A 57,671-nucleotide genomic window follows, 5' to 3' on the forward strand; every position below is an offset into this window, starting at 1 on the left:
AATGAAGTTTTCCCAGTTATCCCAAAGGTTGTGAATTGCTTTCATTTAATCACTAACTTTGTGATTATACACAACTCTAATACCTTGTTGATAGGCCGTCTTTGGGTTGTGAATTGCTTTCATTTAATCACTAACTTTGTGATTATACACAACCTCTTTAACTCTTTGCGGGAATAAAGGATCGTTGTGAATTGCTTTCATTTAATCACTAACTTTGTGATTATACACAACGAAGCCAATAAAAGGAACTTTTATACTTACGTTGTGAATTGCTTTCATTTAATCACTAACTTTGTGATTATACACAACGCGAATGGAATAAATATGATGATAGAACGAGTTGTGAATTGCTTTCATTTAATCACTAACTTTGTGATTATACACAACAGGTTGAAATGGTTACTCAATTGCTTGACGGTTGTGAATTGCTTTCATTTAATCACTAACTTTGTGATTATACACAACTCATTTCTTCTTCGCCAAAGACGTCCATTGGTTGTGAATTGCTTTCATTTAATCACTAACTTTGTGATTATACACAACAAAATTATTCATTTAACATTAATGAGGATGGTTGTGAATTGCTTTCATTTAATCACTAACTTTGTGATTATACACAACTCGCTGTACTTTTTATTTACGAACTTGTACGTTGTGAATTGCTTTCATTTAATCACTAACTTTGTGATTATACACAACACACATGGAAATGTAGTGATTAACGCCGACGTTGTGAATTGCTTTCATTTAATCACTAACTTTGTGATTATACACAACCAAATTTGAACATGGTTTGCGGATACATATGTTGTGAATTGCTTTCATTTAATCACTAACTTTGTGATTATACACAACCTCAAAATTTAATCCGTTGAAAATCAACGGATTTGTTATTTATTTAGGATTTAAAAATTAGAATAATTCAAGTTGCTGGAAGGTTGGCGGTGGCTCTTCTTTATTTCTGGCAAAAAAGATTTCAATGTCTCCAAATTGCTTATCTGTAATACACATAATCGCTACTTTTCCGGCTTTAGGCAGCATGAACTTTACTCTTTTTATATGGACTTCCGCATTCTCCCGGCTTGGACAATGACGTACATACATAGAAAACTGAAAGAGAGTAAAGCCGTCATCAATCAATGCTTTGCGAAAACGGTTCGCATCTTTCATATTAGCTTTGGTTTCCGTTGGCAAATCGTATAATACTAAAACCCACATAATTCTGTAAGCATTAAACCTTTCGGAATTCATATCAACTCAGGATAAGCAATGAGACGTTTTTCTCCTGTATAACATTTGTAAAGCGAAGTAGCCGTTGTTTTTACTGCTACCAATAGTGGTCTGGTTTTACCATCAATTTTCACATCTTTTGTTGCTATCTGCAACATATGAGCTTTAAACGCTTTCGTCAGTTCATCAGAATTTGGATTCTTCGTTAACCAATCCATAACCAGCAAATCTATAAACGGACGGTAAGGTTCCATCAGATCATCAGCCAGGCAATAGGGATTGTATTTATTTTTATGGAAAATTCCCAATACCGGAAGCAGTCCTGTTTCAACAATTGCCCTTGCAACAATACTCCGCAAAACAGAGTACCCGAAATTGAAAAACTGATTAGGGAAATCTCCAAAACGCCCTCTAAGAAAATCCAGGCTGATCAGATATTTCCAGTAATGCTGCGCTGCAATCCCTTCCATATTGGTGATATCACCGCTTTTTACATTCTTTTGATATTCCGTCATGGGTTCGTAATAATTCCCCAGTCTTAATAAAACATTTTTCTGATTTTCAATCTTACATTCTACAGTCTGTTTCCAAAGTTGTTTTTTAAGAGGTTCACTGGCCTCCAGCTGATCTTTCACTCTATCAGAATGTTCAGTATGCCCATACATCGGAAGCATTATTCCATGGGGCAAATGATGGGTGTCACAACTAATTACCACTACATTATTGCCCATCATTTTCTGGATCAGCTGGTGCGAAACTGTAATTTGAAAATGATCCAGCATCAGCAATCCCAAATCCTCCACAGGAATACTTCCCTTCTCCGATTTTGTTTCAGGGCAAAGAATTTTCATCTGCTCGTCTTTGAGCCTGAGATACGCTGGATTGCCAATATAGATGGAACGGGTGATCATTAGTAATCATTTTATTATTTACTATTTCTATTCTCCTACCTGAACAACTTTACCAAGATGATTGAGTCTTATCTTCAAAATATTTCTAATCCCAGTTAAACCTTCTCTTTTCCAGATGATTCCCTTTAGCTTAGCATTATCTTCTACATTGGTTTCCAAATGATGTCTAAAGAAATAATCTTTTGTGGCAATTTTCTGTACCCTAAACAAATTCTTAGAAATCAAGCTCAGATTCTTTTCATCAAACAAATCGATTTCTTTTGGATTAAAATCTTCCGAAGGGAATAAAAACATCTCATTCTGCTTCATTGTGAAAAGAAACTTCCATCCTGAATCGGAATTATATTCTTTATCAATAATTGAAAGTCCCTGATTCACCCTTTCTACCGCTTCATAAAAACTCACAACCTTTTCCTGTAAGTTTCCGTTGGCATCTTCATAAATAGCAACGTGATGATTATTTCCCGTACTCACAAAATCCACAGGTATTTTATTTCCGTTTTCATCAAGAATTTCTTTTCCAAAATGGTCTTTTTTGTAATGCAATGTTTCGGCATTATTGATTCCTGTTATGGTTACCGTTTTTATTGCAATTCCTTTAGATTCATTCAGCCAAATGGGATTTTTTTCTAAATCCGAAAATGCTTCTTTGGCATTTCCATTGAATTCGTCTAAACGTTTTTTTAAGATTTTTTTTACTCCTTCATCAACAATCTTATCTAAATTTTTATAATCTTTAAAATTATCAGGATTTACAGCTTTTCTTATGGTGTAGCCTGTTTCATACCAGGCTAAGGCTACACTTTCAGGCACTTGTTCGGTTCTATCGTCACCCAGATAAATTGGATTTTTAGCCAACGAATTTTTCCCTGTAAACGCTTTTTTAGAATCTCCTCCAAATTCTTGTAAACGCCCGAACAAAGCTTTTCTATATGTATCATTCTGAACTTTATTAATGATTTCCTCATCAAACTTTCCGGATATTTTTTCTTCTTTGATTTTAAGAAACTTTGCGCTTCCGTAAATGGTTTCTTTATGAAGCTGTCCTCTCGGTGTCAAAACTACTTTAGAAACTACCCCACTCCTTTTCTTCGTTGTATTAATATTTTTCGTAACGACTTTATTTTTTGCTTTATGTGAAATCAAAACCTCTTCCAAATGTTTTCTGGCTTCGGTTCTGAAATTTTTTATTGGTAATTTGAACTTTCTTTCCCTGGAACCATTTTTCTTTTCTATGATTTCTGTAATCTTATTTTCAATGGCAAAAATATTCTGATGTTCCCTGTGTTTTTCATCTTTCCGGGCATTCAGATAATTGAGATACTGAATATGGTTATGTGTTGTAAAAGCAACCGTAAGAGCATCCACTGCGTGATGACGATGGTCATTTCTCTTGGTCCAGTCAATGATTCTTTCTTTTTCTTCTCCTTTAGAATTGGTAATTAATTCAGTTAAACCTGATGTTCTGTACTTTTCAAGGTTAAGTTCTTTCATCGTATTTACCAAATTCCAATCTTCACGTAACTTATCGGTGATTCTACCGGAAGTAGAAACCACGGTATTGGTAATTCCAAACAATATTTCTTTGGCTTTTTTGGCAATATACTGTGTGTCCCGTAAATCTCTTTCAATAAAACCTTCACCAATTTCGCTTCCTTTTTTCTGAAGTTTTTCGTATTTAGCTTTAGAAATTGCCCCTTTGTCAAATAATTCTTTAATGATATTGAGAAATTTTTCTAACTTTTCTTTTCCTTCAATTTCCAAATAATCAAAAGAAGTAAAGTTTCCTTTTTTCAGATTGGCGCCTCTCGGCACAATAACTTTATTGGAAAAACTATCATCAAAGAACCGGGATTGCGGAATAATATGGTCGATATCATATTTATCTGTAAAAAGTTCTTCTCTCTTAATCTGAGTGTCTGTATACAAATCTTTGAACAGATTTTTTTCTAATTCCAGATACAGTTTATATCGAATAATATCATTTCTTGATGGTATTTTTATTCCGAATTCTTTCTGCAAAATTTCCGCATATTTCTGATGAAGCAAGGTTGCTTTGCTGATTTCAGCCGTCATATTTGCTCTTTCCTCAGCATTTTTCTTAAGCTCACGAGCCAATTCTATTCTGATCTCATCCGGTTTTCCATATTCTTTTATGATTTCGTTTACCAGATTGATCATTTGGTTCAAAATCTTTTCAACAACCGGATTTCTAAGTGCATTTTTAGGTAAAATTTCTAACTGCTCTTTCAAAATTCTGTTTGCCAATTGTTCTTTGGTAAATGATTTTGAATGATTATAACCTGCCATTGCAGTTGCAGAAAGAACATTATTTTCCGTTGATTTCTTCGCAAATGGCAAACCTGCTTTCAGATGAGGAATAATCTTTCGCATCGCTTTGGTGCTCAAACTTCCGTAATCCTGAGAAAAAGCAACATCAGCCAATATTTTAGAATGCTCTTTTCTGAACCCCAATTTTTTCTCTAAAAGTTCATACAATTTTTCATTTCCGGACGGAGAATCATCACCTTCATAAGAATACAACAAATGCCAAAGCTGATAAGATTCCTGCATTTCAAAATCCTTTCCTTCAAGCTCAGGATTGAAATCTAAAACAGAAGTTTTAATTCCCAGTTCACCCAATTTTTCCTTTACAAATTCTTTTATTTTATTGGCAGAAACGGAGATTTTAGAAACTTTTATTTCATCATCTGCATTGAGTTTAAATTCTTTTGGAAATTCTACCTCTTCATTGGCCAGAATCCTCAAATAAGCATTATAAAGATTTTCGTTGGTTTTATTTCCATCAATCTCTTTGAAGTTACATTTCCATTCTTTTGAAGGATACCCAAGCAAATCAATAACTTCCTTCGAAGAAAGATTTCCCTTTATATTTAAATTAGTGAAGATAATTTCTTTATGTTCTAACTCTAAAGGAAATATTTCCTTAGTTTCTACATTTTTAAATTCTAAATCATTTAATCTTTGCCAGATTTTAAACTCCTGAAATAACGGAGATGACTTTGGAGCAACCTTCAGACCAACAGTTTTCTTTTTGATTTTTCCGTTTTCTGTGATTTCAATTTCCCTGTTTTCAAACTCACAAATACTGATTAACCCCTTTTGAGATTTTAGTTTTCTTTGATAAAAAATAACGATGTCCCGGACTTCAACCTTTAATTTATCCGTTAATTCCGGATGAGATCTGGATTGAGTTTCCCATATTTTCTCAAATTCATCCAGGTAATCCTGTCTGTAAAAAACCTGATTTTTTAATTTGGCATGCGGATTTTTTTGAAGCTGGGCATAAAGATATTCACCAACTGTTTGATGATTAAAATAGAGATCTTTGCTTCTATCGCTGATTGCTCCAAGATAACCGCTGGAATTATTAAGATTACCGTTAATTTCCTGAAGTACAATTGCCAGACTTTCAAAATCCATTTGTTTTTTTACCGCATCACTTCTCCAAAGATATCTTTCAATTTTCTTTTCCTGCGCAGTTCCGGTTTGCTTGATTCCAACAAGAGAAAACGGTTCTTTTACAATTGCCCAGGTTGCATTTTTATTTTTCCCTTGTAATTCTTTGTAGAGATTTTCTGTAAAAATTTCAGGATTAAACTGCTTTTGAAAATTCCATACTTTATCAAATTCAGCTTGCAAATCAGAACGGTAAAAATCCGGCAATTGCTTTTTGCCTTGTATTAAAAGCCGGTAAGAATATTCTCCCGGCGTCAGGTTTTCTTCATACAATTTTTTAGCAACAGACATTCCGTCAATGATTTGTCCATCTTCATCGTTCTTTGCTTTTCTGCTACTTTTGTACCCTCTTTTTTTATTGATTAAAAGTAAAACCCTGGCAAAATCAACCAATTCAATTTTTTCTTTTGCAGCTTTAGCTCGTAATTCCTGGGTTTGAAACGTGGAATTCTTCCCAACCTCTGTGAGCAAATCTCCTTCTTTCAGAATATTTCCTTTCTTTAAAACATCAATAAGATGAGCTCTTCGTAATTTGAATCTTTGCAGGTTTCTTCGTGCACTTCTTGCTAAAGTTCGTCCGGCATTGGTTGTAATAGGTTTTCCTTTTTCAAAATTAATTTGCTCATCAACAGTTAGTGGATTTACACGAACACCTAATTTTATAATCCTATTATTTTCAGGGTTTTTAGAATCTTCCTGAACCAAAGCCCAGCCGATTGAAGAAACACCCAGGTCTAATCCTAAAATATTTTTTACACTCATTTTCAATAATTTACAACAAAATAGCACACAAATATAAAAATAATTTGTGTTTCAGTTATCAATTATATAAAATTATATATCTTTGTTTTTAGAAAAGGATAATTTCTGACGAGAAATTATTATTAAGGTCCAAACTTAATACGAAAATCCCCCGAAGTTTTTTGCTTTTTCTATACAGTGGTTATTTTATAATTGATAACTATTGTGAATTGTTTTCATTTTAATCCTAATAAGAGTTTTTACTTATTAGGATTTCTTTATTTTAAAGCTATAACATTATCTGCTAAAGTTAAATCTTAAATTTTTATAATAATTACGGTTTTCCGTATTTTGAATAAAAATATAATTTTTACATTTGTACCGAAAGCAATTCACAATAAGGATTATTCCGTTGTGAAAACATTTAAGGCGGGGCAACTCGCCTTTTTTCTTTTTAAAAACCCTATTTTAGCGATCCGAAAACAGAACAATGACGACCGTAGAATTTATACAGAAGCAGCTCAATATTCCTGAAAAGAGCATCAACAATACCTTACAACTATTAGCCGAAGATTGCACGATCCCTTTTATTTCCCGTTACCGGAAGGATAAAACCGGAAATCTCGATGAGACCCAGATCGAGCAGATTGCCAAGATCAGCAGGCAGTTTGAAGAGATTGTGAAGAGAAAGGAATCTATCTTAAAATCTATAGAAGAACAGAAGGCTTTGACGCCTGAGCTTAGACAAAGAATTGAGGATAGCTTTGATCTTCAGGAGCTGGAAGACCTGTATCTGCCTTTCAAAAAGCGTAAGAAAACCAAGGCTGACACAGCTAAAGAAAAGGGACTGGAGCCTTTAGCTAAAATCATTATGAGCCAGAAGAATGATGATGTTCAGTTTCTGGCTTCAAAATATCTGAACAATGAAGTTTCGTCAGAAGAGGAAGCTCTTCAGGGCGCCAGAGATATTATGGCGGAATGGATCAATGAAAATATGTATGTCCGTAAAAATCTTCGCCGTATTTTTCAACGGAAGGCTGTAATAACGTCTAAAGTTGTGAAAGCTAAAAAAGAGGAAGAAGATGCACAGAAGTTTTCCCAGTATTTTGAGTGGGAAGAAAACCTCAGCAGAACTCCATCCCACAGGCTTCTTGCTATGCTGAGAGCAGAAGCGGAAGGTTTTGTGAAAACGAATGTCGGCATTGACAAGGAAGAAGCGATCGACTTTATTGAAAAAGCCATCATCAAATCCAACAATGAAAGTTCGGAACAGATAGCTCTGGCCATAAAGGACAGTTATAAAAGACTTTTGGAACCGGCTATATCCAACGAAGCGCTTCAGGAAGCTAAAGAAAAGGCAGACCAGAAAGCTATTGAAATCTTTTCCGAAAACTTAAGTCAGTTACTTTTGGCTCCTCCTTTGGGAGAGAAAAGGATCTTAGCCATTGATCCGGGATACAGAAGCGGATGTAAAATAGTATGCATAGATGAAAAAGGAGATTTGCTCCATAATGAAACGATCTATCCCCACTCTCCACAGAATGAAAGCGGAATGGCCATGAAAAAGATCCGTTCTATGGTCAATGCTTACCATATAGAAGCCATTTCTATCGGAAACGGAACCGCGAGCCGTGAAACAGAATTCTTTATTAAAAAGATCGCCTTTGATAAACCATTGCAGGTTTTTGTAGTGTCGGAAGCGGGAGCGTCGGTTTATTCTGCAAGTAAAATTGCAAGAGATGAGTTCCCTACGTATGATGTGACTGTGCGGGGTGCTGTTTCGATCGGAAGAAGACTTTCTGATCCGTTGGCCGAGCTGGTAAAGATCGACCCGAAGTCCATTGGTGTAGGGCAATATCAGCATGATGTAGATCAGACCCAATTGAAGAACGAGCTGGATTCTACCGTGATGAAGTGTGTGAATTCCGTGGGCATCAACCTGAATACCGCCAGTAAATCATTATTGAGCTATGTTTCCGGAATTGGTGAAAAGATGGCTGAGAATATTGTCAATTACCGGGCTGAAAACGGCGCTTTTGAAGACAGGAAGCAGCTGAAAAAAGTACCAAGACTTGGAGAGAAAGCTTTCCAGCAGGCAGCAGCTTTTGTGAGAATAGCCAATGCTAAAAACCCGCTGGATAATTCTGCCGTACACCCTGAAGCTTATGGAATCGTAGAAAAAATGGCCAAAGATATGGGCATCAAAACCCATGAGCTGATCGCCAATAAGGAAAAAATCGCTCTGGTGAAGCCTGAAAATTATATTACAGGAGAAATCGGGATCTTAGGTGTAAAAGATATTCTGAAAGAGCTGGAAAAACCAGGTTTAGATCCAAGAAAAGCAGCCAAGGTATTTGAATTCGATCCTAATGTAAAAAGCATTAAAGATGTAAAAGCAGGAATGATCCTTCCCGGAATCGTTAATAATATTACCGCTTTCGGGTGTTTCGTCGATCTAGGAATCAAAGAAAGCGGACTGGTACACATATCACAGCTGAAAGAAGGATTTGTATCTGATGTGAACGAAGTGGTAAAGCTCCACCAGCATGTAAGGGTAAAAGTAACGGAAGTGGATGAGGCGAGAAAAAGGATTCAGCTGAGCATGATCCTGTAGTTTTGTGATACCAATAGAAATTAAGAGATAAACACAGTACTTTGAAGTATAAAAATTTAATTTTCGATTTAGACGGAACCTTATGGGACCCCAGAGCGACAATCATAGGAATTTGGAACGATGTTTTACACCGGCACCAATTCATTGAAAAGGAATTAAAGCCGGAAGATATGGATCAATATATGGGGCTTCTGGCAAAAGATATTCTGAAAGATATCATACCCGGTATTTCTGATCACCAGGTTGCGGAAATTCTTTCTGAAATTGTAAGAAATGAAAATCAGATTTTGCGTACCCTTGGCGGGATCTTATATGAAGGGGTTGAAGAAACCCTTAGATATCTTACCCATGACCACAATCTTTTCATTGTAAGCAACTGCCAGAACGGATATATTGAAGCGTTTTTAGAATATTATCAGTTCAATGATCTGTTTATAGATTTTGAATCTCACGGACGAACCCAAAAGCCGAAGTCTGAAAACATAAGGCTTATTATGGAAAGAAATCATTTATCTGTAGAAGATTCTGTATATATTGGTGACACCCAGACCGATTATAATTCTGCAGCATCAAATGGCTTACCATTTATTTTCTGTGCATATGGTTTCGGAAAGTTGGATACCACAGATTACAAACCTTCTGCATCGCAGTTTTCGGAGATAAAGCTCCATATTTAAGATTTAGCCACGGGTACACGAATAAAATCATTTGTGCATTCGTAGCATTATAAAAGCAGGAGTGATTCGAAAGAAGTTATAAGTAAAAGGGCTGATTCTTTACTGAACCAGCCCTTCCATTTATAATTTAAATTTGTGGATACTTAAAGAATCGGATTTGTTCATCAGATGAAGCTATTCTCTATCTTCGGACTTCAAACAACTTCCAGCTTCCAGCATCCATTCATAATTATTTATACTCTTTCGAACTTCTCTTCGGTTCCTTCGCTTCCGGCCATTTCATTGTTTCCCCTTTTTCATCCTGTGGCATTACCCTTTTTTCCCTGTCGGCCAATTCAGGATCTTCAGATGCCATATAAGCCAATGCAGCTGTTAAAACTACATTATTTTTCACTTCATCAAAAACGATCTTATCATATGTATCTTTTGTCGTATGCCATGTATACCCAAAGTATCCCCAGTTCAAAGAACCTAAAGAAATTCCCGGCACTCCGGCAGCTACAAAAGAAGCATGGTCAGAGCCTCCTCCGCCAGGCATTCCCGGGAAGTCGGTTTTGATATGGCTTCTTACCGATTTGGGAACTCCGTCAAGCCATCTTCCGATATAATCATAGGCCTTCACAAACCCTTGTCCACTGATATTCACCACACGACCTGTTCCATTATCCTGGTTAAAAGCAGCCTGTACTCCTTTTATAATTTGAGGATTATCTGCTACAAAGCCTCTGGATCCGTTCAATCCCTGCTCTTCACTTCCCCAAAGTCCTATTACGATCGTCCTTTTATTGTTGGGATAATATTTTTTCAGGATTCTCATCGCTTCAAGCATGGTAAGCGTTCCTGTTCCGTTATCTGTAGCTCCCTGAGCGCCATCCCACGAATCAAGGTGAGCGGAAAGAATGACATACTCATCAGGTTTCTCTTTCCCTTTGATCATCCCAATGGTATTGAAGCTTTTAGCCTCAGGAAGAATTTTCGATTGAGCATCTACTTTGATCTTAGGCTTAGCCCCTTTTTCTGCCATCCTGTAAAGCATTCCATAGTCTTCCACATCAATATCGATCATCGGGATTTTTGATGTTTTTGCCCCAAATATCCGGTTGGCTCCCATAATCCCTGTCCAGTTTGAAATAGCAATTCCTGCCGCTCCTGCTTTTTCTAAAGCTTCCGGAAGTGTATTGTTGTCATAACCGATATTCTTTACATATGCTGTAAAGTCTTTTGCCGCCTGCTCCTTTTCCGCTTTAAGCTTTTCATAAAGATCCGGTGTGGCAAATTCCTTGATCTGCTCATCAGAACGTCCTATTTTTTGGTATTGAGCCATCAACACAATTTTCCCCTTTGCAGAAGGTAGCCATGCATCAAACTCGGCTTTAGAGGAAGCTTTGGGAAGAATTACAACTTCAGCTTCTATAGCCTTTTTTGTTGCCGGACTCCATGCAAGCTGTGTTGCGGATAAAGATTTCACACGTGGATAGATCATATCTACATGGGTTGTACCTCTCTGCCACCCTTTCCAGGTTCCAAATTGCTGAAGATTGGCCTCTATTCCCCATGAACGAAGCTTACCTGCACTCCATTCATTGGCTGCCAGCATTTCCGGTGTTCCCACAAGACGGGGTCCTATCCCATCCAGCAGCTCATAAGCCATGTTTTCAAGCTGGGAATTGCTGTTTACTTCATCTACAAAACTTTTTACGATAGGGTCAAGCCTCTCTTTCGGGTCTACTTTTACCTGAGCCCATGAAAACTGAGCAGCCAGCATGAGGGCTGGCATTGCAAAAAATCTATTTATCCTCATAATATATATTGATTGGTTTAAAGATAAAGGAATTTAAGGAGATGATGAAGTAATGAAAGCAAAAAAGTTCCTGTACAACAATATTGTGAACATTTTTCTCATGTATTTAATTAAATTACAACTGCACTTTGAGATGAGCCGATCTTAAAAGATTTTCTAAATCTGCGGAATGTTCTTTCACATCAGTTTTATAGAATAAAAATATTATACAAGATGACAACTACGGCATTGATAAACTCACATAAAAAACATAGAATAAAAGATATTTATGTTTACACTATCAGAAAAATCCGCCTGATCCAACTGATCTGCGAGACTTTATTTAAGCAAAATTGTTTGACCGCTAATGCACCACGAATAAAAAAGTTGAATACTTCATCATTTAAATTCATGAAAAAGACCGTTACAGTAACGGTCTAAAATATCATTTCCAGATTCAATAAAAAATCATTTTCCATTGACAAAAGCTTTTTCCTCTTCGGAAAGCAATGTTGTTCCCGCTTTTTCTTCTTTCACTGCCACATTATTCCAGATGCTGATATTGAAGTCTACCCTTGGATTTAGGCCTTTCTTATCCGCTTGGGCAAATGTATTGTAGATGATCTCACGGCTGAACTTTTTCACATGGGTCTCATCGTTATAAAAAGCGGTAAATTTATCTCCTTCAAGCCTTGTCATTGCAGGAACATAGGAACCGTTCTTCTTATAGAAATCAAAGATAAGAGAAGCATCACCAAGCTTGTAATCGAATTCCCTTCCATCGGTCATCTTCTTTTTCATTACCGGATAATCGGTCTGGAAATAGTGGGTTTCAAAATAAGTGATGGCTTTGTCCTTTGTATTATATTTAAATTCTCCTTTCATCTGAATTCCACTTACAGAATTAATCTTAAAGGTAATCAGCTGTTCGTCTCCTTCTTCAAAGATCAGTCTCCCTGAATATTTTACTCCCTTTCTGTTCAAATGCTGAAGCGTTCTGTAAAGTTCATAGTTCAGGAAGTAGTTCCCCAAATATTCATGAGTAAGTTCATTGGTCTTGCCGGTGAATACGCTGTCTGACTTTATACTTTTAAGATATTTTACAGTATTCAGCTGCATCTGAAGAATTTCATCATAGTCTTTACGGAATCCTTCTTTAAAGTTATACTTATTATCCTTAGCCCAGAGCTTAGCTTCTGCAATCACCAGAAAATACAGCTTGTCATTATCAAAGCTTTTTTCCTTGTAAACAACATCATACTGAGACGGCTCATTATAATATCTTTTCTGATAGTTCTTGCTTACATCCTGAAAGATCTTACGGACATCAACGTTGACAATCTTTATCTCACCAATATCCTTATAGAGGGGATTAAGCTTTATTAAAGGATTAAAATCCGGAACATTTATTTTCTGATACCCGGAAGCAGATATTTCGAACCCGCCGGCATCTTTACTGACAGGTGCCAGGCCGTCTTCATTGGTATAAATAATCTGGTCACTGAGAAGAATTCTCGCATTGGAGATGGGATTCCCGTTTTCAGAATCAACTATTTTAATTTGCTGTGCATGGAACAGTCCAAAAAACAGGATCAATAATAAATATAAATAAGAGTGTTTCATAGGTATCAGTACATTAATTTTAGAATTAACTGTACAAATATATAGGCTGAACCACAAAGGAAAGTATAGGTTTAATATAATTTAATAGTATTTAACTTTTGGAATTTAATTTTGGGAAAGTATTTTAAAAACTAAGAAATTTTAACGTTTAAAAAACGAACCTGCAGGGATTTATTAAAAGGACTCAATGATAGTCTGTCAAAAAGCAAAATATAACAGATGATTTTCCGATCAGATGGAAACTTTATTTTCAGCCATGAATGTACCGATATTAGTGCACTCGTGGCGAAAATAAAAAAGCGGATCTTTTTTGTAGAGTCTGCATGTGACATGATTTCTCCACCAATCCGGATATAAAAAAAACCGGCTCCTGAGAACCGGTTCGGGAACAAATTATTTTTTTGCTTCTTCTACAGAAACTTTTCTAAATTCTTTGAACAGTTTGCTAAGCTCTAAAGCTGCTTTACGAGCTCTTGTACCTGCTGCTTTGTTTCCTTTTTCTGCTTGCTGGTTCGCCTCAGTAGTGAACGCTTCAAATTCTGCGTTGATTTTTTCAATTAGTTCTTTCATTTATTTAAAAATTTAGGCTGCAAATATAGGTTTTATGGTGATTCCAGCCTAACTGGAGCGAAAAAAGTTTGGGTTAAATGATTAAAATCTTCACTTTCACCTCAATAAAAGTGCGTTTTTGAAATATTTACCCTCCAAAAAGGACCGGATAACCCGGATTCAACCCTCATCTGGAGCACCCTGAAAGGAATTCTTTCGAATTGCTTTTGCATCATTTTGCATTCAATCTCAATTTCTATAAAATAAATTTTTACAGAAAATCTCACGTTTATAATTTCATAAAAACCAAAGTAAAATTAGGGCGACAATTGACGGTTTTTATTTTAAAACAATTGATGATATTCCACAGCTGGAGATTGATAAAAGCAAGAACATACAATATAGCATTAAATAAAAAATAATAAGAAAGCTTTTATTCTAAACACTTTAGTCCACTTAAGTTAGTTTAAAATGATACTGTATAAAAAGTTCACATAAGAAGAAAATCAAAGATTTTCATAAAGCTCAAGTGACTTATTGCGCAGTAAGCTTTTGACTTAAAACAACTTAAGTATCTAATCTTTTTGGGCTTTTGTAGTTTTCGTTGGAAAAGTCTAAACAGCTTTTTAAGATCTGTATCTGTAAGATTTTAACAAACTGTGCCCTTTTCCAATGAATTAATCTTCTAAATTTGAATAAAAAAGACTCATGGATATCATTTCAAAATTTACAGTGGGTTCTGAAGAGGGAATTTCTGATCTTATAGCCATCATCGATTCTTCGGTTTATGCTCTTCACAAAGACTTCGTTGCTGAAGAAGACATCAAAAAATACATCAGGAACGAAATCGATCCGAGAAAAATGATCAACGACCTGAATAACCTTTCCAATCAGCTCATCATGACCTATGCGGATCAACAGCCTGCAGGATACAGCATCATAAAAAGCGGTTCTCTGTATCCCGGAATATCTGACGGAAAAAGAGCTACAGAAATCAGTTTTGTCATTCTTCCCGAGTTCAGCTCACCGGAAGTAAGACAGTCACTATGGAAAAAGAGCAGATCTGCGGTAAGCTTCTCAGATGTAATATGGATCAATATACTGGCTCATGATCCGCTTCTGGAGTTTTTAAAGGAATCCGGTTTTACTTCAGTTGCAGATTCCAGAACCGGGCCTTTTCAGCTTCCGTCACATATTTTAGAAATGGAGATCAATAAAAGTTAAATTTTCAGGCAAAGTTCTTGAAGCAGATTATTTCTTATAAAATACGCCTCCTGTAATGAAAGCAAGAAGTATTATTACTCATTGCTTATTATTCATTACTCATATTTACGTATCTTTGATTTTTATAATTTACTACCATGAGCGATCAGCTGGAAACCATACAGGATTATTACAGACGTATCCGTAAAGAACAGATCAAAATGTTTGATACGGAGGATTTTGAAACGGGTAAGTCGCATTTCAATATTTCTATGCGGAGATACTGCAGCTTCAAGAGTCCCTACAACCGGCGTGATTATTATAAGATCAGCTTTATGATTGGAAAAGGCACGATCCATTACGGTACCCATCAGCTGTATATCGACCGGCCGGCGCTGTTCTTTCCTTCCCCCAGCATTCCCTATTCCTGGGAATGTGAAAGTGATTTTCAGGAAGGCTATTTCTGTCTTTTCAACCAGGAATTTTTTCACGGAAACTCTGAGTTCAATCTGTTTAAAAAGACCTCGCTGTTTAAAGAATGGAGCAAGCCCGTTGTCTTTCTGACAGAAGAGCAGACACAGCTGGCTACGCTGTATTTTGAGCAGATGTATAAACTGAACAATTCTGCGTATCCTTTCCGGTGCAGCAGTATTAAAAGCCACCTGGCCTCCGTGCTGCATCTGGCACTGGAAAATCGTGTAGAAGATATTCATCCTAATGAACTTCCGGCAAATATCCGGCTGTATAAATTATTTGATGAGCTTCTCAACAAGCAGTTTCCGCTGGATTCTCCCGCTTATCCACTCGCATTAAAGACTCCTGCTGATTTTGCGCAGCACCTGAATGTACATGTCAACCACTTAAATTCATCGGTGAAATCCGTCACCAATCTTACGACAACACAAATCATTAAAGAAAGGATGTTTGAAGAGTCTAAAAACCTGTTGAAATATACGAATTGGGATATTGCTCAAATAGGATATACATTAGGCTTTGAACAGCCCTCCCATTTCAACAACTTCTTTAAAAAACATGCCCAAACCTCACCTTTGAAATTTAAAAGTTCTTTATAAATATTTGAATTTTGTAATTTTTACTTTGTCTTTTAAAATTCATTTCAGTATTTCTTACCTTATTTTTGCATTGTAAAAAATGAATGAATATGTTGAGAGAAGCATCTGAACAGCGTATCAGATTAATAACCATTATGGCCTTTGTGTCTATCCCGCTTTCGGGATTCGTCACCGATATCTACTTACCGTCGTTCCCCTCTATGGCTAAGGAAATGATGGTTTCCGAAAAAGATATCCAGATCACGTTAACGTCCTATCTGCTGAGCTATGGAATTTCACAACTGTTCGTAGGCGGAATTCTGGACAGTATCGGCCGCTATCGCCCGAAATTATTAGCGTTATTCACATTGATCATCAGCAGTATACTGATCACAATGACCAACAGCATTCTGCTGATCTGCCTGCTCCGCATCCTTCAGGGGGCCGCTGTCTCTGTACTGGTAGTCGCCACCCGTGCGATTTTTGTGGACATCTATGATTCGGAAAGGGTGAAGCATTATTTAAGCTATTTCACTATTGTATGGTCCTGTGGTCCCATTCTGGCTCCTTTTCTTGGAGGTTACCTTGAAAAGCTTTTTAACTGGCATGCGAATTTTTATTTCCTTGCTTTTTATGCCGGATTTTTGTTCTTATTCGAATGGTTTTTCAGTGGTGAGAGCCTGCCTCAGAAAAAGAAGCTTGACCTTTCGGAAAATATCAGCCTTTATAAGATGATGCTCAAAAACAGGATCTTCATGTTAGGTATTTTCATCTTAGGATTAAGCTATTCTATTGTAATGCTGTTCAATATTACCGGACCATTTATCATTGAAAATACATTCCATTTCACTCCCGTAGTCATTGGATACTGTACTTTGATCTTAGGTTTTTCATGGATGATCGGTGGGTTTATAGGAAAACGCAGACTTACTCTTGACTTTAAACCGAGAATTTTACAGCCTGTCATGCTGCAGTTATTCCTGATCATAAGCCTGATCATTACCAGCTATTTTGCAGAAAGTCTTTTCATTATGATTCCGTTTGCCTTTTTTATCCATATCTGTTCCGGGATCTTATTTACTTCATTCTTCACGACAAGTATGCTGTATTTCCCAAAAAATGCAGGAACAGCAGGCGGGCTGATGGGTGGATTGGTGTATGTGATCACCTCTGTTACCAGCTTTATCATTTCTGTAAGCGGAACGGTGACGGAACAAAAAGGGCTTTCCTGGCGCTACCTTATCATAGCCTGCTTATTGCTCGGGATCATCCTCATTATGAACCAAGCCGTAAAAAAAGAAAAAGCAGGGAATTGATCTCTGCTTTTTTATGATGGTTCCTGGAATAGAATTTTTAAAGGCTTTCCAGGTATTGTTTTAAAATGAGCGGATGACAATGCTCTTCATCTTTTGCGGCATATAACAGGGTTATTTTTTCCTGATCTTTATGACGCTTCAAAAAGTCTTTTCCCAGATTGGTCTCATGAAGTTCCTTTATATATTTTCGTGAAAAATCCTCCCATAGTCCGGGGTTGTGATGAAACCATTTCCTAAGCTCTGTGGATGGTGCAAGCTCTTTATCCCATTCATCAAGAGCAGCATTTTCTTTAGAAAGTCCTCTGGGCCAGAGGCGGTCTACCAGAATCCGGCATCCGTCATTAGGGGAAGGGGGTTCGTAAACTCTTTTTAAGGCAATTACAGGCATTGAGGTGGTACTTTTTAATATTAATATGAGTAAGCTCGCTTATACCGCTTTCTGTATTTTAAATATAACAAAAACATTTTTATTCTGCTTTTCCTTTATAAGCTAATCAATACTATTTTGCCGCCAATTAGTTTTAATTAAAACTAATTTTGCGTATATTTGTTATGAAGATTGATAGAAGAAGGCTCTTCACACGTTTACGCCCATAAGGGCTTATCTTTATAAAAAACATGACTGCAAAACAAAATAATATTTCAGTACTGGCCTTAGAATTGGGCCTGGCGATGGGGGAAATGAAAAGCCGTCTGCGGCAAAAGATTCAGACTACCATTAACGCCTATGATCCTGATCTCTCTTTTGAGCTGATTGAGATTCTGGGACTGCTTTCACGTAATGACGGCATTAATCAGCAGGAGATCGGAAATAAAGTAAGCAAAGATAAGTCGAGCATTACCTACCTCATCAACAGCCTTGTAAAACGGGATCTCGTTGAGCGGATAGCTTATAAAGATGATAGGAGAAACAAACAGATTTTCCTCACTCCAAAAGGGAAACAGACCATAGAAACTGTTTATCCGTGGGCTCTGGATCTTTACAAAAAAGCAGCAGGCAACCTCCGGGAAGATGAGATCAGCCAGATGCTTCTTTTAGTAAAAAAAATGACCGCTAATCTGGAATGATCAGGCTTTAAAAATGAAAACAATATGAGAACTATCCTTGTACCCGTTGATTTTACATCAACCACAGAGAACGCAGTAAAAACTGCCGCAGATTGGGCAAAGCAGTATGAATACCAACAGATCATTCTCTTAAAAACGGCAGGAGAGTCTGAGTTTGATTACCTCCACATTGCAGAAGGCCATTCGTTTGCCAATGAAGAAAGCATCAACAATCTGCTGAAAAGAACAGAAGCGTTATTTGATCACCTTAGCGATATTATTACAGAAAAGTCGCCGGATATAAAGGTTTCAAGAGTATTAAGCGATTGGGCGCTTACCAGAAGCATCAATGAGCTCCTAAAGAATCAGCCGTCGGTAGAGCTGATCATCCTGGGAAGTGATGATCCAACCTCGCCAAATGAAAGCTTTGTTTCTGATCATATCATAAGCATTGCAAGGACAAGTCCTGTAAAGACGTTAATTGTTCCCAACAGCTATAGTTACAGCACCATCAGGAATATATTGATTCCTTGTGACATCAAGGGTATTAAAAGACTGGAAAGGCTGTTTCACCACAAATCTATTATTCATAAGCAAGATGTCCGTCTCCTGTTTTTAAACATCAGTACCAGTGATAAAAATGATATTGACGCTGATCAGAAAAGAGAGTTGGAAGACTATATTCACCAGCATTTAACTGAAATTCCAAGCAGCATTCACTATTCTTATGATGAAAATATCATCAACGGGATTCTGAATTTCGCAGCTTCTAATGAAACCGAACTAATCATTGCATTACCGGGTAAACACAGTTTTCTGTATTATCTGGCAAGCAGAAGTATTTCTGAAGGAATCTACCGGAATACCAGCCAGCCTGTTTTAATCTTAAAATAGTGTTCTTCCACGATTAATAATAAATCTTTGTACTGTCAAGCTTTACAAGCTTTTGTTCCTGCATTTTTTTGACGTACCTGATCACCGTTTCCACCCGGAGCCCGGTTAGGGTTGCTATTTGCTGTCTGGTATAAGGAATCGGAAAAGAATATATCTCTTCAAATCCAAAGTATTTTTTAATGTGATCAAAGAGTTTCTGAAGCTTTATAATAGGATCAGAAATAGCCAGGAAACTGGAAATCAAATACCTGAAGTGTAACCTGTCAGCAGTATAATGATTAAGTTCCAGCATCAATGACGGTTTTTCCAGCAGCATTTGTAAAAACCTGTTTTTCGGAGTCTTTATAATTTCGCAGCTGGTCACTGCAATGGCATTAACGGCATAATTATGTCCTGTAAACAAATAGCTTTCTCCAATACAATGCCCCTCAAAAGGAAAGCCATGTACAAACTCTTTTCCATCTTCCAGAAAGGTATTCAGCTTTACCGTTCCGGTTTTTATCTGAAAGTAGTATTTGGCCACTACTCCTTCCTGAAAAATATAGTCTGCCGCATTATATTTTTCCAGTTGAGCTCCATGAGAAAATAATAAGTCTTCGCATATAATCATCTTGCCATTATTAATTGGAGTAAAATTAGGGAAAGAATGATGAATCTTGCAACTTATTAAATACCACACTTACAACAGCCAATTTTGAGAAAGCATAAAAAACTGAGTTCGGGATAAGACATTTTATTTTAAACTGAATAAGGAAGCTGGAGGCTGGAAGAAGGAAGTTATTGAGGTCTGCAAAACAGATGGAAACCAATTATTCATATTTTAAGATATACCTCATCAGGTTATTACCATAACAGTCAGAAATTATTTGTGCACTATTAACTTCCAGCTTCCAACCTCTTAACCTTGATTTCTTATCCCAAACTTAGGTTAAGAAAATAAGATTTTATCAATTATCAGTGATAACTCTCTTTTTATAATTGAAATTTAGCCATTCTATTATCCGGAAGAGAGGATCAGGATTGTACTCTCTTATTTAAACCTCCTCATTATTTAAAATAATTCTAAATTAAGTGAAAACCATACGTTTAAAAACCCTTTATTTAAAAGCCTTCCAAAGATATTCACAAAAAGATAAACAAAAAATTACGTAGAAATACTTAATCCTATCTGATCTGATCTGACTAATTTCGGATAAACAAAAACTGATACAATGGATAGCTTAAAAAAACACCTGTCATTTCCGAAAAAGGGATGGGTTCTTCAATGGTATCCCGGAAGCCTGGCTAAGCCAGATCAACATTATGATTATTTCCTCTCAATTAAGAGCTTAAGATACTTTAACCCTCAAATTTCACGAAATGACTATTATTAACAAAATCCTCAACGTCGATGATTATTATTTTGACGTATTTATGTCGGTCTCAGAAGCGCTTACCGGGTTTTCTGTGAGCGAGCTACAGGCTACAGGCCTGGCAGAAACCTATTATACCCATATTCTGGGAAACTTACAGGCCGCCACTTTTGTAGACTTCCTGACCGTTTCCAAAAATGTATTTGAAAATTCTTTCACTGATGATCAGCTAAGGAATGCTATTGCTTCCGAAATCATGGCAGATCCCGGATTGAACGATATTGCCGGTAAAATTATCACCGTTTGGTACCTGGGAACGTGGGAAGGGGCTTATGTCAATGATCTGTCTTACAAGGAAGGTCTTGTCTGGAATGTAATGCATTCGCACCCGCCGGGCGCCAAGCAGCCTGGCTATAAATCCTGGGGCGTTCAACCTGTAAACAGCAACCCATGAGCCAGGCAAACCATAAAAAAGATGTGATCATCGTAGGAACGGGGATCGCAGGATCACTGATCGCCAAACTTCTGACCGATCATGTATTTGATACCCAAAAAGGAAAAATGATCCACCGAGCAGACGTCAGAAAAGGTGACAATATCCGCGAATTATCCGTATTAATGCTGGAAGCAGGACTGGAAGCAGGCTTAGAATTAGATTCTGTATCATCAATGACTGCCTATAATGAATATATACGTACTTTTTATATGCAGGAAGCCAAAGTGCCGAATTCACCCTATCCTAACTTAAAGCAAGCTCCTTCACCGAATGTTCTGGATATGGAACAGATCACTCCCCCATTCCCTGATAAAAAAGGGTACCTGGTACAGTTTGGTCCGATGCTGTTTGCCAGTGATGCCATCAGAGTCGGAGGCGGAACAACCCTTCACTGGCTGGGAACCACACCAAGAATGCTTCCTAATGATTTCAAGCTTACTGAAAAGTACGGTATTCATATAGATCATCCTCAGACTAAGGAAAAAACACCTATCAACTGGCCTATAGATTATGAAACCTTAAGGCCTTACTACGAAATGGCTGAGTTTGAAATCGGTGTTTCAGGAGATGTTTCAAAACAGGAATATCCTATTTCTGAAAGTATAGAACAGTATTATGGTGATTACGTTTTTCCGATGGAGGAAATTCCCCAAAGCTATATGGATCACCAGATCATAAAGGGTCTTGAAGGAACAAGTGTTCAGCTAAACTTCGAAAAAATTCCTTTACTTCTGGTTCCTTCTCCACAGGGAAGAAATTCTATTCCGAATCCCAGATACGGAAAAACAAAGATCATCAAAGCAGAAGCCATATCGTCAGGGTATAAACTGATACTGGACCGCTCGGAAAAAGAAGAGTATAAAGCTCTTGGCTCAGTCTGGAATCCTTATATGGGAGAGCGTTGTGAAGGCAATGCATCCTGCGTCCCTATCTGCCCTGTTCAGGCCAAATACAATGCTTTAAAAACATTAAAAAAAGCATTATATAAAATTAATGAGAATGACAATCTTACCCGTAATCCCAATATGGAAGTTCAGGCTCAGAGTGTGGTCTACAGATTAAGTATTGATCAGAAGGACAGGGATAAAATTTCAAAGGTTCATTTAAGAAGATACATTTCAAAGGAGAAAACGGATTTTACTGAGGAAGTTATCGATACTTCTGATTCCATCGTCATTCTGGCAGCCAATGCTCTTGAAAATCCTAAAATTTTGCTGAATTCAAAATATACGGTTACAGAAGGCGGTAAAAAGGTTGAAAAGACCGTTGCCAACCGTAGTGACCAGGTAGGAAGAAACCTTATGGACCATATGGTCATGCTGACCTGGGGATTATTCCCTGAACCGGTTTATCCGTACAGAGGTCCCGGTTCCACCACCAATATTTCATCTTTCCGTGACGGAAACTTCAGGGGTGAATTCTCAGCATGGATTTCACCGCTTGACAATTGGGGATGGGGCTGGCCGGCATTTTCTCCGGGATCTGACCTTGCAGAATTTCTGGCTGATGGCCTTTTCGGAGCAGAATTGAAGGAAGCCCTGACTTACAGGCTTTCGAGACAGGTTTTATTCCATTTTGAGATCGAGCAGCTGCCTCATCCTGACAACAGGGTTACCATTAATGATCAGTATACCGATGCATTGGGCATCCCCCGACCGGTTATCCATTATGAACTCACAGATTATGAGAAAAAAGCGATGGAACAGGCAAAACTGGCTTCAGATCAGATGTTTGAAAGACTGGGTATCCAGGATTTCACAACCTATAATGCAACAGATAACAATACTGTGGTCTACAATAATGTAAGGTATTCTTACAACGGAGCGGGCCATATAGTAGGAACCCACAGAATGGGCGCTTCACCGGAGGATTCTGTAACCAACAGCTATTGTAAATCCTGGGATCATCCGAATCTTTATATCGTAGGAGCCGGAAACATGACCACACTGGGAACATCAAATCCTACCCTTACCTTATCTGCATTTACAATCCGTTCAGTAGAATCTATCTTATATGACCTGGAAAATCAATTTAAAAACTGAAAACATGAGACAAAGACTTATCAATAAAACAGAACCAAAAGAAACCCTACAGACTTCCCCCCTCTCAAAAGGGATAAGAGCTTCAGGCAGAAGCGCCATTGTTGCGGATGCTGTTTCATTACCATCGCTATTATTCGATTCAGCCATCAGTAAAGATGACTGGATAGAAGGCCTGAAGCACCACAGCAAAACATTGACTAACCTCCTGCTGAATGACCAAATTGAAGCTTTTGATCAATATTTAAGTTCACAATTCGGATCAGCGGTTCCGGAAATATCAGATCAGGTGAAAAAAGGACTGATTGACATGGATTACCGTCCGGTTTTACAGGACCTTTTGCAAACAGCTATTCTTATTGAGCACTCTACAATTCCGCCTTATCTTACTGCGCTGTATTCCATTAAAGACGGGACCAATGCATTGGCATCACAAATCATCAGAAGTGTTGCCGTAGAAGAAATGCTCCATCTGATTATGGTATGTAATGTCCTGAATGCGATCAATATCCAGCCTTCCGTCAATAAACCGCAGAACTACCCTACCTATCCGATGAAATTACCGATGAATGTTGATTTTTATGTAGGGCTGGAAACATTTTCCACTAACAGTATCGCAACATTTATTGCCATAGAAAGTCCGAGCAAGCCACTGGTAAAAGCTCCGAAATATGACCATGAAACAGAGCCGTCAGTATCATTTACCCAAAGAGCAGCAATACAGGAAAATAATTTCTGGACCCTTGAGAATATGAAAGGCTTCATCATGGAAAATGTGCATACCATCGGTGAATATTACGATGTGCTTTTCTTTTATATTGTTGTTTTCCAGATCATTGCTTATTATCAAAAACATGGAAGGCTTCCTCAGAGTTTCGGGGAATTAAATACAGGAGGAATCTTCACAGGAGATCCTTCAAAACAGATCCGTCCTGAGCAATACTACGGAAGCGGTGGAAAATTACATTCTGTGGAAGCTTTGGATGGAGTAATTGCGGTATTCCAGGAAATCAAAGGACAGGGAGAAGGTGCTGACGATTCAATTTTTGATGTTGATCCTTCCCAGTTTGAAGAGGGTGTGGAGCTGGCCCATTATTTCAGGTTTAAGGAAATTTTTCATGAGCATTTCTATGTAGGAGGAGACTACAGACCTTTTACAGACGAAGACGGAATGATGCCTGTAACCACCCCACCCACAGGAAAACCTCTTCCTGTGGACTGGAGCGCAGCCTATCCTATGAAAGCAAACCCCAGGCTAAGCGACTATACCGGCAACAGAGCGCTATACGAACAAGGGCTTGAGTTCAATAAAACATACAGGAGATTACTCGATGCCATTCAGAGCGCGGTGGAAGGTAATCAAAGGGAGCTGGAAAAATCAATCATGTACATGTACGCCCTGAAAGAACAGGCGGTAGGCCTGCTGAAGCAGCCATTGGATTCTCAGAACAATGCCGGTCCCACTTTCGAATACACCAGTTTATAACCATAAAAACGATATATCATGCTTAAACGTAAAAAAGAAAATCTTGAGGCGGGAAGTCAGTTATTCCGCAAGAGTACAGGTGAGAGTCAGAATACTCTGGCACAATTGATGGAAGGATATTCAAAGCTTCTTATTGACGATCCTGTGAGACCATTTAAAGAAGAAAACCTGGACGAGATAGGAAATAATGTAGATTATGGTATTTTAGCCGCTCTGGATGGCACCTGGGTGAGCTATAATGTCAATTACAATAAAAACGTTACCCAGCCATCATTAGCAAGTGGAATACACACTACGATCATGCCTTCACCAGGCACCAATCCGGGAACAATCCCCGGAAAATTCAGTTTCGACTGTGAGGAATATATTGAAAAGCTAACTTTTTCTCTGGTTCCCGGCGGAGTTCGTAACCGTGGGGGGGCAAGTGAATTATTTTGCGGAGCCGTTAAGTATGAACAAACCATTAAAAGCGTTAATACGGTAGAAGGTCAGGATACTTTAAAGTATACTCCTATTCATGAAGAGAATGGAATGTACCTGTGGCTTAGCGATGTTTACAATCATGCGGCCACTAAAGAATCAATTGAAAAAGACCGTGGAATTCATGCTTTTTCAACAGAGGACTATGAAAATTACGGGTATACCGGAGAATACAGGGATGAGCCTCTTGTAAGGGTATCACCGGACGGACAGGAAAAAAAGTATATTCTCCAAAGCGAATTGCAGCCTGGACAGCCCTATTACGAGATCATTCCGGCTCAGGAATTAAAGCCCGGTACAGGGATCGATGGTCCTTATTTTATTCCTGACTACTCTATTTCCCGAAGCGGCGTTATTCCCCATGGCAGTACCATTACTTTATTAGGAGATATTGCTCCTCAGGGTGGCAGCTATTTGGTTAATGGTTCTCCTGAATTCCCTTATGGTGAGGATGCATGGGAGCCTGATCACCTTTCCATTTCACGTACTATGGGTGGTGCCGGGGTAACGCCCGACAATATCATCGATCTTGACCAGCCTGCACCGGATTGGGTACACGAAACACTCACCGACAAGAATGATCCGGGTTCGAATAAGATCTATACCCAGCGAATACTGGCTGACGATCTGTATCCTTATTCTGTACGGCCTGATCTAAGGCTCCGGGATACGTTAAGAGGTCAGGAAGTCAGCAACTATGTCCACGTCAAGATGTCATCTAAAATGAAGACCGGTGCACAGGGAGGAATTTTAAATGTTCCTTTTGTGAACCGCTTTGTTCCGACCGTAGAGGTGGATATGCAAATGTGGATCGAAACGGTCATTGAAAACGGAAAAGAAATCCTTCAGCTGCAGTACGAGCAGATCGTATTCTTTGAATTTGATTTCGGAAATGACGGAGGTACTACAAGCTGGCCTCATATTCAGACCAATACGCTTCGTAAACTGGAAGATATTCCTGAAGATCAGAGAAAAGTAATAGAGGAACAATTTTTTAATACACAGCCGGAAATTGTTACCGGTGGTACGGTTAACCCGTCTTCCGGCTGTCCTTATCATAAGGAATAAAGATCTATCAAAGATACAAAATGAAGAGGCTGTCTCAAAAGTCAAATAATTCGGCTTTTGTCATTCTGACGAAGGAAGAATCTCAAACAACTGACCATCAATGAGATTCTTCATTACATTGCATTTCATTCAGAATGACGCTTTTGAGACAGCCTCTTTTTATTAATCTGAAATTGGTTTATTAAATCTTACGGAATATTAAAGATTCTCATAGCTTTGATCTACTAAAAAGGATATTGCTCTTTTAACTTTGTCACGTCCTTCAGGAGAATTCATATCCAGTCCACAAAAAACGCTACCATTCATGGAAGCATACATGTTCAGGTAATAAAGTCCTGAAACCATAATGGCCATTATTGCCCGAAAATCCTGCGAGCGTTCTCCGAAATAAGAATCCATCAGCAATTTAAAAATATATTCTCCATTTTCTTCCTGGGTATCGGTCAGCTTTCTTAATGACTTTCGAGGTTCAGACAAGCGCCACAGCAACAGCTTTTGAGCTTCCTTGTTCTTATGAACGTAGTCAAATTGTGACAGTAACATTTCTTTCACAAATAATTTTCCTCCATCATTGATATCCTGTATTATTTTGTCAATTTTATCTTCTGTCGCTTTGCTCCAATAATCCTGTGAGCGGATGTATTCGTCTATAAGACCATCCATTCCGCCAAAATAAGTGTAAATCATTTTCTTGTCCACTCCGGCTGTAGCAGCAATATCATTTATCTTTAATGCCGCATACCCTTTTGTTTTGAGGATTTTTCCAACTGCGTCCAAGAATTTCTTTTTACTGCGTTCCTTATTACGGATATTGCCTGCTACTGATTTTCTTTCCATGATTAAACATTCACCAGCACAAGTTATGAAATTTTTTAAAATTTTAGACACTATTTAGTGTCTTATTTTGTATATTTGTACAAACTAAAAACCATTCTATATATTTTAAGCGCTATCAGGGTTGAAAGAATTAAAAAAATATTTCGGACACTAAGGTAAAAACACTAAAGCCAACAGCACCATTAGAAATCTAATGATGCTGTTTTTATGTACAGATATTCTTTTCGCAGACAGAGAATATTTCTGGGGTTTAAAATAAATATATGGTGGAAAAAATAATTTAGAGATCCTCATAGCTCTGCTCTACTAAAAAGGATACTGCTTTTTTTACTCTGGCACGCCCTTCGGGGGAATTCATGTCCAGGCCACAAAAAATGCTGCCATTCATGGAAGCGTACATATTCAGGTAATAAAGTCCTGAAACCATAATGGCCATTATCGCCCGAAAATCATCTAACTTTTCCTTGAAATGAGGCTGGAAAATATATTTAAAAATATGTTCTCCGTTCTCTTCCTGTGTATCGATGAGCTTTCTTAATGACTTCCGAGATTCAGAAACACTCCAGAGTAACAGTTTCTGAGCTTCCTTGTTTTTGTAAACATAATCAAATTGTGACAGTAGCATTTCTTCGATAAATAGTTTTCCTCCGTCATTGATTTCCGGTATTATCCGGTCAATTTTATCGTCTGTCACTTTACTCCAGTAATCCTGTGAGCGGATGTATTCGTCTATAAGACCATCCATTCCGCCAAAATAGGTATAGATCATTTTTTTATCTACTCCGGCCACAGCAGCGATATCATTTACCTTTAACCCTGCATATCCCTTTGTTTTCAGAATTTTTCCAACTGCGTCCAAGAATTTCTTTTTACTACGTTCCTTATTACGGATACTACCTGCTGCTGATTTTCTTTCCATGACTAAACATTCAATGCTACAAGTTTATGAATTTTTTTTATAATTTTAGACACTTTACAGTGTCTTATTTTGTATATTTGTACAAACTAAAAACCATTCTATATATTTAAGCACTAACCGAGTTGAAAAATTGAAAACAATTCTGGTTGCATGATGCTCCTTGGATATAAACCAATATAAGCATTAAGCAGTTAAGGTATAACACAACTCCAGGCAGCATCATTAGAAATTCTATGATGCTGTTTTTATAATTTACTGCTCAACCGGAGAAATTCTTTATATGTTTTTGTTCTCCGGATAAAATTAAATAAACTGATAACCAGATAATTGCATATTTATTAAAAAAAATCCATTATTTTAGACACCGTATAGTGTCTTATTTTATATATTTGCACAAACTAATACCATCTACATAAATAAAACAGCATGTGGATTGAAAACTAAACAATTTCAATTGCGTTATGCGCCCTTAATTTAAGACAGTTGGTTCGAACAATAAGTGATTAAGGTAAAAACACTACAGAGCAGCATCATAGAATTTCTAATGATGCTGTTTTATTTCCTCGGATATAATGGTGATATTTACTTTCAGGGGAGTATAAGACCTGCAATTTCTTTCAGATCGAAATCACAGATCCTCTTCACCTTGACATCACTATAAGCCCAAAGATTGCTATAGCTCTGTTCAAAAATTCAAAAACAACAAAACACTGATTTTCAATAAGCTGAATAAAAATCAATCATTATTATGGTAACGATCTATTAAAGTGGTACCATAATTTGAAATAATTAAACCTATCTTTACCAAAATTTAAATTAATGAACTACAAGCTTGAGCTCAATACTCAGGAGCCTAATTCTAAAATTGTTTTTAACAACATCATATTTGATTCATTTAAAATTAACATCATTGAAAGATATATTGGATCAATGAAAGCCCGTCCCATATTATGTGAAGTCTTATTTAAAGTAAGAACTTTAGACAATGAGATTATTCAGAGAAGAGATGGCAATATGAGGGTAAAAGTAAAAGGAGATCAATTTGACACCTATCAGGAATTATCAAAAAAGCTGGGTTCTTATGAATATAAAAACAAACTGATCAACAGAAAAGATGTTGACCAGGACTATGTTCACTTTATTTTAAGTCTGGTCATTTCCAATTATGACCTTAATTAATCAAGGGAGTCTATAATTAAGCTATACCAGAATATTTTAAATAAAATCATGATCAGGTAAATGAAATGACAATGCTATTGCTGCAAACTTGTTTTCAGGAGCCGGTACAGCTTAAGCTTATAAGATATTTGACTTTTATATTGCCCGGATAAGCAATATTGGTAATATATCCCTTTTGACATCTGACCTGCTTTGTTTTCCCATAAAAAAAGCCCCTGTCCAGGGCTTTTTGATTCTAATGATGCTGAGACCTATCCCCAGGACCAATATGTTAAAACATTTGCGTACAAATTTAGCATAGGTAAATCATGAAAACAGAGTATTTACATTCTTTTTTGATTACCCTATAATTAAAGTATAAAGTATTATCACTGTAAAGATCTACTGCTCTACAATAGTAAGAGAATTATAAACTCCGCTTCCTGAAGTGTCAAATTGACTGGTAGTACCATCAAATGCTACTGTAATCCAGGTAAATGGTCTTAATTTATCTCCTTTGTTCAAATAAACACTTACGGTACAGGCCGAGCCTACAGGTACAGCATTGGGGCTTCCTCCTGTATCAGAAGCATATCCGTTATTTGTTTTTACCCTTTGGGTAATATTACCGGCAGGGTTTCTGACTTCCCAGATAGCTTCTGTCTGGTTATTTCCGCCGGTATTTACCTGGCTGGACTGTAATGCAAAAGTAAAGGTTGCAAAATATACTCCGGTTCTAGGGGCAATAAACTCACCCGTAGCCGGATCAAAATTATTGGTAGGAACCCCTGAATCGGAGTCCAGTTTTTCTTGCCAATTGGTCAGATAAGACGATCTACGCTGCACAATACCGGATTTAGTTCCTATCTCTGAAGGGATTCCACTCTCAAATACGTAGGTATCCTGAGTAATCTTACTGGCCATAACCACAATACGGGGTTTACCCTTTGGAAAAAAGCTAACCCAATCGGTCCCGTCAGAAAATTCCAAATATCCTTTTACTCCAATGGCAGGGCTTGGGACATAGCGTAAAGCTCCGGCACCAGCCTGTACAGCTGTTTTATCCGTATTTCCCAAAGCAACTGAACCATTGGTCCCGCTGCGTAAATCTATAGCCACTTTCGGACTGGCAACCAATACTCCTACCTTACCTGTATTATCTACTATGACCTTACCTGCATCTGTTCTAATTTCAACAGGGTTTACAGGGTCTCCTACTCCCAGTCCTATCTGAGCATTAGCCTGGGTTGCCCAAAAAAGCAGAGGTACAAAAGCGCTTACTATATTCTTTATTTTATTATTCTGTTGTATCATCATTTTAATTTTTTATAACTCGCTAATACTCAAATTATTTAATTTCCCGTCATTTAAGGTATTTCTTGCAGAGCCTATATTATGTTTAACACCAAATTTAATCGTATTGCCTGCTTTAAGATTAAATATCGCATTGCAGTTTCCACTGATAAAGTTACTGACTGCACCGGCCTGAAATGCAGGGTAAGAATTGACTGTTTTATATGTCTGAATATTCTCAATATTCCGGTCGCTTTCTATTGATGTTTCTATAAAGGTATTTTTAGGAATATTACCATTAGCCAGGGTAATGCTGAAAGATACCAGGTAAAATCCATCACGGGGAGCTGTAAAAATACCTGTAGAAGGATTAAAGTCACCATTTGGACCTGCTCCAAGGTCTACCGTTTCGTTCCAGCCTGATACATAGATCGTAGAATTGTTTCCAATACTTTGAGCTGTACTTTTATTGGCGTTCACAAGTGCCTTGGTGGGAGGTGTGAGAGGTAAAGCGATCCATTGTTCGCCATCAGAATATTCTAAAAAACCACCTGTATTATAGCGTATGGCACCTGCGCCGGCATCTCCTGGCGTTTGTGTACTGGTACCCAGTCCAATAAGTCCTTTATTATCCGGTGAACGAAGATCTACTTTGGTTATAGGATTTGGAACCCCAATTCCCAGATTACCTGATGTATTTACAACCACATCATTTGACAATTTTGGAGCGTCAGGGGTTGCACCATTATCTTTTTTAGCATCGATTTGTAAAGGATGTGCAGGTTTATCGGTAAAAAACCCTACCTGGGCAGTTATCTGACCTGAAGAAAAAAATAGAATACAAGCAAGTAATTGGTAAGCGAAACTAATTTTCATTTTCATAATAATCTATTTTTTAATGTTCTATAATGGTTAAATTATTAAATCCATCATCGGGATTTGTGGGATCTGTGGAGTTAGTGGTTACTCTGAGTGCCACTGAGCCACTCGATATAAGGTTGTGCCAAAGCCTTGTCACCACTTTTGTACCAGCAGTTAAAGTAAGTGTCACGGTACTTGACCCTCCGGCCTGAGTAGATCGGGTAGCATTTGCATCATCAGGAGTACCGGTCATAGATTGCCCGAAAGTTTTATAAACAGTGGCCAGGACTGTATTGCTGGTGATATTATAAAACTGTGATTCTACTCTGGAACCATCATTGATCACAGCTCCATTAAAGTTAAAGGTCAGCAGAAATGTATAGGTACCATCTCTGGGAGCGGTAAAAACACCCTGCAAAGCATCAAAACTATTGCTCATATCACGCACTATATTCCAGTTATTGATATTGGTAGCTGTGCCCTGTGTTATTGACTGGCTGCTTATTTTACGTGCCACAACGACTGCTTTTTGAGGAGCGATATATGCTTTGTGCCAAACCGACCCATCTGATACTTCAATCTTAGGTCCCACGGGCACATTTACCATATCATATCGCACAGCACCAGCACCAGCATCAGCGGCACTCATAGTGGTAGTACTCAAGCCTAAAGCATTTTCGGGACCTGCAGACCTCATATCAAGTTTTACCTTGGGAGTAAGCACCCCAGCTCCAATAAAGCCTGTGGTTTTACTAACAATAACGTCATTGGCTGCTTGTGCTCCTGCCGGAGCCCCGGTAGCTGGATTATCTTTAGCACCATCTACATGGAAAGCTCCTTGTGGATTTGCCGTACCTATCCCTATTTGTGCACGTGTCGGGTTAACAAAAGAACATATGACCCCTAATACCAGCATTATAATCTTCATTCTTTTTTTCATCTGTTTTATTTTAGGAAATTGAATTATTAAAATTTATGAATAGTATTCTTTTAAAGTTTTTTAACTTTATCTATGCTTTTCATTAAGACCTGTACTTTTTTCAGCATATTTTTTATAATAAAGAGTGTTTTTCATCATTTTTTTCACATATTTTTAGGTTTCAAAGGTACAATCTTTTCAAGATTAAAAACATACTGATTATATAGAAATAATTCGATAAAAAAAGTATTCTTATTTTGCAAGAATTATTTATTTATATTGGTTCGCCGGACCTCTGCCGGAAAGAGGAATAGATCCTGTCCCGTCTTGTAACACAGATACACCTACTCATTTTACTGCTTGCCCTCCACAAAAGAAAGAATACATGCATATCCATTACCAAATGGTTATATTATTGTTTTATTGAAAATTTGATATCCATAGCAGGACGCTGGTCATCGTCAATCAAAGCCAGCTCCTCTGAAATCCGGATAATAAAAACGGTTATATAAAAAAGTATTACTACAAAAAAGCTTGTAGTAATACTAAAAAAAAATATACATAATATTCAGACCTATGTATTCTGTTGACCAATAATATTTCTCAATATTATTTTATGTTCACATGGTTTGACTTCCCATCAATGCATTTATATTTCAGGGAGGCTTGTTTTTTATATTCAGGCTACTTTTAATTGTCTGCCCTGTTATTATCTTTATCTGTTCAGGACATTTTTTCCCAAAAATTCAATAATTTGTTACAGGCTGTATCCGTCAGATCGAAACTGTCCGGGATTTCATCCCATTTACTCCAATAAGTAACCAAACGGGTTCCTACCGGTGTTTTGTTAAGCTGCTCTTTTACATAATCCGAGTAATCATAGTATAAATCTTTGTCCGGAAGAACGGTATCATCAATTGAGCATGAGGTATCTATATTTTCATAAAAAGAATTGAAAAAATAAAATGCCTCATAATCTAAAAAAGAAATTTCATTGATATTTGAATGTATAAATTCCACATTGGAAATTTTATATTTGTCCGCTATCTTTTTTGAGATCCTGGTAAGGGAAGCTCTTTGTTCAACACCATAGAATACGCCTTTTGTAGAGGCTGCACCAACCAGGCAGAACTTTCCTGCTCCTGATCCTATATCCAGGACCTTTTTATCTCCATTATCTACCAAATACCGGGCAGCCATCCTTGCAATGGCAACAGGAGTCCAATGGCGTCCCGACAATGCTCTTATATGTTTAGGGTATAAATCATTAAAGGCATTGTCATCAACGTCCGCATTTGATTTAAGCTTGTCAAAAATCATCTGATCAATTGTTTATATTCCTCATGGGTTAAAAATTCATGTTCATGGATATCAGCTGAAATCAATAAAAACCAATAATTATAGGGGTCAGTATTGATATGTGAAGGTTTTTTATTCAAGATTGAATTTACTTCTATAATTTTACACTGACAAGGGGCAATAAGAGGAAAAGTGTCATTAATGCCGTAAACAACTCCTAATGATCCCGTTTTCTCAATAATTTCCCCTTCCGAATTAAATTCAATCAACCCTATTTCTCCTATTTCTTTCTGGGCAAAATCAGTGATGCCCAAACAGAAATCATACAGACCGATTTTCCTCAGCCATACATGGTTTTTGGTGTAAAAAAGATTTCCGGGAATAAGCATATACTATTGATCTTATTTTTTTACAAAAGGAAGGTTAACAATCATTGCTTTTACAGGCTTATTCCTGATATTAATAAAAATCTCATTTCCAACAGCAGAATTTTCAATGGGTACATATCCCATACCTATTGCTTTCTTTAATGTAGGTGACATGGTACCGGAGGTCACAGTTCCTATAATCTCATTATTCCCATTCCAGATTTCATAACCGTGACGGGGAATTCCCTTATCCTCCATTTCAAAGCCAACAAGCTTTTTAGTGATTCCTTTTTCTTTTTGAATTTTCAGGAATCCGCTATGAACAAAGTCTTTATTAAATTTTGTAATCCAGCCCAGCCCCGCTTCCAAAGGAGAAGTAAAGTCATCAATATCATTTCCGTACAGGCAATATCCCATTTCTAAACGCAATGTGTCTCTCGCTCCCAGACCGATAGGTTCTATTCCTTCCTCTTTTCCGGCTTCAAAAAGGGCCTCCCATAGATGACCTGCATATTTGTTCTCTATATATATTTCAAACCCTCCCGCTCCTGTATATCCTGTTGCGGATATCAGGACATTAGGAATACGAGCCAGTTCGCCTATGGTGAAAGTATAGTATTCCAGGTCTTTTAACCTGATGTCCGTCAATTTTTGTAGGACCTGTTCTGCTTTGGGGCCCTGAACTGCTAATAACGAAATAGAATCTGAAATATTGGTTACTTCCGCCTCAAAGGAATTGTGCGAAAGAATCCAGCTCAGGTCTTTTTCTATATTTGAAGCATTAACAACCAATAAATAATCGCCCTGAGCGATCATATAGATTAAAAGATCATCAATGATTCCGCCGGTATCATTAGGCATACAGCTATACTGTACTTTCCCCGGAGCCAGCTTTGATGCATCGTTGGATGTTATTTTCTGAATCAATGACAAGGCTCCTTTTCCTTTTATTGATATTTCTCCCATATGAGAAACATCGAATACCCCTACACCATTTCTTACGGTTTCATGTTCATAGTTGACTCCTTTATATTGTACAGGCATTTCATAGCCTGCAAATTCAACCATTTTTCCACCCAGAATATGATGTATGGCATTGAATGCCGTCTTCTTTATCTTTACAGTTTTCATGTTTATTATAAACCTATTAAGGAAGCATATGACTCAGCTTTTAACAGTCCTTGCGCATCTGACAAATTCCCGATCTTCATTTTAATCATCCAGCCATCTCCGTAAGGATCAGAATTTACAAGTTCAGGATTGGTCTCCAGCTTCGGATTGATCTCCAATACCTCACCGGCAAGCGGCAGAAAAAGATCGGATACTGTCTTTACGGCTTCAACCGTTCCAAATACATCATGTTGCTTCAGCGTTTCCCCCAGGGTTTCGATTTCAACATATACAATATCTCCCAGCTCATGCTGAGCGAAATCAGTAATTCCGATATAGGCATAATTATCTTCCAGTTTCACCCATTCATGGTCCTCAGTATACAGGAGGTTTTCAGGAATTTTCATTTCTATTTTTCTTTATTTTGATTGATTGAGTTTTGAAGGACAGGGCCGCCTTCCATAATTTCTTTCCCGGCAAAAGATTCAAATTCTTTAAAATTTTCGGCAAACTGAGTGGCAAGATTCAAAGCTTTTTCATCATATTCAGACGGGTCAGCCCAGGTATTTTTCGGATTCAGGATCTCTGAAGGGACACCTTCACATTCTGCCGGCATCTGAAGGCCAAAAGCAGCGTCACTAATAAAATCTACATCCTTTAGCTTGTTTTCTAATACTGCAGAAATCATTGCCCTGGTATAAGACAGCTTTATACGCTCTCCTGCTCCGTAAGCCCCTCCGGACCAGCCCGTATTGACCAGCCATACATTGACTTTATTTTCTTTCAGCTTTTTCCCCAGAAGCTCAGCATATTTTGTGGGATGAAGAGGGAGAAAAGGTTTTCCGAAGCATGCTGAGAATGTTGTCTGAGGTTCGGTAATTCCGGCTTCAGTCCCGGCAACTTTTGCCGTATATCCTGAGATAAAATGATACATCGCCTGACCTGCTGTCAATTTTGAGATGGGAGGCAATACGCCAAAGGCATCACAGGTTAAAAAGAAAATATTATCAGGAGTCCCCCCTACAGAAGGATGAACCGCGTTATCAATAAATTCGATCGGGTAAGCAGCCCTGGTATTTTCCGTAACGGAAGTATCATCATAATTGACAATATCTGTTCCGTCAAAAAAACGCACATTTTCGAGCAATGTACCGGAACGTATTGCAGAAAAAATCTGAGGTTCCTTCTCCTGGCTCAGATTGACACATTTTGCATAGCATCCACCTTCGAAATTGAAAACACTATCGTCATCCCAGCCATGTTCATCATCTCCTATTAATTTTCTGGAAGGATCCGCGGAAAGTGTGGTTTTCCCCGTTCCTGAAAGTCCAAAAAACACCGCAGTATCACCATCTTCTCCAATATTAGCCGAACAGTGCATAGAAAGCACATTTTTCCCGTGTGGCAAAATATAATTCAATACCGTGAAAATGCCTTTTTTAATTTCACCTGTATAGGCACTTCCTCCTATAAGAATAATCTTCTTCGTAAAGTTGATGATTGTAAAATTATGCTGGCGTGTCTTATCGGTTTCCGGAACTGCTTTAAAACCTGGCGCTGTAAGAATAAGCCATTCATGCTGAAATGCTTCAAGCTCCTTTTCATCCGGTCTTAAAAATAAGTTACCGGCAAATAAGCTCTGCCATGGATTTTCTGTAATAACCCTGATATTCAGACGATATTCAGGTTTTGCACAGGCATATACATCTTTTACATAAATATCTTTTTCTGATAAATGAGCGGCAACACGGTCATATAACCGGTCAAAATCTTCGGGCGAAAAAGGATGATTGACCTCTCCCCACCAGATAGAATTTTCAGTATTCTCATCCAAGACGATATATTTATCTTTAGGCGAACGTCCCGTAAATTCGCCGGTATCACAAGCCAATGCCCCTGACTGAGTGATAATACCCTGTCCGTTTCTTAAGGTCTGTGATATTAACTGAGGCTGTGATAAATTCCAGAAAACTTCTTTAGCCGGCAGAATTCCGATATCTCTTAAATGTTCTAAATGATCCATGACAAAATCAATATTTTATTTTCAACAAAATTAGATCCTTTATGAGTAAATTCCGATGATCTATCTCTTTCTAAAATTTGATTTAAGTCAAGTTTACCTGGAATAAAATAACTTAATTTTGTAAAGGTTATGATCTCAAAGTTTATTTTCGATAATCAGTATATTTTTGATGAGCTTCCCCTGTATGACAAGGAGATGCTCACAGCAGCAATGCAGCATAAGAAATACCGGAAAAACGAGGCGATCTTCACTGATGGAACAATACCTACGGGAATTTTTTATTTAAAAGAGGGTAAAGTCAAAAAATATAAGGTAGATAATGATGGCAGAGAGCAGATCATCTACATTTATAATACTGGAGAGTTTTTTGGTTATTCGGCAATTCTCAGTAATGAATCATACGGAGATACCACACAAGCCATTGAAAATTCCGTCATTGCCTTTATATCCAAAGAGGATTTTTTGAGTATTCTGGATCAGTCGGTTGTATTCTCCAGATTGCTTTTAAAAAGTCTGAGCCATGAGTTTAGCGTAATGGCCAATCTGATGACTGTTTTATCACAACGTACCGTAAGGGAGCGCGTCGCACTCAGCCTCCTGATCCTACATCAGAAATATAAATTGAATCCCAATGAAGATAATATATATATCGCTCTGTCCAGAACAGATCTTGCCAATATGGTAGGAACAGCCAATGAAACACTGGCACGTATCCTTCACGATTTCAGGCAGGAAAATCTCATTTTGATGGACGGACGAAAAATAGAGCTTATTGATCTTAAAGAATTGACCCGTATTGCCAACCTCCATTAGTATTTCATCATTGACAAAAATAATTTTAAAAGGAATACCCTTGTAATTTATCTTAGTTTTCTTCTCAGTACATAATAATGATAGAGGATGCTGTCATATCTTATGATGAAAAAAAGTATTCCGGCTGTAAACAGCAAGGCTTTTAAATAAAACATTTTATATAAAAAACCACCTATTATACATCCTGAAAAAAAGCACATTATAATTACGATTTTCAAAACGATATTCTTCTTAAGCTGCCGGTTTCCGGGTTCTTTTCTATGAAAAAATAATTTTGACAACTCTATTCCCAAATCGGTAAACAATCCGGTAAGGTGTGTAGTCCTCACAACAGATTGCGACACTCTTGTCACTAAAGAATTCTGAGATCCCATTATAAAAAGTAAGGAACAGGCAATGGCATATTGCGTCATGGTAACTCCAAATTGTTCAAAAGCAGTGAGCCCTATAAAGCCTAATATAAGCGTCTCTATTATTAAGGGGATAAGATGAGGCCGTACTTTTTTATATCTCAATGAAAGTTCCACCATGAAGCTTGAGCAGAAAGCTCCTATTAAAAAACATGCGATAAACAACAAATAAATAATTGCAGTATAATAATTTTTAAGAAAGATCTCTTCTGAAAAAAAAGCAAAATGCCCTGTTATATTTGTAGTAAGTATTTTAACTGATAACACTCCCACAATATTAACGACACCCGCAACAAACGAAAGCGCTGAGGCAAGCTCTAAATTATGAAAGTAAGTTCTGCTTTTACCTTTGTGTCTGAACATATCTGTTTTATAAGCTCCTATAATCCTAATAATATCTGCTGAAAGATCATATGACATTAATTAATGATTCTGTTTCAATTTTATCATTCCTAAAGGACATCCTGTTTTTTGGTGAAAAACAGAACTATTGATACCTTAATTCAGAATAAACTATGATTAAAAAGATATCTTGGGGAGTTTCTTGCCTCTTCATAAAATCAATTTCATTAATTTTACAAAATTAAGGTGTTTAATAAAAAAACATAATGATATAAATCCTCTTAAAATGTGATTTAAGTTACAAACCAAGCACCTGCCATTTACAACAATACAGCTATGATTTCAAAATTCATTTTCAATAATCAATACCTCTTTGATGAGCTTCCGGAATATGATAAAAATTTACTTTTGGGCGCTATGAAGAGTAAAAATTATCGTAAAAATGAAACTATATTTACCAACAGGACAAAGCCCAACGGTATCTATTATCTCAATGAAGGCAAGGTCAAAAAGTACAAAGTTGATAATGATGGCAGAGAGCAGATCATTTATATCTACAGCTCCGGAGAGTTTTTTGGGTACTCGGCCATTTTGAGTAATGAGCCTTATGGAGACACCACATTAGCCCTTGAAGATTCTCTTATTTCATTTATTTCGAAAGAAGACTTCCTTGATATCCTTGATCAGTCACCTGTATTTTCAAGACTTTTATTAAAATCTCTAAGCCATGAATTCAGTGTAATGGCCAATCTTATTGCAGTCCTATCATACCGTACCGTCAGAGAACGTGCGGCTCTGAGCTTATTAATACTCCACAATAAATACAAGTCAAACGATACCAAAGAGGTATTTATAACCTTATCCCGGGTAGACCTTGCCAATATGGTAGGAACGGCAAGAGAGACCTTAGCCCGCATCCTTCACGATTTTAAGCAGGAGAAACTCATTCAGCTTGAAGGAAGAAAAATCAACCTGATCAATTTTGAGCAACTCGCCCATATTGCCAATTTTTACTAAAATACTTATACAAAACCATTCCGGATAGCCTATCCCGATATCATAGATTGAAAATATAGGACTTCTAAAATCCGGATCTATTTTCAAAAACAAAAAAGAGAAAATGCAATTATTTAATTGTTAATAATTTACAAATTCTCTTTTTATTAAAAAGTGATTGAAGAAGTATAGTTTTCGGACATTTTTATAGGGGCAAATCATTATATCGATTCTATTCCCTAAAATAATGCCAGAGAAACAGAGCTATTTTATTATTCTTATGAAGGAACTTTTCTTGATTTCTCTCTTTCCCAGATACGGTGCTCTTTCATAATCCCGATAAAGTCTTCAGCTAAATGGTCTGTACTTTCAAAAATAACGCCCTTATCTTTATCAACAAAAGACCTTTTGGATAATTCTTCCGCCCCTTTGGCAAATGCCAGTGCTTTACAGTGGCGATACCCTTCATTGATAAACTGCAGGTAATCGGCATTATCTTTAAGAGCCTTTACAGAATCTCCCCCGGGGGTATAAAATGCATCATAACATACGGAAGCTTCCGTCAGATAGGAATGCTGAATATCGACTTCTCCACCCTCTTTAAATTTTATCTTACCCACATGAGGAGCAATCAAAACAGCTTCTGCCCCTTCTTTTTCAAGTGCCGTTTTCATCTTATCTACGGAAGCTTTGCTCACTCCATCATCAATTAAAAATGCCACCTTTCTGGTTTTGATATTCCCTTTTCCCTCTCTTACCTTCATACTCAGGGCTGATGATTTTTCTACTTCAGGTTTATTAGGTTTAATCGGATATTTCGGATGGTTTTGACGGGCAAATTTCAGCGTTAACGGATCAAGCTCTTTTGAAGCGGCCAATCCCAGATTATTTCCAACATTTTTTGCCAGTTTTTTATCGATCTGATTCAGTATTGCCAATTCGCGCTTGCGTATGTTAACATCATTTACCTTAGAAAGCTCAAAACTCAATGCATTGATTATATGTTCCTGCTCCTCCGGACTTTGTGAATTGAAAAATAATCTGGCCTGAGTAAAATGATCTGCAAAAGAATCGGAACGGGCTCTTACTTTAGGACCATCCACAGGCTGCTTATGTGACTGAAATCCAACCTCTCCTTTCAGCATTGCATGGTAAGGGCATCCCTCAGCTTTACTATTCGGAAAATAACTTACCGCACCTTTCAGGATGTCTATCCTGCCAAAGCCATCTTTCTGATTATTGTGCTTACCATTTACCGGACGATTAATAGGCAGTTCGTGAAAATTAGGGCCTCCTAAACGGTAATTCTGAGTATCCATATATGAAAAAACTCTTCCCTGCAGAAGAGGGTCATCAGAAACATCTATACCCGGAACCAGCCTTCCGGGATCAAAAGCTACCTGTTCGGTTTCAGCAAAGAAATTCTCAGGATTACGGTTGAGTGTCATTGTTCCGATAATTTGTACCGGGACCAACTCTTCAGGAACAATTTTAGTAGGGTCAAGAATATCGAATGAATATTTCATTTCATCTTCTTCAGGGATCAGTTGAACCCCCAAATCCCATTGTGGAAAATCACCGTTTTCAATGGCTTCCCACAAATCTTTTCGATGGAAATCCGAGTTAAAGCCTGAAATTTTCTGAGCTTCATTCCATGCTACAGAATGCACTCCCAGTCTTGGTTTCCAATGAAATTTCACAAACGTTGCCTTGCCCTGGTCATTAACAAATTTAAATGTATGCACCCCAAACCCTTCCATCATTCTTAAGCTTCTGGGGATTGCTCTATCTGACATCACCCACATGGTCATATGGGCAGCTTCCGGCATGAGTGAAATAAAATCCCAGAATGTATCATGCGCTGATGCTGCCTGCGGCATTTCATTATTCGGTTCCGGTTTTACTGCATGAACCAAATCCGGAAAGTTCATTGCATCCTGAATAAAAAACACCGGTATATTATTACCTACAAGGTCATAGTTGCCCTCAGCCGTATAAAACTTGACCGAGAATCCCCTGACGTCTCTGGCCAAGTCGGTAGATCCCTTAAATCCTGCTACCGTAGAAAATCTTGTGAATACAGGAGTAACCGTACCCTTTTGCAAAAATGCAGCGGTCGTATATTGTGAGAGGTCAGCAGTAGCTTCAAAAATACCGTGAGCTCCAGATCCTCGTGCATGAACTACCCTTTCAGGAATACGTTCACGATCAAAATGCATTAGCTTATCAAAATAAATATGGTCCTGCTGTAAAGACGGTCCTCTTTCTCCGGCTTTAAGTGTATTGTTATTGTCAAACACCGGCACGCCGTCGTTGGTAGTCATTACTCTTTTGTCATTGTCAATCAGCTGCTGATCAATCTGAGTCGCTTTTTCGTTCTTTACCTTTTTCATACCAATAATTTTTGTGGGTTATAATATTTGAAGAAATTTCACACTTCTTTGACTAAATATACAATATTTCAAGAATAGAATATCAATCATTAATTTATTTTAACATAACATAACCTGAGTCTGGGGTAAGAAAAACGAAGGATAAGAGATTTGAAGCTGGAAGAGAACACCATTACTAAATCCTGCGCTTTACAATATCTTACTCAGACACAAAAAAAGACGAACGAGGCATTCAAAAATGCCTCGTTCGTCTGAGTGACCGCAGAAGGATTCGAACCCTCACTGTCGGAGCCGAAATCCGAAGTTCTATCCATTAAACTATGCAGCCTGTTGGTAGCAGATCGCAGGGCTTAAGTAATAAGGAGCTTGGCCTTTTTTACTGCTATCCTACACTCTACCTCTAGAAAGTAATCTTCACACCTCCCAAAATCTGAGCACCCAGGACCTTATATCCTTTGTACGTCTGATACTTTGAGCTCAGAAGATTATTTCCGAGTGCAAAAATACTGAAATTTTTGTGAATTTTATACTCTGCGGAAAGATTTAAATCAGCATAACCGCCAACTTTATCGTTTGTCTTCTCTGTGGACAGGAAAACCATATCCGGATTCGCTACTCCTTCGATCGTATAAGAGTTTGTCGTTCTGTCACTTGCAAAGATTCCTTTGAATCCCAACAGTAATTTTTTATCAAGCATGGTATATTTTGCTCCAATGCTTGCATTCAGTAGAGGAACGTTGTAAATATTGTCGTAATTCTTCAAATTGTACTTGGTAAATCTTAATTCCCCGTCAATCATTAAATTTTCCAGCGGGAAATACTGCACGCTTCCTTTGATATCACTTACGTTTCCATCGTCATATACTGCAGAGAAAGTATTGGCAAAGTTGTAGGCAGAACGGTTGAGTGTATACACATCATCAAAAAGACTGTTGCCCTTAAAGAACATAATATCTTTCATTTTACCGAAACCTGCAGAGAAGTCATATTTCAATGTTTCATCGATGTCCCCTCTCAAACCTACATAAAAATGATATTTGGTCTCTGTTGGCTTTAAAAGCTGGTCAGAAAGAATGAACGGATTAGTCTGCAGCATATCTCCGTAAGTATTTAGCTTAAGACCTCCGTCTACCCCACCATAGAATTTAAATTCTTTAGCAGCAGCAAACTGAAATTCAGCCTGCGGGAACCAGTAGGTCTTATTATTTTTTTCCTGAGCAAGATAATCGTTTGAATTTTTAGCATTCAGGAAAGAAAATGAAGAACCTAACATCAAATAGGATTCTCCTTTTCTGAACGTCACTTTCGGAGTCAGACTGGTATTGAAGAAATTCGCAGAATTTTTATCTCTGATTGCGAAATCTGTTTTTACCGCATCCAATCCTACTCCCAGATCAGCATTCAGATTAATTCCTGACTTCCCAAGCTCAACAGCATGTTTGGAGAAATTGGCCAAAATGGAAACCTGATTTTCCTGAGCATCAAAATGATCTTTAAGGAATGATGACTTCACCCTCACATCATTTAAAATTTCATTGGAATAAAAATCATAATATCCGTTTACCTTAAACTGGTTCACCTTCTGTTTCAGATCAACATCAGCCGAAGGTTCCATGGCATAGATCCCGTAATAGTTGTAATTATTCAATCCATATTCAGCATTAATATTGAACTTCCCTTTTTCTCCATAAGAATTGAGGAAAGCTCCAAATGCGGCCGAAGTCTGCTTTGAATTCCAGTCATAATCTTTTTTAAGACCGTTCGTAGAAAGCACATGGACATCCCCTCCTACTTCAAACTTATTTTCAAGAGTCTTGGAGATATTTCCGTCAAGCAGGATCTTCCCATAGTTCCCCATTCCGAACTGTACATAATTATTCTGGGCTGTTCCGTCAAATTTCGGAGCAACGTCCTCTCCCTGGATGGTTGAAGTTTTGAAGTCTGAAACCGCAGGAACATCCGTGATGGTATATCTCACGGGGTTCTGGGATTTCTCTTCAGGCGGATAGTTCTTAATGGTTTCTACGGAAGTTTTCTTCTTCTCGATCTTCTTCACTTCCGGCTCTCTTTTTTTGTTAAGAACCAGTTTTTCCTCCTTGATCTGGGAAAACGCAAACTGCGAAACCCCTAAAAATAATATGGATAATAATTGAATTTTCTTGTTCATATTTTCTTTATTTGAAAAAAATATATAACGGGTTTTATTGATTAGAAGCAATATAACTACCTAATAAAGCTTTTCCCGACTGTTTTGAAAAAGTTCTCCCAAGTCTGAATATATTAAACAGCCAAAGGCTTTGATAAACTTGTAATTTGTATTGATAATTTTTCGTTGTCCTGTTCTCAGCTACATCATAACTGTAAGAAATATCATACGGAAATCCTGAAGGCAGTAATCCGACTGTAATCATACTTCCAATCATAGGGTTTCCACAAGGAGGAGTAAAGGTCTTCATCGGATGCAGGGTAATCTTGGCTGCATTAGTGCTGTCTTCTACAATTTCATAAATATCAGAATGTTTTAAAATTTTAAATTCTTTCTCAAGATCCTTATTCACTACAAAAGCTTTTTGTTTCTTGAAATCAGCTTTTGCATGGTTATACTCTTTTGGATAGGCACTGTACGAAGGAATGCAACTCGAGAGAGAAATAGAAATTAAAAAAACATATATGGAAATTTTAAATACCTTCATGTATTATTTCTTAATCTGTTTTTTAACTTCTTTAGCTTCTGCAACGATTTCAGGGAAATCCTTATAATTGGCAATGATCTGATCGCATGTATAACTTGCCTGATAATTATCTTTCAGGCCGATATAGTTTTTCGCCATCAATACCAATGCTTTTGCACCCCAGTATTCTTCTGAAGCATAATTATTGGCCAGTTTGAAGATCGTCTCATTCGAAGATTTGAATGCCTTTCCTTTATTCTGATAATACGCTTTTGCATATAATGCTTCTGCGGCTACAGATGTATTGGATGATTTTTCAAGAGAAGTATACGCCGTTTGCGCATCTTTATCTTTTCCTGAGTTCATCAGGCTTCTTGCTTTGATCACTTTTGCAGTTTCAATTACCGCAGCCGAGTTTTTAGAATTCGCAATTACTGCATTCGCCAGTTTTTCAGCTTCAGAGAAGTTTTTCTCATCCGCATACAGCTTCATCAGCTCAACATTCGCATAGTTTTTAATGCTGATGTCTGAAGAATTTCTAATTCCTTCAAGGTACTTCTTCGCTTCAGCCGTATTCCCCTGTGCAATAAAGATCTGAGCCAAACGGGTCTGCGCATCATCCTGGTAGTCATTCTGAATACCTGCCACCTCCTGTAGAACAAGCAATGCTTTCGTTGAATTATTGGTTTGATAATAGCTTTCTCCCAATTCATATTTTGCCTGATACAGACCTTCTCCTGTAGGATTCTGTGTCAGATATTTTTCGTAATAGGAAATCGCATTTTTATAGTCTTTCTTCGCAAAATACTGTTTCCCGGTAGATAAGTTGATCTCATCGATTTCTGAAGCATCAACGTTCACTCCGATGTTTCTTGCAAAGCTTTCATATCCTGAAACATCTCCGTTTTTCGTGAAAACAGGTTTTGCAGCCTGAACGATCTTTTGGGCATATGCCGTATTCTTATACTGTTCACCAAGAGATTTCAGTTCAGAGAGCGCTTTATCATTCTGGTTCTGGTCTATATAATTCTGTGCTCTGTAGATAGAAGCATTAGCCACCAGATCTTTATCGGAAGAGCCTTTGATCACTTTTCCAAAATAATCATTGGAATTGGCAAAATCATCCTGAGCGGCATAGGCCGTTCCTATTTCATATTGAGCATCATCGTAATATTCAGAATCAGGATATTTGGATAAAAGATTTTTTAAGCTGTTGATCTTTGCCTGGGTATCTCCTTTAAATCCTAAAGCCATTGCTTTCTGGTAAAGGGTATAATCCGTAGCATCCTCATTTTTATCATAAATAGCGATCGCTTCATTCAGATCATTGTTTGCATAATGGATATCTGCAAGACGGAGTTCCGCATCATTTTTAAATTCCGGTTTCGGATTCGTCAGATACTGTTTGAAATAAGTAGCAGCCTGGTCAAATTTCTTGGATTTAAAATAAGCATATCCTAAATCATAAGGCTGCTGCTGCTTTTCAGGGAAGCTTTCGTTAAGAAGTTTTTCATAGCGGGCAATCGCAGAAGGATAATTCCCTTTCTGGTAATACACCTGTGCCAGCCAGTATAAAGCTCTGCTGTTAAACTCCTTATTGATATTGAATCCGAGGCTTCTTAAAAAGTATTTCTCAGCTTCATCGTAATTTCCTTTGTTGAACTCTTCAGTTCCCAATAAATAAGAAACTTCCTGATCCACTTTATTGATATCAGGAGTAGAGCTCTGTAATCTGTCGATTGCATTCAGGGTTTCTTTGTAGTTCCCTGAGTACAGATATGACTTTACCAATAATGATCTCATTTCTGAGGCATTCGCCGCATTCTGATTCTCATTGATATAACTTTGGATAACTGCAGACGGGCTTTCAAACGGGTTACCGATATCATAACTTAACTTAGCGTATTGCTCATGAGCCAGTTTTTTTACTTTCGCATCATAATCCATCTGATAAGAAGAACGGAAAGCAGAAAGCGCTTCCTGCTTTTTATCTACCGCCAGATAAGCATTTCCCAATTGATAGTATGCATTCTGTGCCAAAGCCGAGTTGCTGTTAAGAAGCTGATTGTAATAGGAAACCGCTTCATCATATTTTTTCAGCTGAGCGGCAACAAATCCCATTTCATAAAGATCATTTTCCGAAGGATTCTGCTGTACATTCAGATAATCTTTTAAATGTGGATAGGCAGAAGTATAGTCATTCTTCATGAAATAACTTTCCCCGATGATCTTATGAACCTCCGCTTTATAAGAGTCGGAAATATTCTCATTCAGTAAAGTATTCCCTTCGGAAATCGCCTGGTCATAGTTCTTATCATTATAGTACATCTGTACATAATAAGGACGAACCAGCTTTGAGAATTTATCCTGATCTTTTACAGAGTCAAAATACTGGAAAGCCTTATCATTTTGTCTGTTGCTGTAATACAGATGTCCCAGCATATAGGCAATATCTCCTTTTTGAGACTGATCAGCGGTTTTATAAGCTTCTTCCAGCGCATCCGTTGCTCCTTTTGAGTCTCCGGTCATAAATTTGGCATATCCAAGCTTCAGAATATACTGTGTATTTTCTTCTTTTGACAGCTGATACTGGTTTACTTTTTTCAAAGTCTCCAAGGCCTTATCAAAATCTTTTTTAGCCAGATAATAATCCGCCAACGGTAGATTCGCCTGAGCAAAGTAAGCAGAATTCGGATACTCTTTCATGAAAGCCGTCAAACCTTCCTCAGCGTGATTTTTCTGAAGGATAACACCAATCACATTATCAAAAAACTGCGCCGCCTCCTTTTTCGAACGGGACAAATTCTGGTTATAGAAATATTGTCTTGCATATTCGTATTGGGAGGCGTTGTATATCTTGGTCTGGTAAAGATTTTCAGCTAGATTGAATCTGTAATTTTCTTTCTGGGTAAAATATTGGGACTGCTGAGCCTCGGAGATTCCGAAATAGATCACTGCAGCCGCTAAAAGTATTTTTTTTGATTTCATTCTTCTCGATATAAGAAAATTAGTCTAAATAAGTTAACGAAAATATTAAAAACTTATTGTTTAAGCAAGTTTTAACAGATTTAATACATAAATTATAAATCCGACAACAATGAAAACATTTCACTATCATATGATAAAATTTCTTACTTTAGTCTGATAAAATGTAAACAATTTCAGCATACAGTTATCAAAAACATATTTTGCACTGATACCTTTTCAACAGCAGCTAAAAACATACCATAAATGAAAATTAAGATACTTTTAGCATTAATTTTTGTAAACCTGATGCAGGCTCAGAAATTTTATTTTCCACAAACAGCTGTTACAGACTCGCTTATTCTGGAAAAACAGATGCCGGATCTGGCCTTACAGCTGATCCCACGTCTTCAATCGAAGAAATACAAACCCCAAAACAATGTAGACCTTTCCGACGCTCTTTTCCGTTTACAGATCGTTGCACAGGACTATAAAAAATCGATTCTTACCCTGGCTGATCACCGTAAGCAATTCGCAGATCATAATATGGCGGGATACAGATTCCTGGGCTACGAACTGTACAGCATGGCAAAACTGGCTGAAATGAAAAACAGGATTTCTTTTTCCAATGCCCTTCAGGCCGCATTTACCCAAAAGTACGAAAGTCTTCCTGAGAAGCTGATTCCAAGAATCGGACTGGCTGTTGACGGAGATGTAAACGAATCCAGGGGGCTTCTGAAGAAAGCATTGGAAAAGCAAAAAGGAAAAGACAGTATAGATTACAGATCAGCGCTCGCTTTATGCAAAAGTTATTTAAACTATAAAACCTATTCCGGCATCAAACCTCAGATCATGCAGCTGCTGGCATCAAAAGATCAGGAAAAGTTTATTATTGAAACGAAAGATCTTAAAACAAAGAACGGAAATACGCTGACCATCACTATTATCCGAAAAAAGGAAAACCCTTCTCCACTTCCGGTTATTCTTACCAGTAATATCTATGCCGGGCCATTTGATGATTTCTTCGGAAAAAGAGCGGCCGTCTATAATTATGTGGGGGCAGTGGTCAATACCAGAGGCAAAAGGAACAGTAATGATGAGAACAATCCTTTCGAGCATGAATCGCAGGATATCTACGAAGTTATAGACTGGGTCAGCAAACAGCCCTGGAGCAATGGGAAAGTAGGAATGATAGGCGGAAGCTATCTGGGTTTCAGCCAATGGGCAGCCGTAAAAAGACTGCATCCGGCCTTAAAAACGATTGTGCCTCAGGTTTCTGTAGGAATCGGAATTGATTACCCTGCTCAGAATAATGTTTTCATGAGCTATATGCTCCGGTGGATCCAATATGTCACCAATAATAAATTTACCGATGAAGCAGACTTTGGCAATGCCGTAAAATGGGATTCCATTAATACAAAATGGTATAACAGCGGGAAATCATTCAGATCGCTGGATATGATCAGCGGCAAACCAAGCAAAATTTTTCAACGTTGGCTGGATCACCCAGGATATGACCAGTATTGGCAGAAAATGGTTCCTTACAAAGAGGAATTCTCCAACATCAATATTCCGGTCTTAACCACCACCGGATATTATGATGACGATCAGATTGGAGCGCTATACTATTATAAAGAACACAACAAATACAATAAAAATGCTGAGCACTACCTGGTAATGGGGCCATACAACCACGGAGGAGCACAAAGCTTCGGGTTTACCTACGTCAATGGTAATCCGATAGATCCTGCTGCCAGGATAAGTATCGATGACCTGGCTTTTTCATGGTTCGATTATATTCTCAAAAATGGAAAAAAGCCGGAAATACTGAAAGATAAGGTCAATTTTCAGGTCATGAATACCAATACCTGGAAGCACGTTCCTACTCTCGATCAAATGCACAACTCTACCCTCAGATTCTACCTGCAGGATCGTAAAAACAGTTCATCAGTTTTTGATAAACCGGCCAATAAAAGCTTTACCAAACAAACGGTTGACTTCAGGGATAGAGATAAAAAAGATACTTATTATGCCGTTAGTAAGAAAGACAGCATAAAAACTACCAATTCAATTTATTTTGAGAGTGAAGCACTGGATAAAGACCTGATCATCAGCGGAAATTTTACAGGAGCATTTGACGTTTCCATCAATAAAAAAGATTTTGACACGAATACGTATCTGTATCAGGTACAGCCGGATGGCAAAGCCTTTTTATTATCCGCTCATATCGCAAGAGCCAGCTATGCTAAAAACAATGCATTACGAACACTACTTGAGCCGGGTAAAGAGGAGCAGGTTCCTATCAAGAATTCTATAGTGATCAGCAAGAAAATAGAAAAAGGAAGCAGGCTGGTATTAGTGGCAGGTGTGAATAAAAATCCCAACTGGCAGATTAATTACGGCACCGGCAAAGATGTAAGTGATGAAACGATAGAAGATTCCGGAGCACCTCTGGAAATAAAATGGTATAATGACAGCTATGTGGAAATACCTGTTTATAAAGACTAAAGCCTTTTGCCTGAGCATTTTTACTTAAATGTTGTTAATGACTGTTAACATCAAAATAAAAAATCATTACATTTGCTTTTTTTCAAATCAAATATAGTTATTGAATGAGTCAACTTTTTAGAAGAAAAATCTATTCAGATACAGATACTTCAACGGGACTTTTAAGAGTCTTAGGCGTGTGGGACATCGTGTTTTTTGGTATTGCGGCTATTATTGGAGCTGGAAGCTTCAGCAGTTTGGGAGAGGCCGTTTTCAGAGGTGGTCCCGGTGTTATCCTTCTATATTTGATTTGCGGCTTCGCCTGCGGATTTACGGCTTTATGCTATGCTGAATTTGCCAGCCGGATCCCTACAGCAGGTTCTGCCTATACATATGCCTATGCCAGCTTTGGTGAGCTGATCGCCTGGATCATCGGATGGGCGCTGATCATGGAATATTCCTTTGGAAACATTTATGTAGCCTTCTCCTGGTCAGATTATTTCACCAGCTTCCTGGGACGTCTCGGCATGCATATCCCGGATTATCTCACCTGCAGCTACACAGAAGCCAGAAAAGCTGTCCAATACGGCTCAGAAAATAAAGAATTGTTAAATGCATGGAAGACCGCTCCACTCATCGGAAGTCTGAAGTTCATTGTAGACATACCGGCTTTGGTGATCAATGGTTTAATTACGTGGCTTTGCTATATAGGGGTAAAAGAAAGTAAAAACTTCAACAACTCTCTGGTCATTTTAAAACTGGGTGTGATCGTACTGGTAATCCTTGTAGGCTGCGCTTATGTAAGTGTTGATAACTGGACTCCGGTAAGCCCTACAACAGGAGTTCCATCCTTTATGCCTAATGGTTTTGCAGGAGTAATGAGCGCTGTTTCAGGGGTATTCTTTGCCTATATCGGCTTTGATGCCTTAAGTGTATTGTCGGAAGAAACAAAAGATCCGCAAAAGACATTACCAAAAGGGATGATCATCTCTCTGGTTTTATGTACAGTAATTTATATAGCCCTTACACTGGTTTTAACAGGTATGGTGGATTATAAAAAATTTGACGGTGTAGGAGATCCTCTTTCATTCATTTTTGAGAAGACCAATGCTAATGTGGCCTGGATGGAACTGATCGTTTCCTTTGTGGCTATTGTCGCCATTACTACTGTGTTATTGGTTTTCCAGATGGGACAGCCCAGAATCTGGTATGCGATGAGCCGTGACGGATTGATGCCTCAGAGGTTCCAAAAGATACATCCAAAATACAAAACACCTTCTTATGCAACGGTCATTACGGGAGTCGTGGTAGGAATTCCTATTTTGTTCACAGATAAAACATTTATCCTGGATTTTACCAGTATCGGAACGATCTTCGCCTTTGTACTGGTATGTGCGGGAGTACTTCTCCTTCCGGCCAAAGAAAAAATAAAAGGCAGATTCCACCTTCCTTATGTGAACGGTAAGATCATTTTCCCTGTTATTTTCATTGGCGGATTAATTGTATTCTATTACTTGCAGCCGGATTTCTTCCATAATCTGATGGATTGGGCCGATCCTAAAGAAGGTGAATTCAGAGCTTCAATCTTCTTTTTTATCCTGATCAACCTGATCATGTGTATTGTGACTTTTGTGAAGAACCTTTCCCTAATTCCGCTGATCGGTTTAAGCTCATGTCTATACCTGCTTACCGGAATGAGCCATGAAAACTGGTTCTGGTTCGGAATGTGGTTCCTGATCGGTATGGTGATCTATTTCTGCTACGGATACAAAAACAGTAAACTTGGAAAAGAGCTAAAGAAGAGCTAAACAGAATAGTTAGCAGCAAAACTGTGGAAAGGCAAAATGGCAAAAAGGCTAATCTGAAAAGAAGCTGATTTGCGATTTTGCCTTTTCGCTTTTTAACCTTTTTATTTTCCATCATAAAATCGGCAGAATTATTGCTGTAACTTCAATAGAATCAATACACTAAACTGCCATGTCTGAAAGAATAAAAACATACAGGGAATTTTATCAGTTTTATCTTACTGAGCACCGTAAAACTGGGACACGCATCTTTCATTTTATCGGAACCCTGCTCGTATTTGTCGTTATCGGATACGTCATCAGTTCAGGAAAAGAAAGGTTTCTCTGGTATATTCCGATTGTGGGATATGGTTTTGCATGGTTCAGCCATGCCGTTATTGAAAGGAACAAACCTGCTACCTTTAAGTATCCTTTATGGTCTTTAATTTCAGATTTCAGGCTGTTCTTTGAATTGCTGACCGGTAAGCAGAAGTTCAGAGAAACCAGTAATGAACCCCAAAATCAATAATAATACATTTCAGGACTTACGGCAGGAAGCAATATTGTTTAGCCTCTATTATTGAGATTAATTCACCCTGCTCGCAATGAAAAAGGAAATAAATAGTATAGAAAAAATCACAGATAAATCAGCGTAACGTTATTCATGGTTTCATCTCTTTAATATTGTTTTTCCAGAATACTGTAATGAACAGTATTCATTACTTTTTCAGCTAAGACATCTCCTTCTATCTTAACCCGCTCAGGAATATAACTTGAAAACGTCATGGTTTTATCATGATTGAAGGTTACCACTACTTCCTCAAGAATATTTTTATCATCCACATAAAACTGTATCCTGTTGTCTACAATACGCCAAAAGGAAAGCCTCGGCTCAGACGGAATACAATCTCCCACACTTCCTTCTATATAATTATAGACTGCAAAGCCATCTTCCCGTATAGCATAATTTCTCATTAAGCGACAGTTATCAAAATCCTTGATCACTTTCTTTTTATTTTCGTAAAACCCTGATTCTTTAAGCTTCCAGAATCCGGTAACCTCTTCTTTCTTCAGTTTCTGAGCACTTATAAAAGAAGAAAAAACTAAAAGCCCGGTAAAGGAAAACAGCACCCGCATCATTTCTTTTTTCTTTTTCTGTTAGTATTATGACCAGGGGAATTTTCTTTATCCATATCCTCACCTATATCAATAAGTCCTTTAGAAAGCATAGAAGCGGTGTCTCCATGCTTCTCCCCTTCCGACCATGTCTCAAAAGCTTTATCCCGAAGTCCTAAAACATAATAATAGGAACCAAGGACATTATATCCTGACATTTCACCAAGGCTCACTATTCTTTCGGAAAGTTGAATCAGCTCCGGATGGGGCTTCAGTTTTTTTTCTTTAATTTTTTCGGGATCACCCAGAAGGCCGGGCGTATATTTCATCATTTTTATCCCAAAAGTATTAAGACAGGCTTTAGCCAGTCCCTGATTGCAAAAATCTTCATTGATCGTAAGAAGATCATCCGAAAACAAAGCATCCAGCGCAGACCTGTTTTTTGTCCTGTCATAAAAAGCCGCCAACAAAGCCGCTTTTTTCTGAGCTTCTTCAGGATTTTTCCTGTTGTTAACGACCAAGCTGTCTTTTTTCCTGACCCAAACACCTTTTTTCACCCAGTCGGAAATACCTATTAATTTGTCTTTTCTGATCTTGAAAATAAAGATGCTCTTATCCGGAAAAACTATAAGGCTGTCATTTCTTGTGAAATAGTCACCATCAGACATTCCTCCTGCCATTTTTCCATTTCCGTCAAAACCAAATCCTTTATAAAAGGTTTCATCTCCCTGTTCTTCATAATATCCCTGAAGCGCATTGTCTGCCTTTTGGGCCAGCACTCCACCTGTTATAAAAAAGACAGCCATCAATACCAATAATTTTCTCATCAGCTATAATTCTTTTCTTTATTTTTTGCTGAAGAACCGGTTCTTCAGCAAAAATTTGTTTACAGCGGGCGGCTTTGCCGCCCGCTGTAAACAAAAATCTTAAACTTTCAATCTTGAATTCTATTTAAATCTTTTTTTAAAGCTAAACTTAAGTCTGTTCATCAATCCCGGCTCTATAATATCAATCCCTAATCCGAAATTACTGTCAGCTACTGTATGATGATCTGTCCTGAATTTTTCAAACTCGCTTTGCGGGATCTCAATATTGATCAAAGGATTATATTCTATATATACGCTGGCTCCGTTTTTAGTCACTTTTTTACGGCTTGTATAGTCAAAATACGGATTTTTGATCGTGCTTTCCTGAACGGTATATTTTTCTTCAGTGTCTATTTTCTGATCTGTATACAGGTTGATCTCATATTTTTCACTGTCGAAATTATGCCAGAAAGGGAGATCTTTATGCATAAAATCTCTGGCACTGCCCTTCACAACATTTCTGTCAAAGTACATCAGGAAGCGGTTATTTTGCGGATCTACATAATAGGGATTGTCAACCGTTGCTGTATATTGAATCTTAACTTCATTCAATTTTTTATCATCACTTACCACATCAATGGCGGCATCCTTGAAGATATTTCTGATATCAGTCCCATTCCTGTCACTGGAATAATTAAGACCATAAAAAAGGAAATTGTTCCAGCTGTCGATAATTTCTCTTTTATTGGTCGTTTTAAAGTATCTCCTCATTGCATTGGCCCGGTTTCCTTTATAGGTAGTAGCAAGGTTAAGCTTTCCTGTATTTCCCTGAACATTAAAATCGATCTTTTCATCTAAACAGTAATAGGGAAACTTATAGGGGTTTCTTATCTGCAATTCCTGATCTTTTTTCACTTCCAGATAATGCATAAAATACATAAAGCCCCTGTTTTCGATCAATCCGAACTCATCCCGGATCGTAGCATCAATGAAATATTCTTCCCCTTTATACTTCACTTTTACCACTACATGATTGAAGCTTAGCAGAGACGGCAGATAATATTTAATATAATAATCCGTATTGAAATTTACCAGAACGACAGAGGCTTCTACGCCAATATAATCAAGAATCACTTTTAATAAAACTGACTTTGCTTTGCAGTCACCCTGTTTATTTTCATAGGTAACTGAAGGTTCCTGCGGCTTGTGTCCGTTCATCTCATCAGCATTGAAAATATAGTACACATGATTCTGAACATATTCTATGGCAAACTGAAGCTTTTCATCCGGATCGCTGATGGCATCCAGCTTTTCAATAAGATTAGGAGCAAAATCCTGTAAGGAGGATTTATTGAAAATTTCATCGTAAATAGGTGAGATATAATTGGAAAGTTCTTTCCAGTCAGCATCCGTAGCAAAATCTATATAGGGAAAGATCTCCCGTCCGGAATCTACAGGATTAATGTAGTTCTGCCCTTCAAACACAAACTGCTCACCTTTCTTTAAATAATTAATTTCAGGTTCAAGAACATTCCCCTGCTCATCTCTGAAAAATGTTTTTTTATAGGCAATAGTTTGCTCGCGTTCATTAATAAATGTGAATTTAAAGCTTCCGTAAGCCCAATAGCTATCCGGACTCACCCATACGTATTTGGAGAATTCTCTTCTGAGAAAATCACGATCTGTAAATACCTTAACCCTGGTGTCTTCAAGAATCAGCACATCATATAATCTGAGATCCCTGATGGTAATATTGATCTTTTTATTACTGCTCAAAACTCCGCCGCTGCTTTGGCTTTCGCTGTCCAGCACTTTTATTTTCGTATCCGGAATCTTATCGATCAGCACGCCGTCTCTCAGAACACTGATCCTGTGGATCTGATAGACTTCATTTTCTTCCACAATAATATCAGAAACAGAAGCCCTTTCCAGGTTTCCGGGCTCATTCAGCGTATAGGCCATGCAGGCATATTCACTGTTCTCCGTATTGCTTGTGTAATACTTTTTATCTAGAAAATAGCAGTAGTCTCTGCCTTCATCAGTTTGTTTTCTGGCAAATTCGGAGTCTTTGATTCGGTCTGTAATTTCCTGATCTCCAATATGACCCGCCCACATTTCAGGTTTTTGAATCCTGTAGTTTTCAACTTGAATTTGATTATCCATATGTATTATTAAGAATTATGTGTTTTGATTATGTTTATTAGGAAACTCAAAATAAGTGATTAAAAAGCTAAAAAACAATAGCAGAAGTACGACAAATTCTTGAAATGGCAGTTCGGCATGGTAATTGCGAAGTATGGTTCAAAATCAAGTTTATGAAAATGATAGCAACAATTCTAAGAGGGACAGCTCCCGCATTAGCATTATTCGCAATGACGCAGTGTACAACTACTTCCGGGGTATCCGCTGCTGATGAAAAAACATTCATCGTAGGACCACAAACCGCAGACTGTACAGGAGTAGCTCCTATGAAATGTCTGCAGGTAAAGGAAACAGCTTCAGGAGACTGGACTAATTTCTACACAAATATCGAAGGATTCACGTATGAACCCGGTTATGAATATGTATTAAAAGTAAAAACAGAAAAAATCCCTAATCCGCCAGCTGACGGTTCTTCTATAAAATATACTTTGGTAAAACAGGTGTCTAAAACGAAAAAAGAAACTGCTGCTGCCCATGAAAAAACACTTATTATCGGCGCACAGACTGTAGACTGCACAGCAGGAGCCGGACGTATGAAGTGTATGCAGGTAAAAGAGCAGGCTTCTGAAAACTGGAGTAACTTCTACAGCCACATCGAAGGATTCACTTACGAACCCGGATATGAATATGTTTTGAAAGTAAAAACAGAAAAAATCGCCAATCCACCGGCAGATGCATCTTCAATAAAATATACCCTGGTCGAACAGGTTTCTAAAACTAAGAAATAATAAAAAGCTTCCGGATTTCGGAAGCTTTTTATTTGTCAGTATCTGAAGGAATCTATGATAATTCTTACATTCCTGGTCTTATTTCCTGATTTAGTAACCGGATTCTTTTTGAGGCGGATCCGGATATTTTCCCTTGGCGGCTTCTCCTACCGTATTAGCGGTTGTCATAGCGACTACCAGATCATTCAGCATATTGCTGGCCGCGGTAGGTGAATTCGGAAGAAGCACAAGATTACTTCTGCTGCTCGCTCCTACAGAATGTAAAGTATCATAATGCTGTGTCACAACGATAAGCGCAGACGCTTCATGCGAATTGATATCTACATTATTCAGCATTCTTACCGATTCTTCAAGTCCTTTTGCGATCTCTCTTCTTTGGTCGGCAATCCCCTGCCCTTGTAGTTTTTTAGATTCAGCTTCAGCTTTTGCAACGGCTACAATCCTGATTCTCTGCGCTTCAGATTCGTATTCTGCAGCTGTTTTTTCTCTTTCTGCCGCATTGATCCTGTTCATCGCATGCTTTACCTGCTCATCCGGATCGATATCAGTGACCAAAGCTTTGATAATATCATATCCGTAACTGTTCATCGCCTCCTGCAGCTCACTTTTTACCGCCACAGCGATATCGTCTTTTCTTACAAAAACGTCGTCCAGCTTCAGTTTCGGAACTTCTGCACGTACTACGTCGAATACAAAAGAGGTGATCTGGTTTTCCGGATTTTCCAAACGGTAGTAAGCATCTCCAACCTGATTCCTGATCACCTGATACTGAACAGAAATCTTCATTTTAATGAATACGTTATCCAATGTTTTGGTATCGATCATTACATCCAGCTGCTGAATCCTAAGGTTCAGCCTCTTAGCGATCTGATCTATAATAGGGAGTTTAAGATGAAGTCCCGAATGTTTTACTCCCTTGAATTTTCCAAAGCGTTCAATAATAGCTGCTGTTTCCTGCTTGACCACAAAGAACGAAGCGAATAAAATAATTAGCCCGAAGAATATGACGGGCGCTAAATAAATACCCATAGTTTTAATTTTTATAATAAGTCGTCACTATTGATGTTTTGTTAAAAAAAACTTTTAAACACAAAAAGTCACAAGTGTCTTCTTAGGTTATTTTTTAATAATTG

45 protein-coding genes, 1 tRNA gene and 1 CRISPR repeat array are annotated in these 57,671 nt (G+C 37.8%); of the genes, 18 read left to right on the forward strand and 28 right to left on the reverse strand.

The window, feature by feature from the left end; all coding sequences use genetic code 11:
• Window positions 1-27 precede the first annotated feature (27 nt).
• Window positions 28-855: direct repeats of the CRISPR family, unit length 48 nt; unit sequence GTTGTGAATTGCTTTCATTTAATCACTAACTTTGTGATTATACACAAC.
• A 57-nt stretch (window positions 856-912) separates the two neighbouring features.
• From cas2 to cas9, 3 genes are read right to left on the reverse strand one after another with little or no spacing between them, the layout of a single operon-like run.
• Entirely contained in the window at window positions 913-1,251 is a 339-nt protein-coding gene (gene cas2, locus AC4IF5_RS17765; protein WP_115963743.1) for a CRISPR-associated endonuclease Cas2, read from the reverse strand.
• Window positions 1,248-2,141: a type II CRISPR-associated endonuclease Cas1 gene (gene cas1, locus AC4IF5_RS17770; protein ID WP_490736866.1), complete on the reverse strand. Its 894-nt coding sequence runs from the start codon at window positions 2,139-2,141 to the stop codon at window positions 1,248-1,250. The genes cas2 and cas1 overlap by 4 nt, the downstream gene beginning before the upstream one ends.
• Window positions 2,142-2,168: 27 nt before the next feature.
• Window positions 2,169-6,383 (reverse strand): type II CRISPR RNA-guided endonuclease Cas9, encoded by a 4,215-nt coding sequence (gene cas9 / locus AC4IF5_RS17775; protein ID WP_490736868.1) that lies wholly within the window; start codon window positions 6,381-6,383, stop codon window positions 2,169-2,171.
• Between the two features lie 469 nt (window positions 6,384-6,852).
• Here cas9 and AC4IF5_RS17780 point away from each other — a divergent pair, with 469 nt between their 5' ends.
• The gene (locus AC4IF5_RS17780) at window positions 6,853-8,976 is read left to right on the forward strand and encodes a Tex family protein (protein ID WP_490736870.1); all 2,124 of its coding nucleotides are present in this window, start codon (window positions 6,853-6,855) and stop codon (window positions 8,974-8,976) included.
• 41 nt (window positions 8,977-9,017) lie between these two features.
• The gene (locus AC4IF5_RS17785) at window positions 9,018-9,653 is read left to right on the forward strand and encodes an HAD family hydrolase (protein ID WP_490736872.1); all 636 of its coding nucleotides are present in this window, start codon (window positions 9,018-9,020) and stop codon (window positions 9,651-9,653) included.
• A gap of 229 nt (window positions 9,654-9,882) precedes the next feature.
• Here the strand turns inward: AC4IF5_RS17785 and AC4IF5_RS17790 are convergent, their stop codons facing one another.
• The 3 genes from AC4IF5_RS17790 to AC4IF5_RS17800 form a co-directional block, all read right to left on the reverse strand.
• A complete protein-coding gene (locus tag AC4IF5_RS17790; RefSeq protein WP_490736874.1) occupies window positions 9,883-11,454 on the reverse strand; it encodes a M20/M25/M40 family metallo-hydrolase in 1,572 nt (523 codons plus the stop codon).
• A gap of 447 nt (window positions 11,455-11,901) precedes the next feature.
• Window positions 11,902-13,056, reverse strand: a complete 1,155-nt coding sequence (locus AC4IF5_RS17795) for a hypothetical protein (RefSeq protein ID WP_490736876.1) — start codon at window positions 13,054-13,056, stop codon at window positions 11,902-11,904.
• A 393-nt stretch (window positions 13,057-13,449) separates the two neighbouring features.
• The gene (locus tag AC4IF5_RS17800; RefSeq protein WP_002978882.1) at window positions 13,450-13,626 is read right to left on the reverse strand and encodes a histone H1; all 177 of its coding nucleotides are present in this window, start codon (window positions 13,624-13,626) and stop codon (window positions 13,450-13,452) included.
• A gap of 687 nt (window positions 13,627-14,313) precedes the next feature.
• Here AC4IF5_RS17800 and AC4IF5_RS17805 point away from each other — a divergent pair.
• The 3 genes from AC4IF5_RS17805 to AC4IF5_RS17815 all read left to right on the forward strand — a co-directional run bounded on the left by AC4IF5_RS17805 (window position 14,314) and on the right by AC4IF5_RS17815 (window position 17,176).
• Complete coding sequence (locus AC4IF5_RS17805) at window positions 14,314-14,829, forward strand: hypothetical protein (RefSeq protein WP_490736879.1); 516 nt, start codon at window positions 14,314-14,316, stop codon at window positions 14,827-14,829.
• A 137-nt stretch (window positions 14,830-14,966) separates the two neighbouring features.
• Complete coding sequence (locus tag AC4IF5_RS17810; RefSeq protein ID WP_490736881.1) at window positions 14,967-15,881, forward strand: helix-turn-helix domain-containing protein; 915 nt, start codon at window positions 14,967-14,969, stop codon at window positions 15,879-15,881.
• An 89-nt stretch (window positions 15,882-15,970) separates the two neighbouring features.
• The gene (locus AC4IF5_RS17815; protein ID WP_490736883.1) at window positions 15,971-17,176 is read left to right on the forward strand and encodes an MFS transporter; all 1,206 of its coding nucleotides are present in this window, start codon (window positions 15,971-15,973) and stop codon (window positions 17,174-17,176) included.
• 37 nt (window positions 17,177-17,213) lie between these two features.
• On the opposite strand, the gene AC4IF5_RS17820 is transcribed toward AC4IF5_RS17815, so the two are convergent.
• Complete coding sequence (locus AC4IF5_RS17820; protein WP_490736885.1) at window positions 17,214-17,564, reverse strand: DUF488 domain-containing protein; 351 nt, start codon at window positions 17,562-17,564, stop codon at window positions 17,214-17,216.
• Window positions 17,565-17,794: 230 nt separating this feature from the next.
• Between AC4IF5_RS17820 and AC4IF5_RS17825 the strand changes: the two genes are divergently transcribed.
• Entirely contained in the window at window positions 17,795-18,244 is a 450-nt protein-coding gene (locus AC4IF5_RS17825; protein WP_490736887.1) for a MarR family winged helix-turn-helix transcriptional regulator, read from the forward strand.
• Window positions 18,245-18,268: 24 nt separating this feature from the next.
• On the forward strand, window positions 18,269-19,117 hold the full coding sequence (locus AC4IF5_RS17830; protein WP_490736889.1) for a universal stress protein: 849 nt from the start codon (window positions 18,269-18,271) through the stop codon (window positions 19,115-19,117).
• 13 nt (window positions 19,118-19,130) lie between these two features.
• On the opposite strand, the gene AC4IF5_RS17835 is transcribed toward AC4IF5_RS17830, so the two are convergent.
• Complete coding sequence (locus AC4IF5_RS17835; protein WP_490736891.1) at window positions 19,131-19,727, reverse strand: Crp/Fnr family transcriptional regulator; 597 nt, start codon at window positions 19,725-19,727, stop codon at window positions 19,131-19,133.
• 749 nt (window positions 19,728-20,476) lie between these two features.
• Between AC4IF5_RS17835 and AC4IF5_RS17840 the strand changes: the two genes are divergently transcribed.
• From AC4IF5_RS17840 to AC4IF5_RS17855, 4 genes are read left to right on the forward strand one after another with little or no spacing between them, the layout of a single operon-like run.
• Window positions 20,477-20,923, forward strand: coding sequence for a sugar dehydrogenase complex small subunit (locus tag AC4IF5_RS17840; RefSeq protein ID WP_490736893.1), 447 nt, complete (start codon window positions 20,477-20,479; stop codon window positions 20,921-20,923).
• Window positions 20,920-23,007 carry a GMC oxidoreductase gene (locus AC4IF5_RS17845; RefSeq protein WP_490736895.1) on the forward strand — a complete coding sequence of 696 codons (2,088 nt, stop codon included), beginning with the start codon at window positions 20,920-20,922 and terminating at the stop codon, window positions 23,005-23,007. Before AC4IF5_RS17840 ends, AC4IF5_RS17845 begins: the two co-directional genes overlap by 4 nt.
• Before the next feature lie 4 nt (window positions 23,008-23,011).
• The gene (locus AC4IF5_RS17850) at window positions 23,012-24,490 is read left to right on the forward strand and encodes a ferritin-like domain-containing protein (RefSeq protein WP_490736897.1); all 1,479 of its coding nucleotides are present in this window, start codon (window positions 23,012-23,014) and stop codon (window positions 24,488-24,490) included.
• Between the two features lie 18 nt (window positions 24,491-24,508).
• The gene (locus AC4IF5_RS17855) at window positions 24,509-26,038 is read left to right on the forward strand and encodes a peroxidase, FMP-type (RefSeq protein ID WP_490736899.1); all 1,530 of its coding nucleotides are present in this window, start codon (window positions 24,509-24,511) and stop codon (window positions 26,036-26,038) included.
• Window positions 26,039-26,236: 198 nt separating this feature from the next.
• On the opposite strand, the gene AC4IF5_RS17860 is transcribed toward AC4IF5_RS17855, so the two are convergent.
• Window positions 26,237-26,875: a TetR/AcrR family transcriptional regulator gene (locus AC4IF5_RS17860; RefSeq protein WP_490736901.1), complete on the reverse strand. Its 639-nt coding sequence runs from the start codon at window positions 26,873-26,875 to the stop codon at window positions 26,237-26,239.
• A gap of 280 nt (window positions 26,876-27,155) precedes the next feature.
• Window positions 27,156-27,794 (reverse strand): TetR/AcrR family transcriptional regulator, encoded by a 639-nt coding sequence (locus tag AC4IF5_RS17865; protein ID WP_490736903.1) that lies wholly within the window; start codon window positions 27,792-27,794, stop codon window positions 27,156-27,158.
• Window positions 27,795-28,613: 819 nt separating this feature from the next.
• Between AC4IF5_RS17865 and AC4IF5_RS17870 the strand changes: the two genes are divergently transcribed.
• Window positions 28,614-28,973, forward strand: a complete 360-nt coding sequence (locus tag AC4IF5_RS17870) for a prevent-host-death protein (RefSeq protein ID WP_490736905.1) — start codon at window positions 28,614-28,616, stop codon at window positions 28,971-28,973.
• Between the two features lie 381 nt (window positions 28,974-29,354).
• Here the strand turns inward: AC4IF5_RS17870 and AC4IF5_RS17875 are convergent, their stop codons facing one another.
• The 8 genes from AC4IF5_RS17875 to pckA all read right to left on the reverse strand — a co-directional run bounded on the left by AC4IF5_RS17875 (window position 29,355) and on the right by pckA (window position 36,825).
• A complete protein-coding gene (locus AC4IF5_RS17875; protein ID WP_490736907.1) occupies window positions 29,355-30,269 on the reverse strand; it encodes a hypothetical protein in 915 nt (304 codons plus the stop codon).
• A gap of 9 nt (window positions 30,270-30,278) precedes the next feature.
• On the reverse strand, window positions 30,279-31,127 hold the full coding sequence (locus tag AC4IF5_RS17880; protein WP_490736909.1) for a hypothetical protein: 849 nt from the start codon (window positions 31,125-31,127) through the stop codon (window positions 30,279-30,281).
• 13 nt (window positions 31,128-31,140) lie between these two features.
• Window positions 31,141-32,046, reverse strand: coding sequence for a hypothetical protein (locus AC4IF5_RS17885; protein ID WP_490736911.1), 906 nt, complete (start codon window positions 32,044-32,046; stop codon window positions 31,141-31,143).
• A 702-nt stretch (window positions 32,047-32,748) separates the two neighbouring features.
• Window positions 32,749-33,345: a methyltransferase domain-containing protein gene (locus tag AC4IF5_RS17890; protein WP_490736913.1), complete on the reverse strand. Its 597-nt coding sequence runs from the start codon at window positions 33,343-33,345 to the stop codon at window positions 32,749-32,751.
• Entirely contained in the window at window positions 33,342-33,713 is a 372-nt protein-coding gene (locus AC4IF5_RS17895) for a glycine cleavage system protein H (protein WP_490736915.1), read from the reverse strand. Before AC4IF5_RS17895 ends, AC4IF5_RS17890 begins: the two co-directional genes overlap by 4 nt.
• Window positions 33,714-33,725: 12 nt before the next feature.
• On the reverse strand, window positions 33,726-34,808 hold the full coding sequence (gene gcvT, locus AC4IF5_RS17900; RefSeq protein WP_490737016.1) for a glycine cleavage system aminomethyltransferase GcvT: 1,083 nt from the start codon (window positions 34,806-34,808) through the stop codon (window positions 33,726-33,728).
• A gap of 20 nt (window positions 34,809-34,828) precedes the next feature.
• Window positions 34,829-35,209 (reverse strand): glycine cleavage system protein GcvH, encoded by a 381-nt coding sequence (gene gcvH / locus AC4IF5_RS17905; RefSeq protein WP_490736916.1) that lies wholly within the window; start codon window positions 35,207-35,209, stop codon window positions 34,829-34,831.
• Between the two features lie 2 nt (window positions 35,210-35,211).
• Window positions 35,212-36,825 (reverse strand): phosphoenolpyruvate carboxykinase (ATP), encoded by a 1,614-nt coding sequence (pckA, locus tag AC4IF5_RS17910; RefSeq protein ID WP_490736918.1) that lies wholly within the window; start codon window positions 36,823-36,825, stop codon window positions 35,212-35,214.
• Window positions 36,826-36,954: 129 nt separating this feature from the next.
• On the opposite strand from pckA, the gene AC4IF5_RS17915 reads away from it, so the two are divergent.
• Complete coding sequence (locus AC4IF5_RS17915; RefSeq protein WP_490736920.1) at window positions 36,955-37,638, forward strand: Crp/Fnr family transcriptional regulator; 684 nt, start codon at window positions 36,955-36,957, stop codon at window positions 37,636-37,638.
• Between the two features lie 47 nt (window positions 37,639-37,685).
• Here the strand turns inward: AC4IF5_RS17915 and AC4IF5_RS17920 are convergent, their stop codons facing one another.
• Window positions 37,686-38,468, reverse strand: coding sequence for a YoaK family protein (locus AC4IF5_RS17920; RefSeq protein WP_490736922.1), 783 nt, complete (start codon window positions 38,466-38,468; stop codon window positions 37,686-37,688).
• A gap of 258 nt (window positions 38,469-38,726) precedes the next feature.
• Here AC4IF5_RS17920 and AC4IF5_RS17925 point away from each other — a divergent pair, with 258 nt between their 5' ends.
• On the forward strand, window positions 38,727-39,407 hold the full coding sequence (locus AC4IF5_RS17925; RefSeq protein WP_490736924.1) for a Crp/Fnr family transcriptional regulator: 681 nt from the start codon (window positions 38,727-38,729) through the stop codon (window positions 39,405-39,407).
• Window positions 39,408-39,664: 257 nt separating this feature from the next.
• Here the strand turns inward: AC4IF5_RS17925 and AC4IF5_RS17930 are convergent, their stop codons facing one another.
• The 5 genes from AC4IF5_RS17930 to AC4IF5_RS17950 all read right to left on the reverse strand — a co-directional run bounded on the left by AC4IF5_RS17930 (window position 39,665) and on the right by AC4IF5_RS17950 (window position 47,439).
• Window positions 39,665-41,779 carry a catalase gene (locus tag AC4IF5_RS17930; RefSeq protein ID WP_490736925.1) on the reverse strand — a complete coding sequence of 705 codons (2,115 nt, stop codon included), beginning with the start codon at window positions 41,777-41,779 and terminating at the stop codon, window positions 39,665-39,667.
• 256 nt (window positions 41,780-42,035) lie between these two features.
• A tRNA-Arg gene (locus AC4IF5_RS17935) sits at window positions 42,036-42,107 on the reverse strand.
• Window positions 42,108-42,179: 72 nt separating this feature from the next.
• Window positions 42,180-43,946 carry a TonB-dependent receptor gene (locus AC4IF5_RS17940; protein WP_490736927.1) on the reverse strand — a complete coding sequence of 589 codons (1,767 nt, stop codon included), beginning with the start codon at window positions 43,944-43,946 and terminating at the stop codon, window positions 42,180-42,182.
• A gap of 34 nt (window positions 43,947-43,980) precedes the next feature.
• Window positions 43,981-44,472 (reverse strand): hypothetical protein, encoded by a 492-nt coding sequence (locus AC4IF5_RS17945; RefSeq protein WP_490736929.1) that lies wholly within the window; start codon window positions 44,470-44,472, stop codon window positions 43,981-43,983.
• Window positions 44,473-44,475: 3 nt separating this feature from the next.
• Window positions 44,476-47,439 (reverse strand): tetratricopeptide repeat protein, encoded by a 2,964-nt coding sequence (locus AC4IF5_RS17950; RefSeq protein WP_490736931.1) that lies wholly within the window; start codon window positions 47,437-47,439, stop codon window positions 44,476-44,478.
• 243 nt (window positions 47,440-47,682) lie between these two features.
• Between AC4IF5_RS17950 and AC4IF5_RS17955 the strand changes: the two genes are divergently transcribed.
• From AC4IF5_RS17955 to AC4IF5_RS17965, 3 genes are all read left to right on the forward strand, one after another.
• Window positions 47,683-49,923: a CocE/NonD family hydrolase gene (locus tag AC4IF5_RS17955; RefSeq protein WP_490736933.1), complete on the forward strand. Its 2,241-nt coding sequence runs from the start codon at window positions 47,683-47,685 to the stop codon at window positions 49,921-49,923.
• A gap of 104 nt (window positions 49,924-50,027) precedes the next feature.
• Window positions 50,028-51,710, forward strand: a complete 1,683-nt coding sequence (locus tag AC4IF5_RS17960; RefSeq protein WP_490736935.1) for an APC family permease — start codon at window positions 50,028-50,030, stop codon at window positions 51,708-51,710.
• Window positions 51,711-51,879: 169 nt separating this feature from the next.
• Entirely contained in the window at window positions 51,880-52,215 is a 336-nt protein-coding gene (locus AC4IF5_RS17965) for an Mpo1-like protein (protein ID WP_490736937.1), read from the forward strand.
• 149 nt (window positions 52,216-52,364) lie between these two features.
• On the opposite strand, the gene AC4IF5_RS17970 is transcribed toward AC4IF5_RS17965, so the two are convergent.
• The 3 genes from AC4IF5_RS17970 to AC4IF5_RS17980 all read right to left on the reverse strand — a co-directional run bounded on the left by AC4IF5_RS17970 (window position 52,365) and on the right by AC4IF5_RS17980 (window position 55,771).
• Window positions 52,365-52,826 (reverse strand): lipocalin-like domain-containing protein, encoded by a 462-nt coding sequence (locus tag AC4IF5_RS17970; protein ID WP_490736938.1) that lies wholly within the window; start codon window positions 52,824-52,826, stop codon window positions 52,365-52,367.
• Window positions 52,823-53,629: a hypothetical protein gene (locus tag AC4IF5_RS17975; RefSeq protein ID WP_490736940.1), complete on the reverse strand. Its 807-nt coding sequence runs from the start codon at window positions 53,627-53,629 to the stop codon at window positions 52,823-52,825. The genes AC4IF5_RS17970 and AC4IF5_RS17975 overlap by 4 nt, the downstream gene beginning before the upstream one ends.
• 120 nt (window positions 53,630-53,749) lie before the next feature.
• Entirely contained in the window at window positions 53,750-55,771 is a 2,022-nt protein-coding gene (locus tag AC4IF5_RS17980; RefSeq protein WP_490736942.1) for a hypothetical protein, read from the reverse strand.
• 152 nt (window positions 55,772-55,923) lie between these two features.
• Here AC4IF5_RS17980 and AC4IF5_RS17985 point away from each other — a divergent pair, with 152 nt between their 5' ends.
• The gene (locus AC4IF5_RS17985; protein WP_490736943.1) at window positions 55,924-56,538 is read left to right on the forward strand and encodes a DUF4377 domain-containing protein; all 615 of its coding nucleotides are present in this window, start codon (window positions 55,924-55,926) and stop codon (window positions 56,536-56,538) included.
• A 90-nt stretch (window positions 56,539-56,628) separates the two neighbouring features.
• Here the strand turns inward: AC4IF5_RS17985 and AC4IF5_RS17990 are convergent, their stop codons facing one another.
• Complete coding sequence (locus AC4IF5_RS17990; protein WP_490736945.1) at window positions 56,629-57,567, reverse strand: SPFH domain-containing protein; 939 nt, start codon at window positions 57,565-57,567, stop codon at window positions 56,629-56,631.
• Window positions 57,568-57,671: the final 104 nt, after the last annotated feature.

This window comes from Chryseobacterium sp. UF-290 (genome assembly GCF_058245615.1).

Coding starts and splice junctions, on each gene's coding strand:
- cas2 (WP_115963743.1), bottom strand. CDS start 1,251: ATGAATTCCGAAAGGTTTAATGCTTACAGAATTATGTGGGTTTTAGTA.
- cas1 (WP_490736866.1), bottom strand. CDS start 2,141: ATGATCACCCGTTCCATCTATATTGGCAATCCAGCGTATCTCAGGCTC.
- cas9 (WP_490736868.1), bottom strand. CDS start 6,383: ATGAGTGTAAAAAATATTTTAGGATTAGACCTGGGTGTTTCTTCAATC.
- AC4IF5_RS17780 (WP_490736870.1), top strand. CDS start 6,853: ATGACGACCGTAGAATTTATACAGAAGCAGCTCAATATTCCTGAAAAG.
- AC4IF5_RS17790 (WP_490736874.1), bottom strand. CDS start 11,454: ATGAGGATAAATAGATTTTTTGCAATGCCAGCCCTCATGCTGGCTGCT.
- AC4IF5_RS17795 (WP_490736876.1), bottom strand. CDS start 13,056: ATGAAACACTCTTATTTATATTTATTATTGATCCTGTTTTTTGGACTG.
- AC4IF5_RS17800 (WP_002978882.1), bottom strand. CDS start 13,626: ATGAAAGAACTAATTGAAAAAATCAACGCAGAATTTGAAGCGTTCACT.
- AC4IF5_RS17805 (WP_490736879.1), top strand. CDS start 14,314: ATGGATATCATTTCAAAATTTACAGTGGGTTCTGAAGAGGGAATTTCT.
- AC4IF5_RS17810 (WP_490736881.1), top strand. CDS start 14,967: ATGAGCGATCAGCTGGAAACCATACAGGATTATTACAGACGTATCCGT.
- AC4IF5_RS17815 (WP_490736883.1), top strand. CDS start 15,971: ATGTTGAGAGAAGCATCTGAACAGCGTATCAGATTAATAACCATTATG.
- AC4IF5_RS17820 (WP_490736885.1), bottom strand. CDS start 17,564: ATGCCTGTAATTGCCTTAAAAAGAGTTTACGAACCCCCTTCCCCTAAT.
- AC4IF5_RS17825 (WP_490736887.1), top strand. CDS start 17,795: ATGACTGCAAAACAAAATAATATTTCAGTACTGGCCTTAGAATTGGGC.
- AC4IF5_RS17830 (WP_490736889.1), top strand. CDS start 18,269: ATGAGAACTATCCTTGTACCCGTTGATTTTACATCAACCACAGAGAAC.
- AC4IF5_RS17835 (WP_490736891.1), bottom strand. CDS start 19,727: ATGATTATATGCGAAGACTTATTATTTTCTCATGGAGCTCAACTGGAA.
- AC4IF5_RS17840 (WP_490736893.1), top strand. CDS start 20,477: ATGACTATTATTAACAAAATCCTCAACGTCGATGATTATTATTTTGAC.
- AC4IF5_RS17845 (WP_490736895.1), top strand. CDS start 20,920: ATGAGCCAGGCAAACCATAAAAAAGATGTGATCATCGTAGGAACGGGG.
- AC4IF5_RS17850 (WP_490736897.1), top strand. CDS start 23,012: ATGAGACAAAGACTTATCAATAAAACAGAACCAAAAGAAACCCTACAG.
- AC4IF5_RS17855 (WP_490736899.1), top strand. CDS start 24,509: ATGCTTAAACGTAAAAAAGAAAATCTTGAGGCGGGAAGTCAGTTATTC.
- AC4IF5_RS17860 (WP_490736901.1), bottom strand. CDS start 26,875: ATGGAAAGAAAATCAGTAGCAGGCAATATCCGTAATAAGGAACGCAGT.
- AC4IF5_RS17865 (WP_490736903.1), bottom strand. CDS start 27,794: ATGGAAAGAAAATCAGCAGCAGGTAGTATCCGTAATAAGGAACGTAGT.
- AC4IF5_RS17870 (WP_490736905.1), top strand. CDS start 28,614: ATGAACTACAAGCTTGAGCTCAATACTCAGGAGCCTAATTCTAAAATT.
- AC4IF5_RS17875 (WP_490736907.1), bottom strand. CDS start 30,269: ATGATGATACAACAGAATAATAAAATAAAGAATATAGTAAGCGCTTTT.
- AC4IF5_RS17880 (WP_490736909.1), bottom strand. CDS start 31,127: ATGAAAATGAAAATTAGTTTCGCTTACCAATTACTTGCTTGTATTCTA.
- AC4IF5_RS17885 (WP_490736911.1), bottom strand. CDS start 32,046: ATGAAAAAAAGAATGAAGATTATAATGCTGGTATTAGGGGTCATATGT.
- AC4IF5_RS17890 (WP_490736913.1), bottom strand. CDS start 33,345: ATGATTTTTGACAAGCTTAAATCAAATGCGGACGTTGATGACAATGCC.
- AC4IF5_RS17895 (WP_490736915.1), bottom strand. CDS start 33,713: ATGCTTATTCCCGGAAATCTTTTTTACACCAAAAACCATGTATGGCTG.
- gcvH (WP_490736916.1), bottom strand. CDS start 35,209: ATGAAAATTCCTGAAAACCTCCTGTATACTGAGGACCATGAATGGGTG.
- pckA (WP_490736918.1), bottom strand. CDS start 36,825: ATGGATCATTTAGAACATTTAAGAGATATCGGAATTCTGCCGGCTAAA.
- AC4IF5_RS17915 (WP_490736920.1), top strand. CDS start 36,955: ATGATCTCAAAGTTTATTTTCGATAATCAGTATATTTTTGATGAGCTT.
- AC4IF5_RS17920 (WP_490736922.1), bottom strand. CDS start 38,468: ATGTCATATGATCTTTCAGCAGATATTATTAGGATTATAGGAGCTTAT.
- AC4IF5_RS17925 (WP_490736924.1), top strand. CDS start 38,727: ATGATTTCAAAATTCATTTTCAATAATCAATACCTCTTTGATGAGCTT.
- AC4IF5_RS17930 (WP_490736925.1), bottom strand. CDS start 41,779: ATGAAAAAGGTAAAGAACGAAAAAGCGACTCAGATTGATCAGCAGCTG.
- AC4IF5_RS17940 (WP_490736927.1), bottom strand. CDS start 43,946: ATGAACAAGAAAATTCAATTATTATCCATATTATTTTTAGGGGTTTCG.
- AC4IF5_RS17945 (WP_490736929.1), bottom strand. CDS start 44,472: ATGAAGGTATTTAAAATTTCCATATATGTTTTTTTAATTTCTATTTCT.
- AC4IF5_RS17950 (WP_490736931.1), bottom strand. CDS start 47,439: ATGAAATCAAAAAAAATACTTTTAGCGGCTGCAGTGATCTATTTCGGA.
- AC4IF5_RS17955 (WP_490736933.1), top strand. CDS start 47,683: ATGAAAATTAAGATACTTTTAGCATTAATTTTTGTAAACCTGATGCAG.
- AC4IF5_RS17960 (WP_490736935.1), top strand. CDS start 50,028: ATGAGTCAACTTTTTAGAAGAAAAATCTATTCAGATACAGATACTTCA.
- AC4IF5_RS17965 (WP_490736937.1), top strand. CDS start 51,880: ATGTCTGAAAGAATAAAAACATACAGGGAATTTTATCAGTTTTATCTT.
- AC4IF5_RS17970 (WP_490736938.1), bottom strand. CDS start 52,826: ATGATGCGGGTGCTGTTTTCCTTTACCGGGCTTTTAGTTTTTTCTTCT.
- AC4IF5_RS17975 (WP_490736940.1), bottom strand. CDS start 53,629: ATGAGAAAATTATTGGTATTGATGGCTGTCTTTTTTATAACAGGTGGA.
- AC4IF5_RS17980 (WP_490736942.1), bottom strand. CDS start 55,771: ATGGATAATCAAATTCAAGTTGAAAACTACAGGATTCAAAAACCTGAA.
- AC4IF5_RS17985 (WP_490736943.1), top strand. CDS start 55,924: ATGAAAATGATAGCAACAATTCTAAGAGGGACAGCTCCCGCATTAGCA.
- AC4IF5_RS17990 (WP_490736945.1), bottom strand. CDS start 57,567: ATGGGTATTTATTTAGCGCCCGTCATATTCTTCGGGCTAATTATTTTA.